We start from the raw sequence: 57,214 nt of genomic DNA on the forward strand, positions 1-57,214 counted from the left end.
CCGGCCCCCTATGCTGGATTAGCGACAGTTCGGTGGCAAGCGTCTTGAGACCGGCGCATCGCCGGTCCCAAGCCGCCCGCCCCTCCCCGAGGTCAAGCGATCAGAACTGCCCGCCACGCCGACCCGCGCGGCGGTATTTTTGCCGCCGCTGTAGGAAACGCCCATCGTGACCGCGAGCGGCGTGTCCGAATTGACCCGCGCCGCCACCGATGCGCCCAGACCCAGCTCTCCGCGATAGACCGAGGCGTTGGCCGCATAGCTGACCCGGCCGACTTCGGAGGGCATCGGCGCCGGGGTCAGCGCCACCGCTGCGGCGATCCCGCGATTGGTCTCGCGCCGCTCGACGGCGGCCAGGTCGAACAGCGTATCGACCCGCCCTTCGAGCGAACCGATCCGCCCGGCCGTGCTTTGCAGCAAGCCGATATCGAGCGTGCTGACGCCCAGATTGCCCGCGGCATCGGTGGTCACCAGCGACACCGGCCCCGACTGGCGGGCAGCGCTTTCGGCCGAATTCAGCCCGGCGAAAGTATAGGTACTGTCGCTGCCGCCCAGGGCCACCTGTCCGTCCATCGTCGCAACCGCGCCACTGCCGATCGCGACCGCGCCCGCGCCATTGGCGGAGGCTGCGTTGCCCAGCGCGATCGCGCCATTGCCCACCGCGCTGTTCAGATTGCCGATGGCAACCGCGCCGGTGCCGGTCCCGGTCTCCCGCACCTCGACCACTGAACTGCGCCGCCGCCTGGGCGCGTGACCAGGAGCGGAAGCAGGAAGTCTAGCAGGCGGATACCCCTCAGAACGAATATTTGGTCGAGACCTGGACCTTCTGGAGATTGCCCGACTGGCCGTCTTCGGTGGTCCGCTCGGCGTACATGTACTCGATGCCGATATCGATCGGGCGGATGGGCGAATAGATCAGGTTTGCCAATACGTTCCAGCTTTCGTCCGTGACCGCGCCCGAGGTCAGCAGGACCGGGTTGTCAGCCTTGAAATAGGACCCCGCGACACTCGAACGCAGCTGGTCCGACCATTGGTGGCGAAAGGCGCCGAAGCCCGAATAGGTGAAGATCGGGTCGAGATTGCCATTGGCGCCAACCGCGGCATCGTTGACGATGTTGAGCCCGATATAGCGGCCCAGCCCGTCGCCTGCCGTCCCCATGAACCGGAAATCGTCGCGCTCTCCCAGCTGGACCCTGCCCGAGACGCTCAGGCCATAGCCCAGCGCGCTGTCCGAACCGGTACCGAAATCATCGTCGGTGATACGCAGGTTCCTCAGGATGCCCGCTGCCGTGAGAGAGCCCCAGTCGCCGGTTAAATTGTAGCGCGCCACCATGTCGGGAATGGTGTCGTCGCCGGGCAGCACGCGCGCGCCATTGCTCGCAGTCACGGTTGTTTCGGGCTGCTCCGCCGCCAACATGAAGCCGCCAGCGGTATAGCGAATCATCGGCTGGCGGACGAACACCGTGCCCGGCGTAGTCCCGATGAAGTCCAAGCTGTCCGGCAATGCGCCGACATTCTGGAAGGTCGACCATGCCTGGCCGAACAGCCAGTTGTCATAAGTGATGAAGGCTTGCCGCAGGCGCGGCTGGTAGCTGTTCGAAATCCGCTCATCGCCATCCGGGGTGACCATGAAGTCGAGCTCGATCTGCGAGCCCAGCGTATGCTCGCCCCCGACATTGGTCGCGGTCTTGAACACAAGGCGGCTCTGGCGGGCGTTGAAATCGGTGTCCCACCCCGATGCCTCCCCGCCCACCGGAATGGCGCCGGGGATGAGGAAATCGCGCACGATACTGCTTGAGCCCACCTGCCCGGCACTGGTGCGCTGGGTGATCGCATCCAGCTTTACATAGCCGGCGTAGGAGACGCGCGTGTTGCCGACCCGGAAGCCCTTGCCGTCCTGCTTTTGCGATTCGTCGATCTGCGCCGCGAGTGCTTCCTGGCGCTCATGAAGATCACGGGTTTCGGCCAGCGCCTGCTGCGTTTGGATAACGGTTTCGGCTTGCCGGGCATCCAGTTCGCCGTCCTTGGCGTCGAGCCGCTCGACCAGTTGTGTGACCAGCCGTTCGAGCCGGTCCAGCCGCGCCTCGACATCCTCGTCCTGCGCTGCCGCCGGTGCCGCCGCAAGGCAGGTCCCGGCAAGAAGTCCTGCGCGGATGAATTTCCCGATTGCGCTGCCACCCATGTTTGCCTCCCTCAGATAGTATCAGGCGGATGATGCGCGCATCGGGTCGAGCAGATAAATCGGCAGATGGTCGTAAGACCTTGGTCTGACAGCGCGTATGGTGCCGGAACTGCTATTTGGGTCGGCAGACTAAGGAGATATTGCATGCTCGATGTTGTCCGCCGCCTTGGCAACGCCGACGCAAGCCGGTGCACGCTCGAACGGTTCGACACGCTGTACGAGCGGTCGATCAAGGACAGCGACGGCTTCTGGCTCGAACAGGCAAAGCGGCTGGACTGGTTCGATGAGCCGTCCAGGGCAGGGGAATGGTCCTACGAACCGGTGGAAATCGCCTGGTTCGCCGATGGCAAGCTGAACCTGTGCCACAATGCGGTGGACCGCCACCTGGACCGGTATGGTGACGACACTGCGATCATCTTCGAACCCGACGATCCGCAAGCCGATGGCCGCACGCTGACGTATCGCCAGCTTCACGCCGAAGTTGTTGCCATGGCCAATGCGCTCAAGGCGATCGGCGTAAAGCGGGGCGACCGCGTTACCATTTACATGCCGATGATCGTGGAGGGCGTTCTTGCCCTGCTGGCCTGTGCCCGCCTTGGCGCGGTCCATTCGGTGGTCTTTGGCGGTTTCTCGCCCGAAGCACTGGCCGGGCGCATCGAAGGGTGCGGCAGCCGCTTCGTGGTCACGGCGGACGAGGGCCTGCGCGGCGGCAAGCGCGTCCCCTTGAAGACGAATGTCGATGCAGCGATCGCCGAACCCGATCACGAAACGCCGATCGACGGCATGCTGGTGGTGCGTCATACGGGCGCCGACATTGCGATGACCGCAGGCCGCGATCACTGGTATCACGAAGTCGCCAGCGATGCCGCTTGCCCGTGCGAGCCGATGGATGCCGAAGACCCGTTATTCATCCTCTATACGTCGGGTTCGACCGGCAAGCCCAAGGGCGTCGTGCACACGACCGGCGGCTATGGTGTGTGGACCGCGACGACCTTCGCCTATGTCTTCGATTACCAGCCCGGCGAAGTGTTCTGGTGCACCGCCGACATCGGCTGGATCACCGGCCACAGCTACATCGCCTACGGCCCGCTGCTGAACGGCGCCACGCAGGTCGTTTTCGAAGGCGTGCCGAGCTATCCGGACCACGGCCGCTTCTGGGATGTGGTCGACAGGCACAAGGTCAATATTCTCTACACCGCGCCCACCGCCATCCGTGCATTGATGCGCGAGGGCGACAATTTCGTGACCCGCCACGACCGGTCGTCTTTGCGCCTGCTCGGCACGGTGGGCGAGCCGATCAACCCGGAAGCCTGGCGCTGGTACTTCGACGTCGTCGGCGAAAAGCGCTGCCCCATCGTCGACACCTGGTGGCAGACCGAAACCGGCGGCGTGATGATCACCACCCTGCCGTCTGCCCACGACATGAAGCCGGGCAGCGCGGGCAGGCCGTTCTTCGGTGTTCGGCCACAATTGGTCGATAATGAGGGCGCGGTGCTCGACGGCGTAGCCGAGGGCAATTTGTGCATCACCCACAGCTGGCCCGGTCAGGCGCGCACGGTCTATGGCGACCACGAGCGCTTCCAGCAGACCTATTTCAGTACGTACAGCGGCAAGTATTTCACCGGCGACGGCTGCCGCCGCGACGCGCACGGCTATTACTGGATTACCGGCCGCGTCGACGACGTCATCAATGTCTCGGGTCACCGCATGGGCACCGCCGAAGTCGAAAGCGCGCTGGTCAGCCATGCCAAGGTCGCCGAGGCGGCGGTGGTCGGATACCCGCACGATATCAAGGGACAGGGCATCTATTGCTACGTCACGCTCAACGCGGGCGAGGAGGGATCGGAAGCGCTCTATGCCGAGCTGCGCAGCCATGTCCGCCGAGAGATCGGCCCGATCGCTTCTCCCGACCACATCCAGTTCACCGACGGCCTGCCCAAGACGCGTTCGGGCAAGATCATGCGCCGCATCCTCCGCAAGATTGCGGAGAACGATTACGGCTCGCTCGGCGATACATCGACGCTGGCCGATCCCGGCCTGGTTGATCGCCTGATCGAAGGCAGGCAGAACCGCTGACCAAGATGGCAAGTCGCATCATCATCGCCGACGATCACCCGTTGTTCCGCACGGCGCTGAGCCACGCGGTGGCCAAGGTGTGGCCCGGGGCCGAGATCGTCGAAACGTCGAGCGCGACCGAAGCACGACATGAAGTGGAACGGGGCGCCGAGGTCCTGTTGCTGGATCTCCACATGGAGGATTCGAACGGACTGAGCGCGCTGATGGACTTCCGGCAGGACTTCCCCGCACTTCCGGTCGCAATTATCTCGGCGAGCGAGGAACCCCGCGTCTATGACGCAGCCAACCAGCTGGGCGCGGCGGCATTCATTCCCAAGTCGGCCAGTCTCGAACTCATGCGCGAGGCGCTGTCATGCGTGCGCGAGGGCGACGACTGGTTTCCCGAAAGCGACGGCGCAACCGACGATGACCTTGCCCGGATTGCCAATCTCACGCCCGCTCAGCGCCGGATTCTCGGCCAGCTCAGAGAAGGGCTGCTCAACAAGCAGATCGCCTATGAACTCGACATAAGCGAGGCGACGGTAAAGGCGCACATCACCGCCATCTTCCGCAAGCTGGGTGTGGTGAACCGTACGCAGGCGGTCCTGCTGGCCGGCAAGCTGGACGTTGCTCAGGACGTAACGGCTCCGACCTCGGCCTGATTTTCGGGCGTACTGCGCGCGACGCAATCCGAAAAGAGCGCCCGCAGCGCGGCTGGCGAGGACGGCTTGAGCAGCCGGTTCGCACCCATGCGTGCCGCGGCGGCCTCGGTTTCCTCGCTCGCTTCGGCGGTTAGCAGGATCGCGGGCGGGCGGGTGCCCCATGCAGCGCACAGGACTTCGTATACACCGGCGCCTCGCGTGTCGTCGTCGAGCCGGAAGTCCATAATGACCACATCGGGCGCGGTAGGCGCGAGTGCGAGCGCTTCCGCCTCGCCCGAAGCACAGGTCACGTCGAGCTGCCATCGGTCGAGCAGCGCGGCGGTCGCGCTGAGTGCGGCCGGATCGTTGTCGACCACGAGGATGCGCGCATTCGCAATCGTCGACACCTTGCGCCGCTGATCGGGTTCTGCGCGTGCGCCCCAGCGCAGGACCGGGAGGCGAACCGAAAAGCTGCTTCCTCTCCCGATGACCGAGCGGGTCACCACGTCGATCGCAAGCAGCGCGGTGATGCGCCGTACGATGGCCAGGCCCAGGCCAAGTCCCTCGCGGTCGGGCGTCCGGCCTCGCTGGAACTCACCGAAGAGCCGTTCGACATCTTCCCCGGCAATGCCCGGCCCGGTATCGAAGACGCAAAGCTCGATGTCGGCACCCGCCGGCCGCACGCCGAGTAGCACGCCCCCGCTCTCGGTATAGCGGATCGCATTGCTCATCAGGTTTCGCACCACGCTTGCCAGCAGCGCGCGGTCGGTCTGTATCCATGCGCTTGTCGGGACGCGGCGGAAAGTGAGCCCCTTGTTCTCCGCCTGCACCGCAAATTCGCGCATGATCTCGTCGAAGACATCGTCGACCGCGACGGGCTCGAGCTTTGGCTCGATCCCGCCCCCGTCGAGCTTGGAGATGTCGAGCAGCGTGCGGATCAGCCGGTCCGCCGAGGTGATCGAACCGTCGAGGTCCTTGATCAGTGCTTCGAGCTGTTCGCGGCCCCGCACTTCCTCGCCCAGCGCCGAGGCGAAGAGCCGCGCGGCGTTGAGCGGCTGGATGAGATCGTGGCTGGCCGCGGCGAGGAAGCGGGTCTTCGATCGCGTCGCAGCTTCCAGCTTGGCATTCGCCTCGCTCAGCTGCTGGGTCCGCTCCAGGACTTTCTGTTCAAGCGCCTGCTCGGCGCGGCGATCGGCCGTCACATCGCTATAGCTGGTGACATAGCCGCCGCCGGGTGCCGGATTGCCGATGATGCGCATGATCCGCCCGTCATGCTGTTCGCGCTCGAGGCGATGCGTGCGACCGGCGCGCATATGCTCGAGCCTGCGGGCGACCTGCAGCTCGATTTCCTCCTCGGGCACGCCGCCCTGTTCGAGATTGTAGCGGATGAGGTCGGCGATAGGCGTGCCCACGCTGGCCATTTCGTCCGGCAGCGAGAACATGTCCTGGTAACGGCTGTTCCAGGCGACGAGGTTCATATCGAGATCGACGAGCGCGACGCCCTGGTCGATGTTCTCGATCGCAAGCTGTAGCAGGTCGCCGCTGAAGGAAAGCCGGCGGTTGGTCTCGTCGAACATGGCGACGACCTGCTCGAGCGGCACCGGATCCCCTTGCGCCCAGCTCGACATGAGCATGCGTGCCGAAGGGGTGCCGACCACGCCCGCAATCGTGCGCTCGGCCATCGCGAGGATCTGCGGATCGGCCGGATCGCTGTCGCGATAACCTGCGCCGAGCGTCTCGCTCGCCCGCTTCTGGCCGACAAACTGGGCGAGCAGCAGGCGGACGTCGGCGATACGCTTGGCGGTGGTGAAGGCGGGCCGCGCTCCCGGCGCAGCCGTGCCGACGAAGGCCGCCGCCTGCGCGGCATCGACCAGCGTCTCGCGGCCCAGCGCCGAACCGGCCCAGAAGGCCGCTGTGTTGGCGCCGAGGCTCACCAACACGCCCGACACCAGCGGATCGGGATGGATGAGGAAGATCGGCACCTGCCCCGTAGCGGGCGGGAGGATGAGCAGCACCAACCAGCAGGCAAAACCTGCCAGCAAGCCGCAGACCATACCCACCTTGTTGCCGTTCCGCGTGATCATGCCGAGCACGAGGCCGGGCGCGAATTGCGCCATGGCGGCAAAGGCCAATGTCCCGAGCCCGGCAAGGTTCGCAGTGTTGCCGAAGCCGAGATAGACGAGGTAGGCAAAAAATAGCAGCGCGGCGATGACGAGCCGGCGGATCATCAGCAGGCGGGTCGCGAGCCGGGTCCGGTCGCCCCGGCCCTTGAGTTCGCGCCGGAACACCAGCGGCGAGACGAGATCATTGGTGATCATCGTCGAGAGAGCCACGCTGGCGACCACGATCATGCCGGTCGAGGCGGCAAACCCGCCGATGAAGACGAATAGCGCGAGCACCGCATTCCCGCTTTTGAGCGGCAGTTCCATGACGATCAGGTCGGCGGGCGTCGACGCGGGAAGCACGGCGATCCCCGCCAGCACGATCGGCACGATGACCAGCGAAGTGACCACCAGATAGGCCGGGAAGATCCACTGCATCCTCGGGCCGGCACGGTCTGTTTGCGCTTCGACAAAGCTCATGTGGAACTGGCGCGGAAGGCACAGCGCGGCGCAGGCCGCGATCAGGGTAAGCACGGCAAACCGCGCATCGAACTGGCGGGCGGAAAACGGCGAAACCGAGGGCGCAATCACCTCCGGCCGGTCCGCGACGATGGTCAGCGCGAATGCCGCCACCGCCAGCAATGCAAGGATCTTGACCGCCGATTCCACCGCGATGGTGAGTACCAGTCCGGCATTGTCACCTGCCCGGCCGACGCGGCGCGAGCCGAACAATATGGCGAACAGCGCCATGCTGCCTGCTACCAGCAGCACCAATTCGTTGGCCGAAACCCTGGCCTTGAGTTCCGGGTCGAGCGCGAGCAGCGAGGCGCCGACCGACTGCAATTGCAATGCCATGTAGGGAAGCGAGCCGATCGTGGCGAAGATCGTCACCAGCGCCGCGACGATGGCGCTCTTGCCATAACGCGCGGACAGGAAGTCGGCGATCGAGGTGGAATGCTGCGCCTTGGCCTGCGCGAGGATGCGCCGCACCAGGCCGAAGCCGAGAGTGAAGACCAGCACCGGGCCGAGATAAATCGGCAGGTAGTGCCAGCCCGAACTCGCGGCCGAGCCCACACCGCCGAAGAAGGTCCAGCTGGTGCAATAGACTGCCAGACTGAGACCATAGGTCCAGTCGCGCCTGCGCGCGGAGACGACCTGTCCCGCGTCGGCCAGCCGGTCCTGCCGCGCGGCGATCCAGAACAGCAGTGCCAGGTAGAGCGTCGCCGCGATGATCGCTGCACCGAACAGCATGGCTATCTCCCTCCGCGTGCCAGACTATCGCAACTGGCGCTTCATGCAAGAAAGGGCGGCGCCCGGCGGCACCGCCCTTTCCCGCGCGACCCGATGGGCCTCAGTGTGCGTGGGCATCTCCGGCGCCGCGCGGTACGCGGATCGAATCGACCAGTTTGCGGATCTCGACCGGCGGGCTTGCCGTCATCCTCGAGACCGCGATCGCGACACCGAAGTTCAGCACCATGCCGACCACGCCGATCCCTTCGGGCGAAATCCCGAACAGCCAGTTCTCCGCCACATTCGCCGCCGGATTGGCCAGCTTGAAGTAGAAGATGTAGCCGAAGGTGAAGGCCAGACCCGTAACCATGCCCGCAATCGCCCCTTCCTTGTTCATCCGTTTCGAGAAGATGCCCATGAAGATGGCGGGGAACAGGCTGGCTGCGGCTAGGCCGAAGGCGAATGCCACCACCTGTGCCACCCAGCCCGGCGGGTAGATGCCGAGATAGCCTGCAACCACGATCGCCGCGGTCGCCGCGAGACGTGCCGCACGCAGTTCGCCTTTCTCCGATATATCGGGCTTGAACGTCGACTTGAGCAGATCGTGGCTGACCGAGCTGGAGATCACCAGCAACAGGCCGGCTGCGGTCGAGAGCGCTGCAGCGAGCCCCCCGGCAGCGACCAGCGCGATGACCCAGCCCGGCAAATTGCCGATTTCCGGGTTGGCGAGGACCATGATGTCCCGGTCGACATAGACCTCGTTCGCACTGTCGGCGAAGGGTGCGTTGGTGACCACGCGCTCGCCCGAGGGTCCGGTGTCCTCGCCAAAGGCGGGGGCTCCTTCGAAGGCATCGCCGCTGCGATATTGCATCACGCCGTCGCCGTTCTTGTCCTGGAAGGCGATCAGGTCGTTGCGCTCCCAGTTCTTGAACCACCCGGGTGCTTCCGAATAGCTCGTCTCGTTCACCGTATCGATGAAGTTGAGGCGAGCGAAGGCACCCACGGCCGGCGCGGTCGTGTAGAGCAGGGCGATGAACACCAGCGCCCAGCCGGCCGACTTGCGGGCGTCGGACGCTTTGGGAACGGTGAAGAACCGCACGATCACATGCGGCAGACCCGCGGTCCCGACCATCAGCGCCAGCGTGATGCAGAACACATCCACCATGCTCTTCGACCCGTCGGTATATTCACCGAAACCGAGATCGGTGAGCACCAGGTTGAGTTTCTGGAGCACGTATAGCCCCGACCCGTCGTTGATCTGACTACCGAGGCCGAACTGCGGGATCGGATTGCCCGTGATCATGAAGCTGAGGAAGAAGGCCGGCACCATATAGGCGAAGATGAGCACGCAATATTGCGCGACCTGCGTATAGGTGATGCCTTTCATCCCGCCGAGCACGGCATAGACGAAAACGATGCCCATACCGATGATCACGCCCATGGTGATGTCGACATCGAGGAAGCGCGAGAACACGATTCCCACCCCGCGCATCTGGCCCGCGATATAGGTGAAGCTGATGAAGATCAGGCAGATCACCGCGACCACGCGCGCTGCGTTGGAATAATACCGCGTGCCGATAAAATCGGGCACGGTAAACTGGCCGAACTTGCGCAGATACGGCGCCAGCAGCAGCGCCAGCATCACGTAACCGCCGGTCCAGCCCATCAGATAGACCGACCCGTCATAGCCGAGGAAAGCGATGAGACCGGCCATCGAGATGAAGCTTGCCGCGCTCATCCAGTCGGCTGCGGTCGCCATGCCGTTGACGACCGGGTTGACCCCGCCGCCGGCGACATAGAATTCCTTCGTCGAACCCGCCCTGCTCCACAGGGCGATGCCGATGTATAGGGCGAAGCTGGCGCCGACGAAGAGATAGATCAGAGTTTGCGTGTCCATCGTCGCCTCCTCAATCGTCGAGATCGTATTTGCGCTCGAGCTTCCTCATCTTGACGACGTAGTAGAAGATCAGCGCAATGAAGATGTAGATCGAGCCCTGCTGGGCGAACCAGAAGCCGAGCGGGTATCCGCCGACCGTGAACTGGTCGAGGAAGTCGCGGAACAAGATTCCGGCCCCGAATGAACAGGCGAACCAGATCGCCATCAGCGTGACCAGAAGGCGGATATTGTCGCGCCAGTAGGCGCCCTCCGCTTCGCTGGTCTGATGGGTTTCGTTCTCGTCGGACATGGAATCCCCCTCCCTTTCGTATGTGCAAAGCGCCCAGGAATTGGGAAGCTTTGCGAAGGGAGGCTATGCCGCGCCGCCCCGCGCGGCGAGCGCGACAAAAGTCTAATGGGGTGGCGCTAGAGCGCCTCTAGGCGGCCGAGGCGGGTGTCCGTGGGCATGCGCGAGAGCTGCGCGAGCAGCAGTTCGCCGGCCGCCAGCGCATCGGACAGCGCGTCGTGCTGGCTGTAGGCGGGCAGGCCGTACCGCGCGCGGGTTGCAGCGAGACGATATGCCCCGCTGCCGACGAGGGTGGGATTGAGCCTGCGCTCGAGCGCCAGCGTGCAGATCGACCGCACCGGGAGCGCAATGCCGAAGTGCGCCCGGGTCACGCGGGCGATCACCTCGCGTTCGATCAACGCGCCATGCGCGACCATGACGCGCCCCGCGAGCGCGCCGACCAGTTCGTCCACGACGCTGCCGAGACTGTCCCCCGCCCGGGCCCGCTGTTCGCCGATCCCGTGGACCGCGACGGCATCGTCATCGAGCCTGCGAGCGCTTTTGACGTCGAAGGATCGCGCGGTGCCGAGATCGATCCCGCGCGCGTCGAAGGTCAGCCAACCGGCCTGCAGCACATGCGCATCGCCTGCGAGACCATCGAGCTCGAAATCGAGCGCGAGCAAGGATGCATCGCCGATGGGCGTGTCGGCATCGGGCCAGTCGGCCTGCGCATAATGCGCGAGCAGCGCATCGTCCTTGGCCGCGCAGGCTTTGAGGCCGCGCGCGAAGCGCCACGACCGCAGCGCCTCACGCAATGCCGCCCGCCAAATTGCGCTTGAGCGATTCCAGCCCGCCGCGAATTACCGAGAAGGCATCCTTGAGATAGTCCCGCTCGAGCGGGGAGAGCGAGGCGGGGTCGATGACATTGTCCGGCGCCTTGCCCCGGCGAAGCTGCGCCGCCTGGTGCGCAATCCGCAGCTCGTTGACGAGCAGGAACGCATCCTTGAGACTTTCCGCATCGCCCTTCGCCATCCGCCCCGCTGCGGCCAGCGCAGCGAGCCTTTCGAGCGTGCCGACCGCGGATATGCCTTCGGACAGGGCGAAAGTGCGCGCGATCGCGATCAACGGCAGGATGGCCTGTGCCTTGGCATCGAAGCCCTTGGTCCCGTCGGCGGTTTTTTCCAGCACGAGATTGCGGAAGATGCCGAGCGGAATGCGGCTGCGCTGCGCATCGCGCGCGAGGTAGCTCAGGAACAGCCGGTTGCTCGCGACTTTCTCGAGGACATAGCCCCGCAAGTCGCGTTCCACCTCGAGCCTGCCATGGACCACGCGCATGTCGAAGAAGATCGTCGCGCGCAGGATCTTGTCCTCGTCCGGGTTGTCGATCCAGTCGTCGTAACGTGACTGCCATTCGCCCATGGTCAGCCGCTGGTCGGCATTGCGGGCCATGATCCCGCCATTGCAGTAAACGAAGCCCGCCTGATGCAGCGTATCGGAAATGCGCGTGCCCAGCGCTTCGAAATAGGCGCGGCCAGCCGCATCGACCCGGTCGTCGATCACCAGACCATTGTCCTGGTCGGACCCGACCAATTGTTCACCCCTTGCCAGCGAACCGAACACCATCAGCGCATAGGGGACGGGTGGCGGGCCGAGTTCTGCCTCCGCCAGCTCTGCCGCACGCCGATGCACCGCCTCGCCCAGAGCGGAGGTGAAGCGCATGGTGTGCTCGGCGTGAAAGCCGCCCGCATCCATTCGCGTAAAACCCTCGGGTATGCGCTCGGCCGCGGCGACCAGCGCCTCCGGCGTTGCCGCTCGCGCGACAAGCATGCCCGTGTCGATCGCGCTGTCGCCGAGATGAGCCAGGATGTCGGTCGCGCTCAAGATGGCGAACAACTCCCCGTCCGGGCCAAGCAGGGGTATATGACGAAACCCGCCGGCGGCCATCATCGCCATGGCCTCCGAGATATTCGCACTTTCGGGCAGCGTACATGGCGCCGGGGTCATGACGGCGCTGATAGGCGTATCGAAACTGCGCCCCGTCGCGACCACCCGGTTGCGCAGGTCCTTGTCGGTGAATATCCCGACGAGCTTGTCGTTCGTGCAAATCGCCAGCGTGCTCACATCATGGTGGCTCATCAGCGTGGCGGCATCGGAAACGAGCGTATCCGGATTGCACGAGACCGGTCGGCGATGCGTGAGGAGTTCCCGGATACTGCGCTGTCCGAGCAGGCTGGAGTGCCTGCTCTTCAGGTCGCGCACGGCGTTGCGGATGCGCGCGCTCTCGTTCTCGGCAAAGAATTCGCGAAAGGCGGTCGACTTCTGGCGCAGCTCGCGAAAAAGGTCCCCCGGCAAGAGATAGGCGAGCGTATCCTCGAGCGCGACGGTCGTATTGCGCACCTCGCCCCCGCGCAGCAGCGAGGGAAAGGCAAAGCAGCTTCCCGCATCGAGATGCGCGGTCAGGTCTTTTCCCGCCAGCCGCAGTTCGACCGATCCCGAACGCACGACATAAAGATGTTCATTGTGTCCGCCGCTCGCCAGGATTTCCTTCCCGGAGCGATAATAGCGCACCGTCACCCGGCGTACGGCGGAGGCCAGCGTGTCGCGGTCGAGGGTATCGAACGGGGCCGTCTGCTCGAGGAAAGACCGGATATCGCTCAGCTCGCTGACCATTCAGCCACGATAGCACGACTGGCGCCATTTGGCGTGTCGACGTTAGTCTGACCACGCGGGGGCAGCACCTGACAGGATGAGGGCGGCCTTTGCAGCAGATCAGAAAGGTCCTCGAGTGCCGAGGCCAACACCGGCTTTTCGCGATTGGGAGGTCTTGCAGCGTCATGTAGTGCTCAAACCGTCTGGTACGGCGGTTTGGCGCTGTTCGGCCGGCGAAGAAAAGGTCGCGCGGGCCGTCTTGTCCGTCAACGCTGCCCACGCAAAAGCAAATGGCGGAGCAGGAGGGAGCAAGACTCGGCTCCATAAGTCACTTCGGTTTCGTGATATTTTCCAGATATCCTATTTCCGTTCCCTCATCCGCTCCCACACCGCTGAGGCTGTAGCGCTTGATCCGATGCGGCTAGAATCCTCTCTGCCCGGCCAATTCATTTTTAGCGCCCTTTTTCAACGACTTAAAGCTAAGGTGTCGAGCCTATTTATACACCACTTTATACATCGATCACACCCGATAGGATGTCCGGGCGACGGCTAGCGAAGCGGTTACCTCTACGGACGGTCTTCTCACATCGCACCTCGGTTCGGTCGGTTGGCGATCTAGGCCGCTATTTAATCCTCCTTCTTATCTACTTTTGGGTCACCTGCCTCATCGCTCACAGCACTTTTGACCTTTTCCGATGAGTTGAAAATTCTGAGCGCTTTCCTAAGCCTCATTGCGGATTCGTGGCTTACGTCTGATGGGTCGTCTTCTCTTCCTTGCAGCACCTCTTCAACTTGCTCGATCAGAGTTTGATCAGCAGCCTTGAGAACTTGGGCGAAGGAATCGCCAGTATCCAAAATAATTTGGTCACAGTTTGAAGAGGATTCCGTGAGAAGCGGGAGCAGGAATCGACTTATTGCCTTGTCCGCATCTTTATCAAAAGGAAACTCAGAAAATAGGAATTCAAGGTGATTTACCCAATCGCTAACTTTATCGGTAGGATCATTGTTCCTTTCAAAAATTTCAGCTCCAAGGCCACGACGATGACTTTCAGGAAGTGCCTTGAGAAGTTGCGTGTATTTTACGCTCTTGGACAGAATTGACGATTTACCGCTAATCACATTCAAAATGTGTCCCCTGATAGGCTTGTAGAACTTTCCAACTGCCAACTTCAGGGGGGAGGTCTCGTTTCTGGCCGATAGCTGACGGACTAGCTTTCCTCCTTCGGCAAGAGCTTCGGTCCAATCTTTCGCTTCAACTGCCTTCAATTCCCTATCGAGATGGGATGCCGCCAACTTCCAGCCATCACCATCTTGACTAAGTGCATAAGAGATTAAGGAGGGACTCCAGCTTGGTAAGCCAATTTGCGTCCAATATTCTGGGGTATTGTGGCCACCTAGTTTGGCTGTCAGGGTCGGAAATTCATCAGCAAATTCCTCTCGCAAAGTCTCGAAGTTCTTGGCGATCACAACAAAGGCAGGCAACGCAAGATCGCTGTCCTTCAAGCATTTCGCAACTATTGGCTTCAAATAATCCGCTAAGTTTGCATTAGCAGAATAGATTTCGATGAGTTGCTCCACTCGTTTAGCTTTAACGATCTTCGCCGCGATAACATTAGCCAACTTCAGGTCGCTTAAGGCGGAATTCTTCAGGCCCTGCATCCATCGCATTGCAGCTTGCACATTTCCGAAATGAGCAACGCCTTGCGGTGATGGCACCGCAGGAAAATTGAGGTTGAACTCCAAGATTCCAATAGCGAGGATAGACGCCAGAATCTCCCTCGAGCTATCGTCGTCCCTTTCATGAAGTAGGTGAGCGTAATAATATCCTGAACCGGAAACGAATAGCTCCTCGATTTTTTCTCGTTTCTTACTATCTCTGTGAGGAAGGCTCTCATAGGCCAACCAGAGATTATCGAAGCTCCAATTTATTTGGTCCGAATCTATTTCAAGCGTTTTTTCTTTTTGGTAATCAACGACTGAACTTAGAACGACGCGCTTCTGCTGGTCTTCTAGTAGGAACCTCAGTTCCGGCCACGCATAGCCGAACTCCTCTCCATCCTGAGCGAATTCAGCTAAGGCGCTGGCAACGGCTACTTTGTCGGATGCAACTGTGAAGTCCTCAATGTGGAATTTGGTTTGATCACAGTCGTATGCTGCTCCGACTAATTTCTCAGGAAGGTTTGGGGTTTTTATCACCTTCGCGATCTGTCGCGCAAAGACGACGTCATGAACTTCTGAAATCGCAGCAAGCATAGCTCCGACAATCTTTATCCAATTCCGGCCGTCGGTGAATGGCTTAGATTTTTCATCATTTTCCAAACTTGCTTCAACCCAGACCATCAAATGGCGACTTAAGGGAAGAGTCTGCTCTTTGGACGCCAACCTGAGAACTCCCCAAATTTGAGGATTGTCAATTATCGCTTTTGGTGTGGCAGGCTCCAACCTGTTTGCGTGGCCTATCAACTGCCGTCGTAGATGGGCGACGGCAGGAGCCCTCTCATCCAAAACCGCTGTGTTGCTGGCTACGCGTCCGAATGTTCCAAGGGGATCAGCAAGCCAATCATCAAGGCCATTCCGCACAATGTCCGGCAATAGTTCAAAAAATCCATTTTGATCTGCGCCACGCTGAATGTCCTTTAGCTTACCCGGCTCTGTCATACCCAATGCCTCGACGATCAAATCTCGCGACAATACCTGAAGAGCGATACTGGGATCGACGTTGTATGCTAGTGCGGCCAAATCTCGCAAGATGCCTGCGACGTCCGCGAAGTCTTTCATTCGCGAGTCTATTGCTTCCGGATTCCGTAGAACTTCTGGGTTCTCAAATAGCTTTTCGTGATGAGCTACAAAGATCGCAATGGTCTGGATGGGGATTGAGTTATTCCACTGCACCCAATAGCTGGTACAGTCGTTGATGAACGCTATCACCTGCCTCGGCGTCGCAGGTCGCTTACTCGCCCGGACATGCAATTCGAAAATACGATATACTGAGGTAGCAATCTGAGAGGAGAAATGATGATTGGTCGCTTCAGAAAATCGATCACAGAAGAATTCTGAAGCTTCGGTCAAAATTGCAGGGGCTACGTAAAAGATAGCGTCAAAGGACTTTCGAAAAAGATCATCGGATATGAGCGTCTCGGAACCATCGCTAAGATGGCTACGCACTTTCGCCCTCGCATACGGCACAATACTCACAACCGAAGAATATTGCTGCCGCTCATAATTCTCGCAATTTATAGCTGCACGAACTTCCGCCCACGTCTCAGCCACGTGAGCTTGGGGCAGGCGATCTATGTTATCAAAAACGACGACTAGTGTGTTGCGATCATCCTGCAAGAGACCGACGATTGACCGAAAAAGGCGCGCAAACTCGTATTGTGTCGGGTCTTCATCTCGGACCTCTTGTTCCGTATGCGTTTGATCGGACTCTTTGTTAAATAGTGAAAACGACCTGGATAAACCCTCGGTCATGCGTTGCGACAGGTCACCTTGTCGGGGCATCTTCATCAATGCATGGACTACGAAGAGACCTGTGAACAAAATCAGAGCGAACTGCGCTAAGGTCGAGCCTGATATAGTAGTCAGTCCGAAAACCTTTAGACCACCATCCTCAAACGCAGATGGTGTTAGCCATGCATAAATCACGGGCGTTAGGTAAAGTAGAAAGATAACTGCCATACCGAATAAACTAATTTTACGGTAGTGACTTGAAACAACTTTAGATTTCCTACTTCTAACGTCACCTAACTTGTTTAGAAGAGATTGTTTCTTAGAGGGAAATCGATCAATAGCCCAAGTTATGAAGCTTTCGAGAAACGCTCGCTTAAAGTGTCCCGTTTGGTTAGCCCACAAATCGAACGTGAAAATATGGTATTTGAAACCGTCTTGGTTCCCCTGAAGATGTTTATTGGCAATCTCCACAATTGTCGACTTACCCGACCCCCAAGCACCTTCCAATCCGATTGATCGGTTTTCACCTCGAAATGAATTTATTGCTGCACTCAAAGAGCGTGCTGTTCTTTCGTGCCCACCGCCTGAAAACTTGTCGGTTGTGGACGGCTCACCCTTCAGGAGTGTCCGCTGAACTTCTTTATATTGAGTGTTTTCCCCCATCGTGCCCCCGCAAATCCTGTTATCTTGGTATCTGTATATAGGTTGCGGCGATTTCGCCAGTTCGTTGACCGGTCGGAACCGTGGTAAGATCGGAAGTCAATCTTTCGCTGATTGCTTGGCACAATATCGCTTTACAGTCGCAGCCGACAATCGAAACTCCTGCGCTGTCTCTGCTATGCTTGCAACATTGTTCTTGCGCCATTGGGCCACGGCAGAAGCATCAGCGGCGAATGGACGCCCTAGGCTAGCTTTGCCTTTATGGGTTCTTCCATTTGCAGCCAGTGAAGCTCTTGCGGCTGCTCTACCAGCTTCACAACGCTCTTTGATGCGCTGCCGCTCCATATCGGCAATCTGGGCAAGCACAGCTACTACAAGCTCGCCAACCCCTTTCGCGATTGGCCCAAGGCCTTGAACATCGATTATGATGCCCTTGCCGATAAGGCCTCTAACAACGCTTTGAACATCAAGAGCGTCTCTGCCCAATCGGTCTATTGCGGTTACGCATACCGTGTCGCCTTCACGCACATAGGAAAGAAGCTCTGAGAAGCCTGGCCTATCTACAGCCCTTATCGAACCTGAGACGCCCTCGTCTTTGAACTCTTTGTCGAAGTTGCCGCCAAGCGCCTTGCGCTGGCCTTCAATCGACTGACCTTCGGTAGAAACCCTGAAATATGCAATGCGGCTCATATTCAATTCCGACTCGCTCATAAGTTATGTGTTACTTTATGCGCTAGGCTCAGAATAGAGTCCAGTATCTTTTGAGCTACTAAGGGGTATTACTTTTTGGATGGCTCAATGCTTACAAGATGTGAGCCGCGTGCGTCCCTTGGTGGTGGGGTTGACGATAGGAGCAGTCCGTGGTCTCAACCATTCACAAACCCACCAAACCCAACCTGAGAATTCCTCCTGTCTTGCGCGAAACCAGCCTGAGACATCTTCTGTGTGGCTTTCTGTCAGAGATGCCTTAGAAGCCCTATGAAAGCAGGGGGTTATGGATGACGGATATCCCAACGGAAGACGACGCTAACACGCTTCAGCGTAGGCTAGTTAAGGCCTTCGGTTGGTTCCTGATTGTCAGCGTCATTACCATCGCCAGTGGGGGTGCCTATGAGTATTTGAATAGGCATGAAAGATACATTGCGCCTGACGAATTCAAGAGGAACCTTTCCAGCTTCGAAGGGGCGACGATAGGCGCGACTAAGCAGGTCGTCGCTTATGAAAGCGGCTTCCCCTCGATGGTCGTTGACGCTCCGGGCGAATGGCATGATGCAAAGCTTTCAACTATCGATCCATATGCCTACGATTATTGGCAATATAATCACGCTGGTTTGACCTTTAACCCTGCGACCAATAGGCTCGAAGAGATCATTTGCTTTGCAGACGTTGCTTATAGATGCGGGCAAATTCTCGGAGTTGGCACCTCAGACAGCGAAGATGATGTCCGCGGTCTTCTGGGCGAACCAGCCAGAGAAAAGCTAACGCCGGGAAGTCGCAAAAACGGCGAAATCTTCAATCCTCAAAAGACACTTATCTACCCCCAGCTGGGGCTTGAATTGATCTTGGAGGAAAGCCGCGTGATAGGGATCAGGAAAGTCGAGCCTATGGACCCGCCCAATTATGTCCAGTGGCTCTTTGGCTGGTTCTGAGATTCCTCTCCGACCACCAGAGAACCCAGCTCCCGCCGCAAGTAGTTTTCCCCGACTTGTGTGCAACTAACCTACACTACCGCACTCGCCTTCGGTATCTCTTCGGCATGTCAGTAGATCATTCCCTATTCCAAGACTGCTATCCTGAGTTGCCCGCGTGGACCTGCCCTACTTGCGGCAAAGGCCACCTGCTGATGGATGGCGAAACGTTCAACGTCGTTGAAACCGGCCCGAGTAAGAAAGCCCGCGACCACGAAGCTTGGGACCCAGAGTGGATGGAAGAGAGATTTAGCGGCGTTCTCGAATGTAACTTCGACAAATGCAATGAGAGGGTAGCTATCATCGGGGATGTCCTGACCGAGGAAATCTATTCAGAAGGTGGGTCTTATCGGAGTATTTATTACCCGACCGCATTCAATCCCGCTCCGCTCCCGATCCATATCCCAGATGAGACACCCGGAGATGTCAATCAGGCGTTGCGTCTTGCCGCTGGTCTATTTTGGCAAAGTCGTGAGGCCGCAGGAAACCAAATCCGAACCGCTGTCGAATACCTCATGGACGATCGGAGGGTTAAGAAATGGAAGAACTCCAAGGCCGCGAAAAATTCCAAGAATCGGCTGACGCTTCATGGACGCATTGAGTTGTTCAAAGAGAAGGACCCAGTGACCGCTGACTACCTTCTTGCGATCAAATGGCTTGGCAATAGCGGCAGTCATTCGTCCGGCCTAACGCGCACGGACGTTCTCGAGGCTTTCGAAATGATGGATGTCGTCCTCAACAAGCTATACAATACACGGCTCGAGGTGATCGCGAAGAAGGTCAAAGAGGTGAATAGGAGAAAGGGGCCAACCGGAAAGTGAGCCCCTGCATTCGACGACATTGCAAACGTTTACGGTTGTGCTGCTAGGGTCGCATGCGCGCCAGGCTTTCGTTCTGCTTTGTAAACACAATCCTCAAAAGACATCCAAAGTGTGAAGACCGAAGAGTTTGGTAGCTGCTGACACTCATCAAACCTATCAGCCTAGTCTTACGCTTAAAGTTATGGAGAGAGAGCGCCTTTGTGAACTAATTTGAGCTTCAACCATTAAACTTACCAAAACATACCTTAACTTACGTGAAGACCACGTGGTTTGTGAGGATAAGATATCTAAATACCATTTCCCTAAATGGGATGGTATGCACATTCAATAAAACCTCTAAGACTTCGGTTCGAGATGAAACGACCACGTCGATTACTTAAGACATTTAGGTTGCATTACGTCAGTAGCATTCTAATGGGGCTTGCGTGCGCTTTCTTCTTGAGCGCCACCCATGTAGCCAGGGACTGTGAAATTGCATTCCTGAGCCATTCTACGGGCCTACAGGCCATATCTCTGGCGTCACCTACTATCGGCGCTCGATCCGCTACTCTTTGAGGTGGCTTTCCGACCACGCTTTTGCCCCGGCTGTTTTCCGAGTCCAATTTCCTTGGCAAGGTCACTGCGCCGTGAGGCATACTCACGTGCAATCATAGGGTAGTCCGATGGCAGGTTGTAGGCTTCCCGATAGTCTTGCGGCTGCATATCATGTTGAACCCTCAGGTGGCGCTTAAGGGTTTTCAGCTTCTTGCCGCAAACAAGACAAACAATGTGATCCTTCTTGATGCTCGCCCGAATCGACACTGCAGGTTCCGGCCGACCATAATCCGCCTCTTGCTGACCCAGCGAAGATAGCGCGTCATGAACGCTGGTGACCAGCCGTCCCACTTCGTCGGCGTCGACCTGATTGTTCGCAACGTAGGCTGCGGTAATGTCTGTCGTCAGGGTAACTAGCGTCGTATTTTCCATGCTCGTTCTTTCTATGCGGCGACCACCGTTCGATTATTTAACGGTTAGCGTAGGCTCCACTCCTACATGTTTCTTGAACATGGTCCGGAGAACCGAAGTCGCAACTTCCTTCTTGGAATACGGCACAATAATGGAATCATGAACTGGTAGTGCTGGGATACCGTGCTCCATGGAAAGGTGATGAACGGTATCAACCACTGCGCAACTCTCGATAAATTGGAGATCACCCCACCGTATCGGGCAGCTTTCCCAATCCTTTAACAATGGCAAAAGCTTAAGCGCCTCCTCACGCACATTCTTGATTGGGTAATCATTGCCAAGCTTCCCACCGGTGCGCTCGTGGTAATCCGCTATCATGTCAGCCGACCAGGCCCGATGAAAACGGTTATGGCCAAGAGTCATAACCACCCACCCCTTCAAGATACGCCTTGGGATCGACGGGTGCTGGTATGGATCGTGTGAAGTGGGATCGAGCGGCTTTCCCAAGAGTGCGTGCAGGATTGTCAGGTGACTAGCCTGTATGTCGATTTCGATGACAGGCTGCCTGTTAAGTTTCATGGATGCGCGATCAGCCGACTTCCTTTGCTGGTAGCTATCCCCGATGGAATACAGGCGCCCACCCTTGTTCCAATCAAAGCCGGGAGCATCCCCTTCATTGAAAATACGGTGGAAAGCATAGTGGTCGCCTGCAGGTTCGATCTGAATGCTCGCAAAGAAGGCGTTCAGAGCGTTCACCTGCTCTGCAAGCGCAGCAGCTTGAGGCTTACCGTAACCGATCGGGATGTTTCGCCCCTGCTGCTTCTTCCACCCAACATACCTTGACGCGCCCCTCAGCAGCAAGGGATGCGCGACACGGGCAGGCCGGGCAATAGGTCGGAAATGGGCGTCCAACTTTTTAAGTGTGATGTCATAGTCCGAAGCTAGGCTAATCAGCGTGGCCTCAGCCCTGAATCGAGTTGCCACTCCAATCTCGTTGCCTCCACCAGTGCCGATTACAACTGACACAAGCCCTGCCGATTGTGCGCCTTCTACCAGCCGCTTGAAGACACGATATCCAATGCGCTCCCCTGTGAAGCTCGATGCCATCATAGGGCGGTAGAGATACTTCGCGGGGCTTTGAGCATGGCAAGCGAGCAAATCACCTATGAATGCTCCTACAGCCTCTGTGTGTAGGCTAGAGGGCTTGGCACGTTTGCTTTCACCTAGAGCCCAAGTCGCGCTTGAAACCTTGCGCACAAGCGTCTTGGCCTCATCTGAGTATGGTTCCGAGCGCATGCTCAAATAGGACGCGTTCTCCCGTTCTGTTTCCACCGACAATTCCCAAAGTGTTTCTAGTATAGCCCTTCCCCCTCCTTCCCCCTTCCTCCCTTTTTAAATGGAAAGAAGGGGTTAGGAGGTGACTACGACCAGCTCTTACAAGAGAGGCGAAGGGATATATCCGGAAAGCAATCTATAATGACCTCTTTGATACAGGCGCTGGGACCAAATGCTTTCTGAATGGCATACAATCCCGACACAATATCCGTGCATTCTTCGGGAGAAAGTTCTTTGGACCGTATAAAGTGATTGACCAATTTCCGGCGCTTCACCTGCTTTTTGAATCCCCTAGAATGGGTGAGGTAGTTATCAACTTGCTTCCGCAACGCAGTATGCGCGTGACCAGCAAGCTTTACTCTCAGCATAGCGGGATTCATGATCATTCCCCCCCTTCGCACTGGCGATGCGCAAGAAACCAAGCATCGACTTCCTCTGCTACCCAGCGCAAAACGCCACTGCCTTCGATCACTATCGGTTTGGGGAAGTCCGCGTAGCGTTGGCGATAGCGCCAGATTGTCGGTTTGCTGAGGCTCACGCGCTTGGACAGTTCAGTATTGGAGATGATCATCGACAAGACTCCTCGTTGGTGGAGGAGCGCACGTAAGAAGCGGCCGGCCCGTTACAATTTAAATATGTAACGTCTACTTGTCGTTTATTATCTAGATATTTCTAAGCGTTAAAGTAACTAAATTCTTTCGACTTTTCATAGCCTTAACGAGGAGCAGCGATCCAACCACGTGGCAAGCGGTGCTAAATTTTTGTTTGCGAAACGGAGGTGCAGAAAATGGCCCAGTTCGCCATAAGGCCCTCCCGTTGTCTCAGGAACTTTGTGCGCCGATAAGCTGCCTCTACTCTGTTGGTCACGGTATGGGCTAAGGCTGCTTCCGCCCAGTCGTTTGAGTAGCCCTCTTCCGCTGCCCAATCGCGAAAAGAACTCCGAAAGCCATGGACGGTGAAACCCTGACCGCCATTCGACTTTAAGACCTTGCCTAGCGTCATGTCGGATAGTGACCGTCGACGTAGGCCAGGAAACACCAGATCATCCGGCCTCAACAGCGAATGCTCTTTGGCTTCCTGTAAGATGGATAGCGTAGCCTCCGTGAGTGGCACTTGGTGCTCTTGATCCATCTTCATGCGATCGGCTGGTATCGTCCAGAGCTTTTGCTCCTCGTCTATTTCGCCCCACACAGCACCCCTAACCTCACCTGACCTAGCAGCAGTCAGTATGAGGAATTGGAGAGCCAGCCGTCCTAGCGTCGCGCCTCCTTGATCCAACCTAGCCATGAATGCCGGAACATCTTTGTAAGGCATTGCAGCAAAGCTCTTCACCTTCGGCTGCTTGATCCCCCTAAGCAGCGTGTTGACCGCTCGCATTGGGGCCTCAGTCTGCCGCCACCCTTTCGCTTTGGAATAATCCAGCACACTTCCGATGCGCTGCCTGACCCTACGGGCCGTTTCCGCTTTGGATTGCCAGATAGGCAGCAGGACCTGCGCGATATCGTCAGCATCGATCCTATCGACGCTAAGCTTGCCTAGGGCAGGAAAAGCATAGGCCTCCAACGTGTTGATCCATTGCTGGCCATGTTTGGTGTTTTTCCAACTGCCTTTACGCTCCTCATAAAAGGTGCGCGCTGCATCTTCGAATGTCGTTTGAGAGGCCTTCTGGCGCTTTGCCTCGGCAGAGGGGTTATGGCCCTCCTTTGCCAGCTTTCGCCATTCCTGAGCCTTTTCGCGGGCTTCGGCTAAGGAAACCTCTTGCAACGCACCAAGGCCGAAATCTCGCCTTCTGCCATCAACTTGAATCCTCAACACCCAGCTTTTTGATCCAGCCGGACTGACAAGGAGGTAGAGGCCGTTGCCGTCTGCATGACGACCAGGCTTCGCGTTCTTAGTTTGTAGAGCAGTTAGCTTCACCGCTTACTCCCACACCCATTCCCACATCATGTGTGCAATTGAATGAAATCGAAAGCAAGCCACAGGGGGCCAAATGCCTGTTTTAAGGGATGAATTTAGCAAATTGAAATGAGGTGAAATCGACCGAAAAAGGCGAATGGCGGAGCAGGAGGGATTCGAACCCTCGATACGGGGTTACCGTATACACACTTTCCAGGCGTGCGCCTTCGACCACTCGGCCACTGCTCCGCGTTCCCGTCCGGCCCACCGCGTTTCGCGTTCATCGAGGCCGCGATCCGGAGACCCGACCCCAGCGCTCAAACCGTGAAGCGATTGGGCTGACAAGAAGGCGCGCGTCTAGCGGCGCTGCGGGGGAATCGCAAGCCGCTGCGGAACCGGGATGGTCGGGCAGGCGTTTTTCGTGGTACAAGCCGGTTCAACGACGGTGCTGCGCGGATCAGGCATCCCCTGCGAACACCGTCTCGAAGCCCCCTCCCGTCCCTTCAATGTGCGAGAGGGGGCTTTTGTTTTATGCGGGCGGGTGGCACTCCTCCGCCCATGACGAAACCGCTTATTTCGCTCGCCGCGCTGCTTGCGCTCGCCGTCCCCGCACAGGCGCAGGACGAAGCCCCGCCGCCCTCGCCGGGCGAGATCGTTGCACAGGCTCCCGCCGGGGAATGGGTGGCGATTGCGTCCGAAGACCTGCTCGTGATGACGCTAGCACCGGCAGCGGACGGCAGCACGCGCAGGGTGGTGATCCAGTTGATGCCCGCGCCTTTCTCGCAAGGCTGGGTCGAAAACATGCGCACGCTTGCGCGCGCCGGGTGGTACGACGGCATCACCGTCAACCGGGTGCAGGACAATTACGTCGTCCAGTGGGGCGATCCCAATTACGACAATCCCGAGGCGGAGGGCGAGGCAAAGCCGCTCCCGGAAGGTCTCCGGACCATGTCAGTAGGCGACTATGTCGACTCGGCCCGTGCGGCAGAATCCGATGAAGACGCGATCGTGCTTTGGCATCCGAAACCGGCTCTCAGCGACAGTTATGCTGACAACGCAAGCTTTGACGAGGGGTGGCCCATCGGTATCGAGATTGCCGAAAAGGGCAAAGTTCTGCGACGCTGGCCCGTCCACTGCTACGGCATGGTCGGCGTTGGACGCGGCTATTCGCCGGACACCGGATCGGGCGCAGAGCTCTACACCGTGATCGGCCATGCGCCGCGCCACCTCGACCGCAACATCGCGCTTGTCGGGCGGATCGTGGAGGGGATGGAGCATCTGTCCTCGCTGCCGCGTGGTTCGGGCGCGCTGGGCTTTTACACTGCCGAGGAAGCGGACAAACGCACGCCGATCCTCTCCGTGCGCGTCGCCAGCGATTTGCCCGAGGGCGACCCGGCTTCAAGCAGCGAAGCGGTAGGCCAACAAGCACGCCCCGCCTTCGAATATCTTTCGACCGAGAGCGAGGCCTTCGCGCGCTATGCCGATGCGCGCGCCAATCGCCGCGATCCGTTCTTCATCCATCCCGCAGGCGGCGCGGACATCTGCAACATCCCCGTCCCCGTGCGCCGGGTAGCCGATTGAGCGAGAGCGTATCCGTTACCGCGCCGCTGTGGCGGTGGACCGCGAAGAACGGCGTCAGCTGGTTCTTCGTGACCATCGACGGCGATCAAGGCGAGGAGCTGTCGGCGACCGAAGCGATGCGGCGGCTCGAGCTGGGCGGCCAGCGCGGTTTCCGTTCGCTCAAGGTCGACGCAAGGATTGGCGCAACCGTATGGCAGACATCGTGTTTCCCGCGCGACGAGGGCGGCTGGCTGCTGCCGGTCAAGGCAGCGGTGCGCAAGGCGACAGGGATTGCCGAGGGTGACCCGGTCGCGGTGACGCTGCGCCCGCTCTAGACCCGCTGCATCAATTCGATGCGATTGCCGAAGGGATCGGCGATATCGCCGCGTACATAGCCTTCGAGCGGCTTGCCCGGCTTGAAGCGGATACCCGCTTCGCCCAGCCGCGCGACCAGCGCGGCGAGGTCGCCGACGATCAGCGCGGGGTGCGCGCGGCGCGCGGGCAGGAAGGCATCCTCCACCCCGCAATGGATCGCCACCTCGCCGCTTTCGAACCAGCAGCCACCATTGACCGCGAGCTGCGCGGGCTTGGCGACCTCTTCCAGCCCCATCAGATCGATCCAGAAGCGCCGCGCATGCGGTTCCCCGCCATGCGGCATGGCCAGCTGGACATGGTCGATGCCCAGCACGCCGGTCATACGCGTTCGGCCTGCGCGATCGAATCGCTGGCCCGCAGCGCGCTGAGGATGCGGGTAAGATGCGGCACGTCCTGCACTTCGAGGTCGATTTCGTAAGTGGTGAAGGGATGGTCGAGCTGGGTCTGCTCGAGGCTGGTCACATTGACGTGGTTCTGCGCGAATATCCCTGCCATTTCCGCCAGCGTTCCGGGCCGGTCGTACAGCGTGACGCGCAGCCGCCCGACCGCGCCGCGCGAGCGCTTGCCCCACGACAGGTCGAGCCAGTCGCTGTCGATCCCGCTGGCAAGGTGGTTGCAGTCGATCGTATGGACCTCGACGCCTTCGCCGGGTTTGCGCAGGCCCACGATCCGGTCACCCGGAACCGGGTGGCAGCATTCGGCGAGCTGGAAGCCGACCCCCGGGGTCAGCCCGCGGATCGACAGCGCCTTGCCGCTCTTGGCCCAGTCGGGCTCGTTTTCGAGCTCGGCAGTGCAGCCGGGGACCAGCGCTTCCATGACCGCGCGATCCTCGATCTTGGCCGCACCGATGGCGTAAAAGAGGTCCTCTTCCTCTTCCATCTCCAGCCGTTTCAAGGCTTCGCGCAGCGCCTTCTTGCCGACCTTCGCGGGCACACGCAGCGCGATTTCGTCGAACAGTTTCTGCCCGATCTCCGCCACTTCGGCGCGTTCCTTGAGCCGGACGGCGCGGCGGATCGAAGCGCGCGCCTTGCCGGTCACGACGAAGCCCAGCCAGCTCAATTGCGGATCGGCATTGTCGCTCTTGATGATCTCGACCACGTCGCCATTGTTGAGCTGCGTCCGCAGCGGCATGTGCCGCCCGTTAATCTTCGCGCCCACCGTCTGCGCACCCAGATCGGTGTGCACGGCGAAGGCGAAATCGACTGGGGTCGCACCCTTGGGTAGCTGGAACAGCGCGCCCTTGGGCGTGAAGGCAAAGATCCGATCCTGGTAGATCGCCAGGCGCGTGTGTTCGAGCAGTTCTTCGGGATCGTGGCTCGCGTCGACGATCTCGATCAAATCGCGCAGCCAGCCGACCTGCCCGTCAGGCCGTTCATCCTGCTTGTAGGCCCAATGCGCGGCAAAGCCGAATTCGTTCACGCGGTGCATCTCGCGGGTGCGGATCTGCACTTCGACACGCATCGACTTGCCGTAGATCAGCGAGGTGTGGAGCGACCGGTAGCCGTTGTTCTTCGGCGTCGAGATGTAGTCCTTGAACTTGCCCGGCAGGAACTGCCAGGTCGTGTGCAGCACCCCCAGAGCGCGGTAGCAGTCGGCCACGTCCTCGCAGATGATGCGAAAGGCCATGATGTCGGTGACCTGTTCGAACGAGACATGGCGCTCGGCCATCTTGCGCCAGATCGAATAGGGGTGCTTTTCGCGCCCCGAAACCTCGCTGGTGATCCCCGCCTCGAGCAGCGCATGCTTCATGTCGAGCGCGATGGCATCGACCTGGCCGCCGTCCTCGCTGTGGATCTGATTGAGCCGCTGCGTGATCGTCTCGTAAGCCTCGGGCTCGATCTGCTCGAAGGCGAGCATCTGCATCTCGCGCATATATTCATACAGCCCGATGCGCTCGGCCAGCGGGGCGTAGATATCCATCGTTTCGCGCGCGATGCGCTGGCGCTTCTCGGGCTTCTTGATGAAATGCAGCGTGCGCATGTTGTGCAGCCGGTCGCCCAGCTTGACCAGCAGCACGCGGATATCCTCGCTCATCGCCAGCAGGAACTTGCGCAGGTTTTCCGCCGCGCGCTCGTTCTCGGGCATCTGCTCGATCTTCGACAGCTTGGTCACCCCGTCGACCAGCCGCGCGACATCCTTGCCGAAGTGCTTCTCGATATCGTCGATCGTCGCCAGCGTGTCTTCGACCGTATCGTGGAGTAGCGCGGTGGCGATGGTTTCCTGATCGAGCTTGAGATCGGTCATCAGCCCGGCGACTTCGACCGGATGGCTGAAATAGGGATCGCCGCTGGCGCGGGTCTGCGTGCCGTGCTTTTGCACGGTATAGACATAGGCGCGGTTGAGCATCGCCTCGTCGGCGTCGGGATCGTATTCCTTGACCCGCTCAACGAGTTCGTACTGGCGCAGCATGTCTTCGAGATAGGTGCGCTTCACCCGCCTGAACAGATGGAATCTTCACGCAGGGCCGCTGCGGGTGGCATGCGCCGTGCAGCGATCCTACCTGTGCATCACATCATTCGGAGAGAGACAGGCCATGACCCAGACGCGCACCGAAACCGATTCCATCGGCCCCATCGAAGTCCCTGCCGACGCCTATTGGGGCGCACAGACGCAGCGCAGCCTGACCAATTTCCCCTTCCCCGCGCACCAGCGCATGCCGATCCAGATCGTCCACGCGCAGGCGGCGGTCAAGCAGGCCGCGGCGCGGATCAACCGCCAGCATGGACTGGAGGCACCGCTCGCCGAGGCGATCGAGAGTGCCGCCAGCGCGATCCGGGCAGGCGAATATGACGACCAGTTCCCGCTGACCATCTTCCAGACCGGCAGCGGTACGCAGACCAATATGAACGTCAATGAAGTGATCGCCGGGATTGCCAATGAAGCGCTGGCGGGCACGCGCGGCGGCAAGGAGCCGGTCCATCCCAACGACCATGTGAACCGCTCGCAAAGCTCGAACGACAGCTTCCCCACCGCGCTGCATGTCGCCGCCGCGCTGGCATCGCGCGATGCGCTGCTGCCCGCGCTCGACCGGCTGGTGGCAGCGCTCGATGCCAAGGCGCGGGCCTTTGCCGATATCGTCAAGATCGGCCGCACGCATACGCAGGACGCCACCCCGCTGACGCTGGGGCAGGAATTTTCCGGCTATGTCGCGCAGCTGACAAGCTGCCGGGTGCGGATCGAAAGCGCATTGGAGAATGACATCCGCAAGCTCGCGATCGGCGGCACCGCGGTCGGCACCGGGCTCAATGCGCCCGATGGCTGGGCCGCGGATATGGCTCGCGCGATCAGCGACATCACCGACTTCGCCTTCGAGCCTGCGCCCAACACCTTCGAACAGCTCGCTGCGAAGGACGGGCTGGTGTCCTTCTCGGGCGCGCTCAACACGCTCGCAGTGGCGCTCAACAAGATCGCCAACGATATCCGCTTCCTCGCATCGGGTCCGCGCTCGGGCCTTGGCGAACTGTCGCTACCCGCGAACGAACCGGGCAGCTCGATCATGCCGGGCAAGGTCAACCCGACCCAGTGCGAGATGCTGACGATGGTCGCGGGCCAGGTGATCGGCAATCACCAGGCAGTGACGGTGGGCGGAATGCAGGGCCATTTCGAGCTCAACGTGTTCATGCCGCTGATCGGGTCGAACGTGATCCGCTCGGTCGAATTGCTCGCAATCGGGATGGAAGGTTTTGCCGCCCGCTGCGTCGAGGGGATCGAGGCGAACACTGAACAGATCGCCGCGCTGGTCGAACGGTCCTTGATGCTGGTGACGGCATTGGCGCCCGAGATCGGCTACGACAATGCCGCCAAGATTGCCAAGCATGCACACCAGACCGGCCAGACGCTCAAGCAGGCGGGCCTCGAGCTGGGGCTGGTGGACGAGCCGACCTTCGACCGCCTCGTCCGCCCCGCCGATATGGTGTGACCTAGCCCTCGGTCCCGAGAATGCGGTCGACCCCGCCGCGCGTTACCGCGTGGTAGCTATCGCGGGTCTCGGCATAGATGCGCTGCGCGATCGGCCGGCCCCATTCGTCCTGGTCCCACAGCACCTGGAACAGCGGGCGCACGAATTTCGCGCGGCCGACCTCGGCGAGGAATTCCTCCGCCTGCGGCACCGCGGGTTCGTAGCGGTTGGCGAGCGCCAGTTCGAGCCACAGGAACAGCTCCTCGTTATTGCCCGTGCCCGACAGGCCCAGCGCGCCCTCGAGCGCGGCGAGTTGCCCGGCAGTACGCTGCTTGGGGATATTGTCGAGGAAACGCTGGCGCTCGGCGCTGCTCCACTGCGCATAGCCCGCCGGGATCGTGCCCTCGGCGGCATAGGCCGACACCGCGGCATCGACCGCAGCGAATGCCGCCGGGTCGGGCTTGGCCACATTCGCGGGCAGGCCCGGCTCGAAGATCCATTCGCGGAGTTGCAGCCGGTCGGCCTCGGCCTCGCCCCGCACCAGGTTTTCCATCATATCCGCGAGGAACAGCTCGCTGGTGGCGGGCTGGAAGGCATGGTTGTCGAACCACTGGCGCAGCCAGGCGTCGAAACGCTCGCGGCCGACCACGCTTTCGACCGTGCGCAGGAAGAACGCGCCCTTGTCATAGGCAATCGCGCTGCCGAGCTGGTAGCCACCATCGGTGCTCAGGGCGGTGCCGGGGGCATCCTCGCCGACCTCGGCCAGCGTTTCCTGGATATTGGCGAACATCAGCGCGGCTTCCTGCTCGGCGCGCTGCTTGCCATAGACCGCCTCGACGATGCGGTTCTCGAAATAGGTGGTCACGCCCTCGTTGAGCCAGCTGTCACCCCACACCGCATTGGTGACGAGATTGCCCGACCAGCTATGTGCCAGTTCGTGCGCGACGAGCCCGTTGTTCGATCGGTCGCCCGCGATGAAGGTCGGGGTGAGGAAGGTCATGACGGGGTTTTCCATCCCGCCATAAGGGAAGGCTGGTGGCAGCACGATCATGTCGTAGCGGCCCCAGCGGTATTCGCCGTAGAGTTCCTCGGCCGCGACGACCATTTCCTCGGTGTCGTTCACTTCGCGCCATGCCCGGTCGAGCGTGGCGGGTTCAGCCCAGACGCCGGTGCGCGGACCGATCGCGCGGAAATCGATATCGCCCGCCGCGATCGCGATGAGATAGGGCGGCACCGGCTTGTCCATTACGAAGGTGAAGGCACGGCGGCCGTTGCCGAGATCCTCAGGCTCACCCTGGCGCACGCCGCTCATCACCACATCGAGCGGCTCGGGTGCGGTGATGCGCGCTTCCCATGTCTGGCGGATGCCGGGGCTGTCCTGCGTCGGGATCCAGCTGCGGTTGAGGATCGCCTGCCCCTGGCTGAAGAGGAAGGGATGCTCCCCGCCCTTGGTCTGTTCGGGGCTGAGCCATTGCAGCGCGTTGGCGTCGGCGGGCGCGCGATAGGCGATGCGCAGCGTCTCCGCGCCGTCGAGGCGGATCGTCAGCGGCGCGCCCTTGCCGCCTTCGGCCACCGTTTCGCCTACCGCATGAGACAGCGCGCGGCCCTGCCCGTCGGTGACCTGCGCGATCTCGAGCCCGTTGGTGTCGAGCACGATTTCCTCGGCCCCCGGCGCGGCCAGCACGCTCAGTTCGGCCGTCCCGCCGACACGCTTGGCGTCGAAATCGAGGTCGAGATCGAGCGCGACATGCGTCACCCGCGCGATCTGCGGCAGCGCATGGGTCAGCGTATCGACCGCTTCGGGCGAGGTCAGGATCGGCGCGACCATCGCTGCGGAAGGCGCGGTCGATCCGACCGGTTCGCCCGGCACACCCGCGCAGGCGGTCATGGCAAGCAGGATGGCGAGGCTGAAGACATGGCTGCGCATTGGGTTCTCTCTTGCATGATGGGCGCACCGGAACGGCGACAGATCGGAAATTCGCCGCGCTATATCAACGATCCCGCCAAACCTTTCCAGCCCGCAGAGCGAATACCTATCCACGGACTTCCGAAACGCGCTCCAATGCGCAATGGTAACGTTATCAACGATTCGGAGAGGATCCTATGAACCGCTTTTCGATGCTTGGCCTTGGCTGCGCCCTTGCGCTGGGCTGCGCTGTCCCGGCACAGGCCACCGACACCGGGGAGGCACTCGCGCAGGCCATGACGCCCGAGCGCGAGCTGCTGTTCGCCGACGAATTCGATACCGGCACGCTCGACCGCGACAAATGGATCGTGATCGGGACCGACTTCTGGGTGAACAACGAGCAGCAGGCCTATATCGACGACCCTTCGACCATCGCCTTTCGCGATGGTGTAGCGGGTGCCGATGGCGGCGTGCTGGTGCTGCGGCCCTTGTTCACGCCGGGCACTGATCCCAACAAGGACCGTGACGCGCCCTTCGTATCGGGCCGGCTCGAAAGCCAGGGCAAGTTCGACTTCACCCATGGCCGCGCCGAAGCGCGCATCAAACTGCCGGACAATGTCGGCGTCTGGCCCGCCTTCTGGCTGCTCGGCAACGGCCAATGGCCCGACACGGGCGAAATCGACATCATGGAATATGTCGGCGAGAAGGACTGGATCGGGGTCGCACTGCACGGCCCGGGCTATTCGGGCGAGACCCCGATCGTGAACAAGTTCTTCTTCCCCGAAGGGCTCGATGTGACGGGCTGGCACACCTATTCGGTCGAATGGACCGACCGCCAGGTCGATTTCATGGTCGACGGGCATGTGCTGTATCGGGCCACTAGGCCGATGGTCGAACATTACGGCGATTGGCGGTTCGACAATGCCAAATATCTGATCCTCAACTTCGCCATGGGCGGTGCGTATCCGGTCAAGACCAATGGCATCCAGGAGCCCTATGTCGGCATCCCGCAGGAAACCGTCGACGCGGTCGAGCGGGGCGAGGTCGAGATGCTGGTCGACTGGGTCCGGGTCTACGCGCCGGAGGAGTGATCAGCTCCAGACCGCCTCGGGCGGCAGGCTCATCAGGATCGCGTCGATATTGCCGCCGGTCTTGAGGCCGAACAGCGTGCCGCGGTCGTAGACGAGGTTGAACTCGGCATAGCGCCCGCGCCATTCGAGCTGGGTCTGCTTGTCCTGCGCCGTGAACGCGCTGTCCATCCGGCGGCGCACCAGCCGCGGGAAGATGTCGAGGAAAGCCTCGCCCACGTCCTTGGTGAAAGCGAGATTGCGGTCGAACGCGGCGCCTTCGTCGACAGCGGGATCCTCGCATTCGAGGTGGTCATAGAAGATCCCGCCCACGCCGCGGTGCACGCCGCGATGGGGGATGTAGAAATAGTCGTCGGCCCATTTCTTGAAGCGTTCGTAATAGGTCGGGTTGTGTGCCGCGCAGGCCGCGCGGAAACAGGCGTGGAATTCGTCCGTGTCCTCGGCATAGGGGATCGGCGGATTGAGATCGGCCCCGCCGCCAAACCACGCCTTGCCGGTGGTCAGGAACCGCGTGTTCATATGCACAGCGGGCACATGCGGATTGGCCATATGCGCAACCAGGCTGATGCCGGTGGCAGTAAAGCCCGGGCTGTCCGCGCTGGCGCCATTGATCGTGGCGGCGAATTCCTTCGCGAAATTGCCGCGCACGGTCGAGACGTTGACGCCGACCTTTTCGAACACCTTGCCCTTCATCAAGCCGCGCGTCCCGCCGCCGGGATCGGCATTGCCTTCCTCTTCGCGGTTCCAGCTGTCGTACTGGAAGCCGGCATCGCTGCCCGCTTCGCGCTCGATGGCTTCGAATTCGGCGCAGATGCGGTCGCGCAGGCTTTCGAACCAGGTGCGGGCGGTCTCGGTCTGCTGGGTCCAGTCGGTCATGGCAAAAGCCTTGCCATCCCCACTTCGCTACGGCAATAGCGAGCCATGGTTCCCCTTTCGTTCGCAGGCGAGGAATGGCTCCTCACCGAAGGCCGCGCGCTGTACTGGCCGCGCGAACGCGCGCTGCTGGTGGCCGACCTGCATCTGGAAAAAGGCAGTTTCTTCGCACGCCACGGGCAGCTGATCCCGCCCTATGACAGCCGCGAAACGCTGGAACGCGTGGCGCTGGCGATCCGCGAAACGGGCGCGCGGCGGGTCATAACGCTGGGCGACAATTTCCACGATTCGGCCGGATCGACCCGGCTCGAAGAGCACGCTGCAGGGATGCTCCACGCGCTGACCCGCACGGTCGACTGGGTCTGGATCACCGGCAATCACGATCCTGAAATGGAGGCCCGCTGCGGCGGCACGCTGGCGGAAGAACTCGAGCTCGGCGGGCTGATCCTGCGCCACCGCGCGAAGGCCGGCGAAATCCGCCCGGAACTGTCGGGCCACTACCACCCCCGCCTCCAGCTCAAGGTGCGCCAGCGCCATATCCGCCGCCCCTGCGCGGTGGTCAGCGCGAACGATGGCCCCGGCGGCAAGCCGGGCGGACGCATGATCCTGCCCGCCTTCGGCGCCTTTACCGGGGGGATGGATGCCGCCGATCCGGCGATCCTGAATGCGCTCCAGCCAGCGCAGCGGATCGATGCGGTGGTCCCGGCAAAGGGCCAGCTGGCGCGCTTCAACCTGTGGAACCGCGCTGCCTGAGGGCAACAACAGCGCGCAAATATGCGCCCCATTCGCATAACACACTTCCGAATCCCCGGAACAATGCCTACATGCTGGCTTTCCAATTACCGCAACCAGTTCCGAATACGGCCACCAAAGGAGAGTGCCCCATAGCCCGTCCACCCCGGCGCAGCATGCAAATGCCCGTGAAAAGCGGCCCGCGCTACGATAACATGATCAATGTGCCGAAAGTCCGCGTGATCGACCACGAAGGCGAAAACATCGGCGTTATGTTCACCCGCGAAGCGGTCGAGCAGGCCAATGAACTTGGTCTCAACCTCGTCGAAGTGTCCCCCAATGCGGACCCGCCGGTGTGCAAGTTCCTCGATGTCGGCAAGCACCGCTACGAGGCGCAGAAAAAAGCCAACCTCGCCCGCAAGACGCAGAAGACCCAGGAAATCAAAGAGGTCAAGATGCGCCCGAACATCGACACCCACGATTACGAGGTGAAGATGCGCAATGTCGTCAAGTTCCTCGAGAACGGCGACAAGGTGAAGTGCACGCTGCGGTTCCGCGGCCGCGAAATGGCGCACCAGCAGCTCGGCATGGATCTCCTCAACCGCGTCCGCGACGATGTCGAGGAAATCGCCAAGGTCGAAGCCTTCCCGCGCCTCGAAGGGCGTCAGATGATCATGGTGCTCGCGCCCAAGTAAGGCGCACGCCACACTGCATTGCGAAAGGGCGGCGCTTCGGGGCCGCCCTTTTCGTATCGGGCATCCATGCGCCTGGCGCGTTGCCCCGCCCGCGCGCCGCTGTTAGCAGTTCGCGCCAAGGGGGGATCGCAGCACATGGCGGCCAGACATATCGGATTGCTGGTGGGCGCTGCGGCGCTATTGGCCAGCATTTTCCTGCCCACGCCCGCGGGTATGCAGCGCGAGGCATTCATCGTCGCCGGGCTGGTGGTGCTGATGGCCGCCTGGTGGATGACCGAGGCGCTGCCGCTGACCGCGACCGCGCTGATGCCGTTCGTCGTGCTGCCCTTTGCCGGGGTGATGAGCGCCAAGGAAACCGCCAGCGCCTATTATTCCGACATCCTGTTCCTGCTGCTGGGCGGCGGCTTCATCGCGCTGGCGATCGAACGCACCGGCCTTCACCGGCGCCTTGCGCTGGGGATCCTCAGCCTGCTTGGCGGGCGCGGCGGACAGGCCGGCCTGCTGCTGGCCTTCATGATCGCCGCCGCGATCCTGTCGATGCTGATTTCGAACACCTCCACCACGCTGATCATGATGCCCATGGCCGTCGCCGTCCTGGCGGGCGGCGGGGTGCTGGCCGGGGACCGCGACGGGCTGGCGGGCGCCTTGCCCATGGGGATCGCGTTTGCGGCCAGCATCGGCGGGCTCGGCACGCTGGTCGGATCGCCGACCAATGCGATTTCGGTGGGGCTCCTGGACACGATGATCGGTACGCAGATCAGCTTTGCCGAATGGTCGTTCTACGGCCTGCCGATCGTGCTGCTCGGCGTCCCGCTGGCGGCTTTCCTCGTGGCGCGGGTCCAGCGTGTTTCGGCGCACCCCTTCGATGTCGCCGCGGCACGCGCCGCGGTGGCCAATGAACAGCCGATGGGGTCCGCGGAACGGCGGCTGATGATCGTCGTCGCGCTGACCTTTGCCGCCTGGATGACGCGGCTGGTGCTGGGACCCTACCTGCCGCAAGGATCGTGGACCGATGGCACGATCGCCATCATTGCCAGCCTGGCGCTGTTCCTGCTGCCCGATGGCACCGGACGGCCGCTGCTGGTGTGGGAAGAGGCCAACCGCGCGCCGTGGGGCGTCATCATGATGTTCGGCGGCGGGCTGGCGCTGGCGGCGGGCATGAGCGCAAGTGGGCTGGCCGACTGGCTGGGCTATGCGCTGCTCCCGCTCGAGGCCTTTCCGCTCGTATTCGTCGCGCTTGCCGTGGTCGCCATGGTGGTGCTGATCACCGAGTTTGCCAGCAATGTCGCCACCGCCACCGGGATCATCCCGGTAATCGCCGCGCTGGTGGTGGCGCTGGGCGTCGATCCGATCCTGCTTGCCATGCCCGCCGCGCTTGCGGCGAGTTGGGGGTTCATGCTGCCCGCTGGCACCGGTCCCAATGCGATCGCCTGGTCGACCGGGCACATCCGCATCGACCGCATGGTCAAGGCCGGGCTGCTGCTCGACATCGCCGGCATATTCATGATCGTCGCCGTGGTGTGGGGCATGGCAGCGCTGGTCTAGCGCGATGACGCGCGGCGCGGGCTTGCGAGAATTTCCTGCCTTGGCCCCTGCGCGCTAGAGCCCGCCGCATGCCCGGTGCATCGCATTTCCGCCCCTTTTGCCATGACTTATTGGCGGACCGCGCGTTTCTGCATCGGGCCGTGTTCCATGCGTTCCATCCTGTGGGGATCGTCGCAGTTGAAACCAACTTCGGTCCACCATATGGAATGCCCAATAGTGGCGGCCGGTGGAGAAGCGTTCCTGCGGAGGTTAGGAACGGGCGCCCCGGCCCATCCGACTTGGCTCCCGCCTTCCTGGGAGCGTTGATCAGGAAGGAGGTTCGCCGATGAGCGACCACGATATCGACCCGACCTCGCCGCGTATGGCGCCCAAGCCCGAAGTCACCAAGATCGACGGGCGCGAACTCAAGCCCAGCACGCTGATGATGGGATATGGCTATGACCCGGTGCTGTCCGAAGGCAGCCTCAAGCCGCCGATCTTCCTCACCTCGACCTTCGCCTTCCCCAGCGCCGCCGACGGCAAGCGCCATTTCGAAGGCATCACCGGCAAGCGCCCCGGCGGCGCGGACGGTCTCGTCTATTCGCGCTTCAATGCCCCCAACCAGGAAATCCTCGAAGATCGCCTCTCGGTGTGGGACGGCGCCGAAGACGCGCTCAGCTTCTCCAGCGGGATGACCGCGATCTGCGTGCTGATGCTCGCCTATGCCAGCCAGAACGACGTGATCGTCCACTCGGGGCCGCTTTATGCCGCCTCCGAGGGCTTCGTCGCCAAGGTGCTCGCCAAGTTCGGCGTGACCTATGTCGACTTCCCCGCCGGTGCCACGCGCGAGGAGATCGACGCCGTGATCGAGAAGGCGCAGGCGCAGGCCGACGAGCAGGGCGGCAAGGTCTGCATGGTCTATCTCGAAAGCCCGGGTAACCCGACCAATGCGCTGGTCGACATTGAAGCGGTCCGCACCTCGGTCGATGCGGCGCAGCTCGATTGCCCGATCGCGATCGACAACACCTTCCTCGGCCCGCTGTGGCAGCGCCCGCTCGACCAGGGCGCGGATATCGTCGTCTATTCGCTGACCAAATATGTCGGCGGCCATTCGGACCTCGTCGCGGGCAGCATTGCCGGGGCGAAGAAATGGATGGATCCGGTTCGTATGCTGCGCAACACCATGGGAGGTATCTGCGATCCGAACACCGCGTGGATGCTGATGCGCAGCCTTGAGACGGTCGAATTGCGGATGAACCGCGCGGGCGAGAACGCCGCCAAGGTCTGCGACTTCCTCGCCCAGCATCCTAAGGTCAAAGGCCTCGGCTATCTCGGCATGATCAAGGATGCGCGCCAGCAGGACATTTACGATCGCCACTGCAAGGGCGCGGGCAGTACCTTCTCGCTGCTGCTCAAGGGCGGCGAGGCCGAATGCTTCCGCTTCCTCGACAGCCTCAAGATCGCCAAGCTGGCGGTCAGCCTCGGCGGGACCGAGACGCTGGCGAGCCACCCGGCCTCGATGACGCATCTCTCGGTTGCCGAAGGCCGGCGCGCCGAGCTGGGCATCTCGGACAACCTCGTGCGTATCAGCATCGGCATCGAGGACCCCGACGATCTGATCGCCGACTTCACGCAGGCACTGGAGGCGGTCTGACCCGGATCGGCTTCCTCGCCTGTCCCGAAACGCTCCCCGGCGAGGGTCCTCGCCGGGGAGACGCGTTCGAGCACGATCTCGAGGTCGCCGCGCTGCGGCCCGCGTTCGAGGCGGCGGGACTGGAGCTGGTCGAGATCGACTGGCGCGCTTCGCTGGATGCATTCGGCGACATCGCGCTGGTCCTGCTGGGCACTGCGTGGGACTATCAGGATTATCCCGAGGCGTTCCTCGCCCGGCTCCAGGCGCTTGCCGCGAAGGGAGTGGCAGTCTGCAATCCGCCCGAGGTGGTCCGCTGGAATGCGGACAAGCGCTATCTGCGCGACCTGGCCGAACGCGGGGCAACGACCGTACCGACGCTCTGGCTTGACGATGCGGGCCCGAACGATGTGCTTGCGGCGATGGATCAATTCGCCGCCGACCGTGTCGTGGTCAAACGCCAGGTTGGCGCGGGCGGATTGGGCCAGCACAGCTTCACCCGCGACGCGCTGCCCGATCCCGGTTGGACAATGGGCCGCCCCTGCATGATCCAGCCCTTCCTGCCGAGCGTGGTCGCGGAAGGCGAGTACACATTCGTTTTCATCGACGGCGCTTTCAGCCACGGTGTGCTCAAGCGCGCGGGCGCGGACGACTATCGCATCCAGTCGCTCTATGGCGGTTACGAGCGCGATTATGCACCCGAGCCGCAGGACCGCGCGAAGGCCGAGGCCATCGTCGCCGCGCTGCCGCTCGACGACCTGCTCTATGCGCGTATCGACATGGTGCGGCTGCCAGCAGGCGAACTGGCGGTGATGGAAGCGGAACTGATCGAGCCTTATCTCTACCCCGAGCAGGGACCGGACTTGGGCCACAGGCTGGCAGCGGCTATCGTCGCCCGGCTGTAGGGAGGCGAGCATGACGGAGAGGGTATTCCTGGTAATCGGCGCGGGCGCGGGGATCGGCGGCCATGCGGCCGCGCGCTTCTCCCGCGGGGGCTACCACGCGGTGCTGGCGCGGCGTTCCGACGACGCGGGGCTGGCCAGGCTGGTCGACGCGATCGAGGAAGACGGCGGCAAGGCCACGGGCACTTTGCTCGACGCGGCGGCGGATGGCTCGATCGAGGAACTGGTCGACCGCGTCGAGCGCGAGATCGGGCCGATCCACACCGTGCTCTACAACCTCGGCGCGCAGATCGGGAACCGCACGCTTGGCGACACCCCGCATCGGACCTTCGAACTGGGCTGGCGGCTGGGCTGTTTCGGCCTGTTCCGGCTGGCGCATGCGGTGACCCCGCTGATGGTCGCGCGCGGGAGCGGCACCATCCTCGTCACGTCGGCCACCGCCGCCGTACGCGGCAATGCCGGCCAACACAGCCACGCCGCCGCGATGGGCGGACGCCGCATGCTGTGCCAGACGCTCAATGCCGAATTCGCCCCGCAGGGTGTGCATATCGCGCATGTCGTGGTCGATGGATCGGTCGATGCACCCGATACGCTCGGCAAGCTGCTCGGCGACAGGTTCGAGGCCTATAAGGCCGCGAAAGGCGAAGACGGTGTGATCGATCCGAGCGCGCTTGCCGAAACCTATTGGCACCTCGCGCACCAGCCGCGCAATTGCTGGACCCACGAAGTGGATGTCCGACCGTTTACTGATGCCCCGTGGTGGAACGACAATCCAATTCCGGCGATCGATACCAAATCGAAATAGCCGCCTTGGCGGCTAGCCCTTCCACTCGCGGCGTTCTTCGGCCGCCTTGAGCACTTCATAGGCCAGCTGCAGCTTCTGGAATTCGGCCGCGGCTTCCTTGTCGCCCGGTTTGACGTCGGGATGGACGGTCTTCGCCTTGTCGCGCCAGGCCTTCTTGATCGCGACGAATTCGGCGTCCGATTCAAGTTCGAGCACGTCGAGCGCGCGCATTTCGTCGGCGCTGCGCGATCCGTCGCCGCTCCCGCTCCAGCCATAATGCTGGGCTTCGGCATAGCCCGCATTCTCGCTGCGTTCGGCAGTGGTGCGGGCTTCCTTCTCGGCCTTGTCGAGGCCTTCGAAATAGTCCCACTTCTGATTGTATTCGGCCGCGTGCTTCTGACAGAACATCCAGCGTTCGGGACTGTTCGGGGCCTTGGGCGCGGGGCATGCCCCCGGTTCTTCGCAGCCGTGCCGATCGCACAGGCGCACGGTCGTCGCCTCACGCGACGAGCCATAGCCCCGCCAGCGCGGGAAGCCCCAGTCGTTGGAACGGCGCGGCTTAGCCATGCGCCGGGACAATCATTTTTCGGGTAAGCATGGCGTCAATCTAGGAGGATAGGCGAAAGGTGCAAGCGCTCAGGAACCAGTTTCAAATTGAAATGTTGCACTGCAAGCAATGCTTAATATTTTCGCCCTAGGAAGCCGACCGATGAAATCGACCATGAGCAAACAGCTGTGCCTGTCCGCAACCGCCGCGATCCTCGCGATGGCGGTCTTCGTGCTGATCGCCGGCCGGGGCGGGCTCCATGCGGACACTCCCGACCAGATGGCCGCCCAGGCGCCGCTGGTGAGCCTTACCGCCGCGCAATAGGCATCGCCCGCACATTGCAGGCTTGAAAGGGCTCCCGGGATCCGGGAGCCCTTTCCATTTGATCAGCTGATGGTGATCGTCGCCGCGCGGCGGTTCTGCGCCCACGCCGATTCGTTCGAACCCAGCGCAACCGGGCGTTCCTTGCCATAGCTCACCGTTCGGATACGGTTTGCCGGAATGCCGATCGAGACGAGGTAGTTCTTCGCCGCATTGGCCCGGCGTTCACCCAGCGCGAGGTTGTAGTCGCGCGTCCCGCGTTCGTCGCAGTGCCCTTCGATGGTGAAGGTCACCTGCGCATACTGGCTGAAATACTGCGCCTGGCGCTGCAGCTTTGTCTGGTCTTCGGCGTCAATATTGAAGCGGTCGGTATCGAAATAGACGACCGTATTTTCCTGCCCGACGGCATTGACGAAATGCTGCTGCGAACCGACCGACGGACCGCTCGGCGCGGGGGCCGGGGCAGGCGTTTCGGTCGGCGGCGGCGGCAGTTCCTCAGGCGCCTTCTTCTGGCAGGCTGCAAGCGCGATGGTCGATGCAAGCATCAGGCCGGTAGCAACACGGGTATTCATAGGCTGTCCCCTTTTAAACAGCGTGGTGAAATCGGTTTTGCCCCCCGAATTCGGTCCCTGTTGTAGTTCAATGCAGTTACGGCAGGATCGGTCCCCAGGCGGGGTCCGACGCATCGACCGGGGTTGGCAGGCGGCGCAGATTGTCGCCGGTCAGATCGACCTGCCACAGCGATGTCTTACCGCTGTTTCGCTCGGTGCGGAAGAACTGGATGATGCGGCCGTTGGGCGCCCATGTCGGGGCCTCGTCCTGCCAGCCATTGGTCAGCGAGCGCAGGTTGCGGCCATTGGGGCTCATCACCGAGACGTTGAAATTGCCCGCGATGTGCGTGAAGGCGATCTGGTCGCCGCGCGGGCTCCATTCTGGCGTTGCCGCGCGTCCGCCGAAGAAGGACAGGCGGCGCTGGCCGGTGCCATCGGCATTCATGATGTAGATCTGCTGGCTGCCCGACCGGTCGCTTTCGAACACGATCTGGCTGCCGTCGGGCGAATAGGACCCGCCGATGTCGATCCCCGGCGTATCGGTCAGCCGCTGGCTTTCCCCGCCCCGCGCGGCAACGCGGTAGATGTCGGTATTGCCGCCGACCGCCATCGAATAGAGGATCCAGCGTCCGTCGGGGCTCCAACGCGGCGCAAAGGTGGGATTGCTGCTTTCCGTCACCAGCGTCTGGCGCCCGGTACCGATGTCATAGACATAAATCCGCGGATTGCCGTCGACATAGCTGAGATAGACGAGCTGCTTGTAGTCGGGCGAATAGCGTGGCGTCAGCGCGGTCGAGCGGCCAGTGGTGATGAAGCGGTGGTTCGCCCCGTCGCTATCCATGATCGCCAGCCGCTTGGTGCGGTTATCCTTGGGGCCGGTTTCGGCGATATAAGCGATGCGGCTGTCGAAGAACGGGCTTTCGCCGGTCAGGCGCGCATAGATCAGGTCGGCGCATTTGTGCGCGGCGCGGCGCCAGTCGGCCGGCGGGACCACCCAGCCTTCGCGGACCAGTTCCTGCTGCAGCGCCATGTCGTAGAGATAGCAACCGACCGTCAGGCGATCGTCGCTGCGCCCGCGGACATAGCCATGGACCAGCATTTCCGCGCCCCGGTTGGACCATGTCGACCAGTTGGGGGCGGTGATCTCGCCAAAGCTCGGCTGCGGCAACGCGTCGGGGCCGGTCGGCTTGAACAGGCCGTTGTTGCGCAAATCGGCGGTGATGACGCGCGCCAGCTCCTTGCCGAGCGCCGCAGTGCCCGATGAACTCGCCGGTGTCGCGACATCGCGATCGGTGGCGAAACCGGGGATGGCGATGCCGAGATCGTCGAGATTGCCATCGAAGCTGACCGTTCCCGAAAGGCCTTCGCCCTCGTCGATGGTTTCCACCTCGCCGCCTTCGAGAACCGGCTGGCCAAGGTCCTGGTTCTGCGCTGCGAGCGGCGCTGCGATCAGGAGCGATAGGACGAACAGGGCTGATTGCTTCATCGGGACAGGTTCCAGTCGAAATCAACGGTTACGGTCTTCCACGCCTCGTAATATTCGGGCGGGAGGTCGAAAGGGGCGGCGAGTTGGACCGCCCTGATAGCATTTTCCGCATGGCGCGGCGCCTGCGCGCGATTGGCTTCGGTTTCGCCGCGCTGGCCGACCAGGCTCGGCGCCCCGGCCAGTGTCCCGTCCGGATTGAGCCGGAAACGGATCCTCGACACCAGCTTCTCGCGATCCGCGCCGTCCACCGGGCGCCAATGCGGACGCAATTGACGGGCGACGGCCTGGAACAGCGATGCTTTGGCACTGGCACCGATCTGCGATGCGGGTACGCGCGTTTCATCGGTCGTCGTGCTGCTTCCAGAACCTTCGAGGAAATTGTCGCTCAGGCGCGAACCGCCACTGCGCTGGCTGCTTTGCGGCTGGCTCTGGCTGCGCTGTGGCTGCGCTTCGCTACGCTGTGCCGGGCTCTGCGTGCGCGGCGGATCGGGGCGCCGCCGCGGGCTGGTATCGGCACGGGCATTGGGCGAGGGAACGGGAGATTGGACCTGCGGCGGTGTCGGCCGTGTAATCTGCGGCGGCGCGGGCTGGTCCTGCGCAGGCGCAGGCGCTGGATTGATGTCGAGCGTCGGCGCGGTCGAAGCGCGGCTTTCGGTGACCGGATCGGGTGCGGTGGCTTCCATCCCGACGTCCTCGGCGAGGCTTACCGTCATCCGCTGCGGCGGGTCGATCACGGGGGCGGGGAACAGGCCCTGCACGATCAGCATCGCGAACAGCGCAAGGTGCAGCACGACCGCGACCGCCAGTCCGGTCCGCTCCTCTGCGCTGATGCCTGTCCTCTCCATGGCTCGCCGCTACGATTCGTCCGATGAACGGTTGTTGACCGCCGCCGGGGCGGCGCTGTTGGTGATCAGCGAGATACGATTGAGCCCGGCGCGGTTCAATTCGCCCATCACCGCCATCACCCGGCCATAGTCGAGGGCACGGTCGGCACGCAGCGTGATATCCGGCCCGTCCCCGCCCATGCGCGGCAGGCTTTCGAGCGCCTGCGGCAGGCCGCCGAGCGGAACCTCGGTGTCATCGATATAGACATACCCCGCCTGGTCGATGCTGATGGTCACTTGCTGCTGCTCGTTGGACAATTGCGCAGCGCGGCTGTCGGGCAGGTCGATCGGCACACCCGCGGTCAGCAACGGCGCGGTGACCATGAAAATGATCAGCAGCACCAGCATGACATCGACGAAGGGCGTGACGTTGATTTCGGACATCGGCCGGCGATGCCCGCCACGCCCGCGCCGGGTCCCCCGCGCTGAGGCCAGACCCATCGCCATCAGCGCGTTTCCAGCTGGCGGCTGAAAGTCGCATTCAGCTTGTCGGCAAACCGCTGGAGGCGCGCCTCGTAGCGATCGACGCGGTGGCTGAAGCGGTTGTAGGCGATCACGGCGGGGATGGCCGCGAAGAGGCCGATGGCGGTAGCGAACAGCGCTTCGGAGATACCGGGCGCGACCACGGCGAGCGAGGAGCTTTCCTGCGCACCGATCTGGAAGAAGCTGTTCATGATCCCCCACACGGTACCGAACAGCCCCACAAAGGGCGCAACCGACCCGACAGTGGCGAGAAAGTTCAGCCGTTCGGCAATGTCATCGGCTTCCAGTGCGATCTGGCTGTCCATGGCAGTCGCAATGCGTCCGCGCAGGGCCTCGGGATCGCGGACCGGGTTCTTGGTCGAACGGCGGTATTCCGCCACCGCCGCCTGCGCGACGCGCGCGGCGGGAATGTCCTTGTTGCCGCGCTCGGACGTCAGCCGGTCGAAGCTGTCGGCTTCCCAGAACTCGCCTTCATAAGCGATCGTCCGGCTGCGCAGCTTGCGCATCCGCAGGCTGAAACTGACGATGATCATCCACACCCAGATGCTGGCCAGAAGCAGGCCCGCCATGACCAGCTGGACGACGATATCGGCGTCGAGGAACAGGCGGATCGGATCGAGCCGGGTCGGTGCCGCAGCGGCGAGGAGTGTAAGCGAGCTCATGGGTTCCCTTGATCGGCAAAACGCGCGAAGGCCGCGCGCCATTCCTCCGGCTGCCGCTTGGGCCGGCCTTCGGGTGAAACGAAGCCGACGCGCAAATGTGCCTCGGCCAGAAGTTCGCGCTCTTGACCCGCCAACCTGAACGCAAGCTGGTGCATCCGGCACGACGCCGCGCGCAGTTCGGTGCAGCGGGTTTCGATCAGCACATCGTCGTCGAGCTTGGCGGGGCGAAGGTACTTCAGATTGACCTCCGACACCGCATAGGCGCCCACTCCTGCCTCGATCGCCGAACGCTGGTCGATCTCGAGCTGGCGCAGCAGATCGCTGCGCGCGCGTTCGAACCAGCGCAGGTAATTGGCGTGATAGGTGATCCCCGAAAGATCGGTGTCTTCGTAATAGACGCGCACGGCATAGAAGTGCCGGTCGCCGTCGAGCGTGCCATCGGGGAAGGTGGGCAAGGTCATATGCAAGCGCGCCCCTTAGACGAGCCGCCATTCCCGCGGCAATGCAGAACGACGAAACGACATATTCGAGCGACCAGCCGGAAGCGGGTCACTCGCCGCGCAGATCGGACAGCTTGCGCTCCCATTGCAGCGCATGGGTGATGATCTGCGACAGATCGGCATGTTTGGGCTGCCACGGCAGCGTTTCGCGGATGCGCGAGGGGTCCGAGACTAGCTCTGCCGGATCGCCCGCGCGGCGCGCTTCGAGCCGCCGTTCGATCGTCTGGTTGGTTACGCGGTCCACCGCGTCGAGCACTTCGAGCACCGAAAACCCCCGCCCGTAGCCGCAATTCATCGTGAGCGAGCGCTCGGGCTGTTCGATCAGCGCCTCGAGCGCCAGCAGATGCGCGGCCGCAAGATCGCTGACATGGATATAGTCGCGCACGCCGGTGCCGTCGGGGGTGTCGTAATCGGTCCCGAATACCGCCACGCTGTCGCGCTTGCCGGTTGCGGCCTCGCAGGCGACCTTGATCAGATGCGTCGCGCCGGCAGTCGACTGGCCGGTGCGCGCCTGCGGGTCGGCTCCCGCGACGTTGAAATAGCGCAGCGCGCAGAAGTTGAAGCCATAGGCCGCGCTCGAATCGGCGAGCATCTGTTCGGTCATCAGCTTCGACCAGCCATAGGGGTTGATCGGCTGCCGCGGACTGTCTTCGGAAACCGGCGAGCTTGCGGGCGTGCCATAGGTCGCCGCGGTCGAGCTGAAGATGAAATGCTGCACCCCGCCCTCGACCGCCGCCTCGATCAGCGCCCGGCTCTTCACCGTGTTGTTGTCGTAATAGGAGAGCGGATCTTCGACCGATTCGGGGACGATGATCGAACCGGCGAAATGCATGATCGCCTCGATCCCCTGCTCGGCGAAAATCTGCTCGAGCAGGATGGTATCGGATATGTCGCCTTCGTAGAGCGGCACGTCTTCAGGCACCGCAAAGGCGAAGCCGGTCGACAGATTGTCGATCACCGCCACCGGCCAGCCTGCATCGCGCAGCGCAAGGACCGCATGGCTACCGATATAGCCCGCCCCGCCGGTTACCAGCACGGGCACTTTCGTCGTCTCGCTCATGGCCAGCGGACGTAGCATACCAAATGGTAACGGCAACTTTCTAGATCTGCGGCCCAACGCCCCGGTGCGGATTTGCATCGTCATGCGTTGCAGGGGCAGGCATTCAGGCCGCTACGACGTTAGAAGGATCGCCAGAGATGAACCGCTTCCCCCTCGCCCTCGGCATCGCCGCCACCCTGACACTCGCGGGCTGCACCACGCCGGTCGGCCCGGTCGAGGTGACCCGCTTCGTTGCGCCTGAGCAGGCGGCGCAATTGGGCCAGGGCAGCATCTTCGTCGAAACCGCACAGGGCACCGGCGGCGACAGCCTCGCGCTGGCCCCCTACAAGGCTGCCGTCGCCGAGGAATTGCGCCGGCTGGGGTATAGCGAAAGCGACCGCAGCGGCGCGCGCCAGATCGCGCAAGTATCGCTGTCGCAATACGTTATCGGCAGCGGCGGAAAGCGCAGCCCGGTCAGCGTGGGTGTGGGCGGATCGACCGGCAGCTATGGCTCGGGCGTCGGCGTGGGGATCGGGATCAATCTGGGCGGCGGGGCGAAGGATCGGCTCGGTACCGAGCTTGCCGTAACCATCCGCGACGAAGCCACCGGGCAGAGCATCTGGGAAGGCCGCGCCGATTTCCAGCCGCCCGAGAATTCACCCCTTGCGCGGGGCCAGGCGAACGCCCAGACGGTCGCCTCAGCGCTGTTCCGGGAGTTCCCCGGCAACAATGGCGAAACGATAGAAGTAGAGGTTACCGAGTGAACGATATCCGGATCGATTCTGCCTTCGACAGTGGCAATATCGAGGTCCTTTCGGTGGATGGTGCCAGCGCGAAGCTGGCGATCCCGAAGGACACCAATAGCGATTTCAAACAGTGGTTCCATTTCCGGGTCGCAGGCGCTGCGGGACGCGAACTGGTGCTGATGATTACCGGCCTCGAGCAGAGCGCCTACCCCGGCGGGTGGCCCGATTACGACGCCTGCGTATCCGAAGATCGCGATTACTGGGGCCGCGCTGTCTCGTCCTATGACAAGGATGCCGACGGCGGTACGCTGACGATCCGCTATACGCCCGCCAGCGATATCGCCTGGTTCGCCTATTTCGCGCCCTATTCGATGGAGCGCCATCACGATCTCATCGCCGAGGCCGCGTCGTCCGAAGGCGTCGACCATGTCCATCTGGGCACGACGCTCGACGGGCAACCGCTCGATTGCCTCGAGATGGGCGAAGGCCGCTTCAACGTGTGGCTCTATGCGCGCCAGCATCCGGGCGAAACGCAGGCCGAATGGTGGATGGAAGGCGCGCTCGAAGTGCTGACCGATCCCGCCGACAGCGTGGGCCGCGAATTGCGCAAGCGCTGCCGCCTGCATCTGGTGCCCAATTGCAACCCCGATGGCTCGAAGCGCGGCAATCTGCGCGTCAACGCCGCGGGATCGAACCTTAACCGCGAATGGGAAAACCCGACCGCGGAAAAATCACCCGAAGTCCTCGCGATCCGCAACCACATGGACAAGACCGGCGTCGATTTCGCCATGGACGTCCACGGCGACGAGGCGATCCCCGTCAGCTTCCTTGCCGGGTTCGAAGGCATCCCCAGCTGGACCGACGAACAGGGCGAACGCTACTATCGCTACGAAGCGATCCTCGACCGCCGCACCCCCGATTTCCAGACCGAGCTGGGTTACACCAAATCGGCACCGGGCCGGGCCAATCTGTCGATGAGCACCAACCAGGTCGCCGAACGCTTCGGCGCGACCGCGATGACGCTGGAAATGCCCTATAAGGACAACAAGGCCAATCCCGAGCCCGCGCAGGGCTGGAGCCCGGAACGCTGCAAGATGCTCGCACGCGACTGCCTCGCGTCACTGCTCGAACTGATCGAAACGCAGGACAGCTGAGCGCAGCCTTCAGTCGTCGAGGATCTTGCGCGACACCTCGTCCATCGTGCCGGTGACCAGCAGGGGCTGGCCGCCGACGATGCCGACGGTGGTCTGGCCGTTTTCGGCCGCGCGCAGCCATGCGATGTTGGACGCAACTACGAGGTAGTTTCCGCCACGCGAATCAAGGGCAACGAATTTCATAATGGGGGGTGTCTCCTGACCCTCCCGCCATAGCCCGAAACCGCCAGGGAAGCGATCACGATCGGCAGGCTTCAGGCAACAGCCGGTTCGAGCATCCGCAGCGTCCGCGAAGCGGCGTCCAGTTCGACGGGGACATTGACCGGCAGGCACAGCTGGTTGCGGACATGGCCGGTGTTGAAGCCCGCGATCACCGGCTTGCCCAGATCGCCCAGATGCCGGTCGAGCACATCGTCGAGCGTAAACCCCATATAGTCGGGATCGCGCACCGTGCAGCGGGTGCATTGGCCGAAGACCACGCCCGCCACGCGTTCGAATACCCCCGCCAGCCGCATTTGCTGAAGCATGCGGTCGACGCGGTAGGGCTCTTCATTGATATCCTCGAGGAACAGGATCGCGCCATCGAGGTCGGGAAGCCAGCCCGTTCCCATCAAGGTCGAGAGGATCGTCAGATTCCCGCCCAGCAACCGCCCGCGCGCGGTGCCGGGAACGAGGGTGCGTGCGGGCCGGCCGGTCGCTTCCTCGATCCTCCCGCCGCCGAGCACCGGCGTTCCCCCGGCAAAGGCGATGCGCCACAGGCTGTCCCAGCTCGCCGCGTCCCACCGGCTCGCGGCATTCGGAGCATGCAGCGTCGGGAACCCGGCACGTGCAGCGATCGCGAGATGCAGCGCGCTGGTATCGCTGTAGCCGATCAGCAGCTTGGGATTGGCGCGGATCGTGTCCCAGTCGAGCAGCGGGAGGATGCGTGCCCCGCCCCAGCCCCCGCGCACCGCGAAGATCGCGCGGACGTCGGGCGCGGCGAACATGGCCGCGATATCCGCCGCCCGGTCCGCATCATTGCCCGCGAGATAGCCTTCCTGGTCCGCAACATGCGCGCCAAGCCTGGGGACCAGCCCCATGCCGCGGATCCAGTGGATCGCGCGGTCGAGTTCGTCGGGCAGCGTCACGGCGCTCGCGGGGGCGACGAGGCCCACCGTATCGCCCTGCCGCAGGCGCGGCGGTTTGCGAGGAGGCGCTGCCGCCAGTCGGCCCGGCGTCACCGCTGCACCCGCCAGCCCGCCGAGCAGGCCCAGCGCGGTACGCCGCGCGATCATCCGAGACTCGCGGGTCCGAAAGCGTCGGGCAAAAGGTCGGACAGGCGCACCTTGCGGACGTTATCCGGCCCCACGCAGAGCACTTCGGGATCGGTCCCGCCTAGCTGTGCGAGCTCGTTGAGCACTTGCCTGCAGCGCCCGCAGGGGGTGATGGGATCGGCCCCCGGCCCGGTCACCGCCACCGATTCGAGCCCGCCGCGCACGCCATCGGCCATCGCCTTCGAGACCGCGACCGCCTCGGCGCACAGCGCGAGGCCATAGCTTGCATTCTCGATATTGGTTCCGGTCACCACGCTGCCGTCGGCAAAGCGCAGGGCGGCGCCCACCGCGAAGTTCGAATAGGGCGAGTAGGAATGGCGCGAAGCCGTGCGGGCGGCGGCGATCAGCTCTTCATCGGTCATCACACTATCCTCAGGGCCTGACCACGACCCAGCGTAACGGCTCCTGCGCCGCTTCGGTCTGGTACCAGCGATTGGCGGTCCACATCAGCCAGGGGCGCGTGGCGTATTCGGGTTCGAACCAGCTGCGCGTCAGCCACAATTGCCGGTCGAACCGGCGCGACGGGGCATAGGCCGCCTCAAAATCCTCGACCGGGGCCAGGATGGCGGGTTTGCCCGCATGCGCCTCGATCTGGTTGACCAGCGTCGTCAGTTCGCTCTGCACCGCGGCGTCCGATACCCGCGTCGGGCAATCGTCAGCGGTCGTTTCGAGCAGGATCGCCGGCGGCAGCAGCTCGGCATCCCGCGGGACCATGGTGACGAAATTGCCCGATTGTCCATCGGCCACGGCGCAGGGATCGAAGCGATGCGCCGCGCCGACCTGCAGACCGGCATTGCGCGCACGGGCGAAGTTCGGCCCGAAACCGGCGTCCTTGCGCGCGGCCCCGTCGCTCGCCTCGAGATAGACGAACTGGGCACCGAGCCCGGCCAGCGTGTCGAAATCGACCGCGCCGTCGCCCGCACTTACCAGCGCGCCCTGGTCGGGCCAAAGCTCCTCGTCCGGCCGCCAGTCGCGTCCTTCGTGCCAGGCATAGGCCGCCCCGATCAGGGCGATGAGCACCAGGAACATGGCGGTCTTGCCCGCGCGCGACAGCACCGGGGGCAGGCGAACCGTGCGCCGTTTGCGTCCGCGTTTGGCCATGCGCCCCCCCTCAGCCCTTGATATGCAGCACGCAGATCAGCGTGAACAGGCGGCGGGCGGTGGCGAAATCGGTTTCGATCTTCCCCTCGAGCCGCTCCATGAGCAATTCGGCGGCCTGATTGTGGACGCCGCGGCGGGCCATGTCGATGGTCTCGATCTCCGACGGGGTGGCCTTGCGGATGGCCTGGTAATAGCTGTCGCAGATCGCGAAATATTCGCGGATCGGGCGGCGGAAACGTGCCAGGCCAAGCAGCAATTCCTCGAGCAATTGCTGCTGTTCGTCGGCGATTTCCATCAGCAATCGCCCATCGCGCACGGCGAGCTTGAGGCGATAGGGTCCATCGGCGCCGCGTTCGGCCGCGCGCAGCGGCTTGAAGGTATTTTCCTCGATCAGGTCGAAGATCGCGATCCGCCGTTCCTGCTCGATATCGGCATTGCGCCAGATGATCGTCTCCTCGTCGAGCTCGATATGCGCGATGCGATGGTCGCCCGGGGAGGTTGCGGAATCGGTCATGGCTGGGCGCTGCTTTCGCAGAGATAGGCAGGGTGCGGCAAGGGCTTGGCGATGTGTCCCCACTATCCACAACCCGCACGAAAAATTTAGCTGCCCAAATTCCTTGTCATCCATGCACGGCGAAGCGCATCAGGGCGCGATGCCCGATACCGACCTTCTTGTCCCCGCCGACGATTCGACTTCCACGAAACCGGCGAAGGGCCCCGTGCTGCCCGCCAACCTCGAAGCCGAAGCCGCGTTCCTCGGCGCGGTGCTGATCGACAACAAGGTGATCGAGGAACTGACCACGCCGCTGATGGCGGAGCATTTCCACGAGCCGGTGCACCAGCGCATCTACGAGCGCGTCCTGCGGCTGCTCGATCGCAATTCGGTCGCCACGCCGGTCACGCTGCGGCCCTATTTCGAAGCCGACGAAGCGCTCAAGCAATTGGGCGGGGTGACCTATCTCGCGCAGCTGACCGCCGACGGGCAGGGCCTGCTCCACCCGCGCCAGCTGGCCGAACAGATCTACGACCTTGCGCTGCTGCGCGAACTGGTCAGCGTCGGGCGCAATCTCGTCGAAGGCGCGCTCGACACTTCGGACGAGGTCGAGCCGCTGCGCAAGATCGAGCAGGCCGAAGCCGATCTCTACCGCGTGGCCGAGGGTGCCAGTTCGGGCAATGAAGCGCAGACCTTCCGCAAGGCTGCCTTCGGCGCGCTGGAAGTCGTCCAGGCAGCGATGAATTCGGGCGGGCGCTTTTCGGGCAAGACCACCGGTCTCGACACGATCAACGACAAGACCAGCGGCCTGCACAATTCGGACCTCGTGATTCTCGCCGGGCGTCCGGCGATGGGCAAGACCTCGCTCGCCACCAATATCGCCTTCAATGCCGCGCGCCGGCTGATGGACGATCAGAAAGCGGGGATCGAGCCCGACAAGTCGCCCGGCGCGGGCGTCGCCTTCTTCAGCCTCGAAATGAGCGCCGACCAGCTGGCCACGCGTATCCTCGCGGAACAGGCCGAAATCTCGAGCGAGAAGCTACGTTCGGGCAAGCTTAGCCGCGAGGAATTCCAGCGCCTCAGCTTCGCGAGCCAGGAACTGACCGACCTGCCGCTGTATATCGACGATACGCCCGCGCTGACTATCGGTGCGCTGCGCACCCGCGCGCGGCGGCTCAAGCGGCGGCACAATATCGGGCTCGTCATCGTCGACTATCTACAGCTGCTGCAGGGTTCGGGGCGCGCCAGCGACAACCGTGTGAACGAGATTTCGGAGATCAGCCGGGGCCTCAAGACGCTGGCCAAGGAACTGCATGTCCCGGTGGTCGCGCTGTCGCAGCTCAGCCGTCAGGTCGAACAGCGCGAGGACAAGCGCCCGCAGCTGTCCGATTTGCGCGAATCGGGCTCGATCGAGCAGGACGCCGACATGGTGTGGTTCATCTTCCGCGCCGAATATTACCACAATGCGCTCAAGCCCGACACGCCCGACGAAACCTCCTCGGAAGAAGTGCGGATGAAATATGCCGAATGGGAAGCGCGCCATCTCGAACTGGTCAACAAGGCCACGCTGATCGTGTCCAAGCAGCGTCACGGCTCGACCGGCAACGTCCCGCTGCTGTTCCACAGCGAGTTCACCAAGTTCAGCAGTCCCGACGTGCGCCACTACGACGATTACGAATAGGTCAGATGCCCAGGTTGAGCCTGCGGGTTACCGTGTAGTCGATCACCGAAACCAGCAGCCAGCTGAGGTTCCAGCGGATGCGGTTCCACAGCGTCGCGCGCTGCTTGTGCAGGGGGACGGTGATGCGCTGCGACGCGGCGATCTGCTGGCTGACGAAGTCGCGCATCCGGTCGGCCAGCGCGGCATCTTCCACCTTCAGCATCAGTTCCAGGTTGATATAAAGGCTGCGCATGTCGAAATTCGCGCTGCCGAGATAGACGGCATCGTCGAGCACGATCAGCTTGGTGTGCAGCTTGCACGGCGCGAACTCCCAGATCTGCGCGCGTTTCGACAGCAGGTAGGAATAGAGCGAGCGGCTCGCCCCGATGGTCGCGCCATTGTCCGACTTGCCCGCCATCACCAACCGCGTCGCGCCTTTCTGCGCGATCGCGCCCATGCGGCGCAGCAACCGCTTGGGCGGGCTGAAATAGGCCATGAACATGTCGAGCCGTTCGCCGTTCAGCAGATCGTCCGACACGCAGCGCGCCCAGCTCGACAGGCCGCGCGTCGGCCCGCCGACCAGCCAGGTGACCCCCGGCTGCTGCCATTGCCAGTCGCGCACCGTCCGCGCGATTTCGCGCGCATGCTGTTCCTCGCGCTCGGTCCAGTGGCGCAGCCGGGCATACCAGTCGTTGAGGCCTTCGACCGCCGTTCCCTCGATGACGATGCCGAGATCGGCCCAGCCGTTCTGTTCTGGCGGTGCGAAATAGGCATCGGCGATGTTGAACCCGCCGAACATCGCACGCACGCCATCCGCAATCACCAGCTTTTGGTGGTTGCGAATCAGATAGCGCCGCGTCCATTTGGCGGAAAAGCGCAGGCATATGCCGTCGGCATCGGTCAGCGGGCGCAGGAAATCATCGCTCGCACCCGCACCGAACTGGTCGACGATCAGCGTTACGCGAACCCCGCGCCGCGCCGCTGCCGCGAGCGCATCGCGAAACTGCGCGCCGACACCGTCCTCGGCGAAGATGTAGAAGCACACATCGAGCCGCGTGCGCGCGCTTTCGACCAGGTCGAACAGCGCTGCGCGCCGGTCCGCCCCCGCCGGATAGAAGACCAGCCGCTGCCCCGCGGCCTCGGCCTCGAACGGCGCCGGTTCGGCATAATCCGCATTGCGGTCGGCGGCTTCGGCAGTTCCCATCGCGGAGGGCTTAGCCGCTTGTCCGCACCGCGCAAATCCTTGACTATTTCGCGCGCGGAACCTATGTGGCGCGCTTTCCCGGAATCACTTGATTTGCATCGGAGTGCCCCATGGCGCGCGTTACCGTCGAAGACTGCGTAGACAAGGTCCCCAACCGTTTCGATCTCGTCCTGCTGGCTGCCCAGCGGGCGCGCGAGATTTCGGGCGGTGCGGAGCTGACCGTCGATCGCGATCGCGACAAGAACCCGGTCGTCGCGCTGCGCGAGATCGCCGAACAGACGATCAAGCCCAAGGAACTGCACGAAGCCGCGGTTACCAATCTGCAGAAGATCCTGCCCGACGACGATGACGAGATGGATGAAGTCGGCTCGCTCAGCCAGTCGGCCGAAGCATTGCGGATCACCGCTTCCGCGCCGACGCGCTCGACCTCGATCGGCGCCGATTACGACGGCTGAGCCGTTCGCGACATCGGTGTAGTGATGAAAAGGCCGCCCAGTGGGCGGCCTTTTTGCATTGCAGCATGACGCCTGACTTCCCTATCCTGCCCAGCAACAGGAGGGATGATGAGCGATATCGTTGAAGGTCTGGGAACGGCGGTCGAAGGCGGACTGTTTGCCAAGGCCGTATCGGGCGGGGCGGGCAAACCGACGCCGCTCGAACGCGGGCATTTTGCGGAAGGGTCCTGCCTCAACTGCGGGACCGCACTGATTGGCGCCCATTGCCATGCCTGCGGCCAGCAGGCGCATCTGCACCGCACTCTGGGCGCATTCATGCACGACCTGCTCCACGGGGCGCTGCATTTCGATGGCAAGACCTGGCGCACTTTGCCGCTGCTAATAGCCAAGCCGGGCGAGTTGACCCGGCGCTATATCGACGGCGAACGCAAGCGCTTCGTCAGTCCGATGGCGCTGTTCCTGTTCTCGATCTTTCTGATGTTCGCGGTGTTTCAGATCGCCGGGATCAGCGCGCCGACCGATATGGCCGGCGATGCCGACACGCAGCTCAACGAACTGGCCAGCGAAAAGGAAACCGCGCTGCTCGAGCGCCGAGAGGTGCTGTCCGACCGCATCGACGATCCAGAAATCAGCGACACACGGCGTGACCGCGCGCGCGAATCGCTCGCCGATGTCGAACGCCAGCTCGATGCGCTGGTGATGGCGCGCAAGGAACTGCCCTTCCTTGCCGACACCACCGATCGACAGCCCGCAACCGCGGCACCCAGCGGCATCGCTACCGCCGCTGCAGCGGACACCCCGGCTACCGACGCACCAGAGGTGGTGGCTGGCGATGAAGCCAACCTGCGCGAGCTGGAAGAGTGGGAAACGGGCCTCGAGCAGATTTCGTGGGTCGAGGCGGCTGTCAAGAAGTGGCGCATGAACCCCGGGCTCATGCTCTACAAACTGCAAACGAATTTCTACAAGTTCAGCTGGTTGCTGATTCCACTCTCGATCCCGTTCGTGTGGGTCCTGTTCGCCTGGAAACGCAGGTTCAGGGCCTATGATCACGCGATCTTCGTGACCTATTCGCTCAGCTTCATGACGCTGCTCACGCTGGGCGTGGTGCTTGCCGGACTGGCTGGCGCTGCGACTGGAGCAGTGGCGATGGTGTCGGTCTTCGTGCCCCCGATCCACATCTACAAGCACCTGCGCGGTACTTACGGCCTGTCGCGGTTCTCCGCCCTTTGGCGACTGTCGGTGCTTATCGGCGCAATCGTGGTAATCCTCGGACTGTTCACTGCGCTCCTGGCGCTGCTCGGGCTCTACTGACACAGCAAAAAGGCCGCCCGGTTATCCCGGACGGCCCTTCGCGTTTCCTGTAATGGATCGAGCGGATCAGGCACTCTGCGGTGCCGGCCCTCCGCCAAGCTTACGGCCTGCTTTGGGCACCGCGATACCCCCGACCGGCTTGACCGCGACCGGGCCCTTGGGCTCGTCGGGCCGGTCGATCTTGCCGTCCTTCATCAGCTGGTCGATCTCGTCGCCGGTCAGCGTTTCGTATTCGAGCATAGCCTGCGCAAGCAGGTGGAGCTTGTCCTCCTGCTTGGTCAGAACGTCCTTGGCGCGCGCCAGGCCTTCTTCGACCAGCCGCTTGATCTCGGCATCGATCAGCTTGTTGGTCTCCGCGCCCGACATGGTGCGCGCGGTCTGGCCCATGCCGAGATAGCCTTCCTGGCTGGCCTCGTATTGCAGCGGCCCGAGCTTGTCGCTCATGCCCCATTTGGTGACCATGTTGCGCGCCAGATCGGTGGCATACTGGATGTCGCCCGAAGCGCCGCTCGACACCTTGTCGTGGCCGAAGATGATTTCCTCGGCGACCCGGCCACCCATGGCAACCGCGAGGTTCGCGTGCATCTTGTCGCGGTGGTAGGAGTAGTTATCGCGCTCGGGCAGGCGCATGACCATGCCCAGGGCGCGGCCACGCGGGATGATCGTCGCCTTGTGGATCGGGTCCGACGCCGGTTCGTTGAGGCTGACCAGCGCGTGACCGGCCTCGTGATAGGCCGTCATCTGCTTTTCGTCTTCGGTCATGACCATCGAACGCCGCTCGGCGCCCATCATGACCTTGTCCTTGGCGTCCTCGAACTCCTGCATCGCGACAAGGCGCTTGTTGCGCCGCGCAGCGAGCAGCGCCGCCTCGTTGACGAGGTTGGCGAGATCGGCACCCGAGAAGCCAGGAGTACCGCGCGCGATGGTGCGCGGGTTCACATCGGGCGCCAGCGGCACCTTCTTCATATGGACGGCAAGAATCTTCTCGCGCCCTTCGATGTCGGGCACGGGCACGACGACCTGGCGGTCGAACCGGCCCGGACGCAGCAGCGCGGGGTCGAGCACATCGGGGCGGTTGGTCGCCGCGATGATGATGATGCCTTCATTGGCTTCGAACCCGTCCATCTCGACCAGCAGCTGGTTGAGCGTCTGCTCGCGTTCGTCGTTCGAATTGCCGAGGCCGTGGCCGCGGCTGCGGCCGACTGCGTCGATTTCGTCGATGAACAGGATGCAGGGCGCGTTCTTCTTCGCCTGTTCGAACATGTCGCGCACGCGGCTGGCGCCGACGCCGACGAACATTTCGACGAAGTCCGAACCCGAAATGGTGAAGAAGGGCACGCCCGCCTCGCCCGCGATCGCGCGCGCCAGCAGCGTCTTGCCGGTACCGGGCGACCCGACCAGCAACGCGCCCTTGGGGATCTGCCCGCCGAGCTTGGAGAAGCGCTGCGGATCCTTGAGGAATTCGACGATTTCCTCGAGTTCCTCGCGGGCTTCGTCGATCCCCGCGACATCGGCGAAGGTGAC

General features: G+C 62.3%; 52 protein-coding genes and 1 tRNA gene (1 of these 53 running past the window's edge). 20 read left to right on the forward strand and 33 right to left on the reverse strand.

Annotation, left to right across the window (positions count from 1 at the left end):
* Positions 1-18: 18 nt before the first annotated feature.
* Both V6B15_RS10980 and V6B15_RS10985 read right to left on the reverse strand, forming a co-directional pair.
* Positions 19-723, reverse strand: coding sequence for a hypothetical protein (locus V6B15_RS10980; RefSeq protein ID WP_334201174.1), 705 nt, complete (start codon positions 721-723; stop codon positions 19-21).
* 67 nt (positions 724-790) lie between these two features.
* On the reverse strand, positions 791-2,179 hold the full coding sequence (locus V6B15_RS10985; protein WP_334201175.1) for a DcaP family trimeric outer membrane transporter: 1,389 nt from the start codon (positions 2,177-2,179) through the stop codon (positions 791-793).
* A 144-nt stretch (positions 2,180-2,323) separates the two neighbouring features.
* Between V6B15_RS10985 and acs the strand changes: the two genes are divergently transcribed.
* Together acs and V6B15_RS10995 are read left to right on the forward strand one after the other, a co-directional pair.
* Positions 2,324-4,255 (forward strand): acetate--CoA ligase, encoded by a 1,932-nt coding sequence (gene acs / locus V6B15_RS10990; protein ID WP_334201176.1) that lies wholly within the window; start codon positions 2,324-2,326, stop codon positions 4,253-4,255.
* A gap of 5 nt (positions 4,256-4,260) precedes the next feature.
* Complete coding sequence (locus tag V6B15_RS10995; RefSeq protein ID WP_334201177.1) at positions 4,261-4,896, forward strand: response regulator transcription factor; 636 nt, start codon at positions 4,261-4,263, stop codon at positions 4,894-4,896.
* On the opposite strand, the gene V6B15_RS11000 is transcribed toward V6B15_RS10995, so the two are convergent.
* The 7 genes from V6B15_RS11000 to V6B15_RS11030 all read right to left on the reverse strand — a co-directional run bounded on the left by V6B15_RS11000 (position 4,866) and on the right by V6B15_RS11030 (position 17,818).
* Positions 4,866-8,228 (reverse strand): PAS-domain containing protein, encoded by a 3,363-nt coding sequence (locus V6B15_RS11000; protein WP_334201178.1) that lies wholly within the window; start codon positions 8,226-8,228, stop codon positions 4,866-4,868. The genes V6B15_RS10995 and V6B15_RS11000 overlap by 31 nt on opposite strands.
* Before the next feature lie 100 nt (positions 8,229-8,328).
* Positions 8,329-10,104: a sodium:solute symporter family protein gene (locus tag V6B15_RS11005; protein ID WP_334201179.1), complete on the reverse strand. Its 1,776-nt coding sequence runs from the start codon at positions 10,102-10,104 to the stop codon at positions 8,329-8,331.
* 10 nt (positions 10,105-10,114) lie between these two features.
* Positions 10,115-10,393, reverse strand: a complete 279-nt coding sequence (locus V6B15_RS11010) for a DUF4212 domain-containing protein (RefSeq protein WP_253519796.1) — start codon at positions 10,391-10,393, stop codon at positions 10,115-10,117.
* Between the two features lie 116 nt (positions 10,394-10,509).
* Entirely contained in the window at positions 10,510-11,184 is a 675-nt protein-coding gene (locus tag V6B15_RS11015) for an exonuclease domain-containing protein (protein ID WP_334201180.1), read from the reverse strand.
* Positions 11,177-13,039, reverse strand: coding sequence for a DUF294 nucleotidyltransferase-like domain-containing protein (locus tag V6B15_RS11020; protein ID WP_334201181.1), 1,863 nt, complete (start codon positions 13,037-13,039; stop codon positions 11,177-11,179). The genes V6B15_RS11015 and V6B15_RS11020 overlap by 8 nt, the downstream gene beginning before the upstream one ends.
* A gap of 606 nt (positions 13,040-13,645) precedes the next feature.
* On the reverse strand, positions 13,646-17,131 hold the full coding sequence (locus tag V6B15_RS11025; protein ID WP_334201182.1) for a P-loop NTPase fold protein: 3,486 nt from the start codon (positions 17,129-17,131) through the stop codon (positions 13,646-13,648).
* 96 nt (positions 17,132-17,227) lie between these two features.
* The gene (locus V6B15_RS11030) at positions 17,228-17,818 is read right to left on the reverse strand and encodes a recombinase family protein (protein WP_334201183.1); all 591 of its coding nucleotides are present in this window, start codon (positions 17,816-17,818) and stop codon (positions 17,228-17,230) included.
* Positions 17,819-18,126: 308 nt separating this feature from the next.
* Between V6B15_RS11030 and V6B15_RS11035 the strand changes: the two genes are divergently transcribed.
* Both V6B15_RS11035 and V6B15_RS11040 read left to right on the forward strand, forming a co-directional pair.
* Positions 18,127-18,777 (forward strand): hypothetical protein, encoded by a 651-nt coding sequence (locus V6B15_RS11035; RefSeq protein WP_334201184.1) that lies wholly within the window; start codon positions 18,127-18,129, stop codon positions 18,775-18,777.
* 194 nt (positions 18,778-18,971) lie between these two features.
* Positions 18,972-19,637, forward strand: coding sequence for a DUF4145 domain-containing protein (locus V6B15_RS11040; protein WP_334201185.1), 666 nt, complete (start codon positions 18,972-18,974; stop codon positions 19,635-19,637).
* Between the two features lie 519 nt (positions 19,638-20,156).
* Here V6B15_RS11040 and V6B15_RS11045 read toward each other — a convergent pair.
* The 5 genes from V6B15_RS11045 to V6B15_RS11065 all read right to left on the reverse strand — a co-directional run bounded on the left by V6B15_RS11045 (position 20,157) and on the right by V6B15_RS11065 (position 24,062).
* Positions 20,157-20,603 (reverse strand): MucR family transcriptional regulator, encoded by a 447-nt coding sequence (locus V6B15_RS11045; protein ID WP_334201186.1) that lies wholly within the window; start codon positions 20,601-20,603, stop codon positions 20,157-20,159.
* Between the two features lie 33 nt (positions 20,604-20,636).
* Positions 20,637-21,692, reverse strand: coding sequence for a hypothetical protein (locus V6B15_RS11050; protein WP_334201187.1), 1,056 nt, complete (start codon positions 21,690-21,692; stop codon positions 20,637-20,639).
* Between the two features lie 607 nt (positions 21,693-22,299).
* Positions 22,300-22,488 carry a helix-turn-helix transcriptional regulator gene (locus V6B15_RS11055; protein WP_334201188.1) on the reverse strand — a complete coding sequence of 63 codons (189 nt, stop codon included), beginning with the start codon at positions 22,486-22,488 and terminating at the stop codon, positions 22,300-22,302.
* 182 nt (positions 22,489-22,670) lie between these two features.
* Positions 22,671-23,834, reverse strand: a complete 1,164-nt coding sequence (locus V6B15_RS11060) for a tyrosine-type recombinase/integrase (RefSeq protein WP_334201189.1) — start codon at positions 23,832-23,834, stop codon at positions 22,671-22,673.
* Positions 23,835-23,971: 137 nt separating this feature from the next.
* Positions 23,972-24,062, reverse strand: a tRNA-Ser gene (locus V6B15_RS11065).
* Positions 24,063-24,371: 309 nt separating this feature from the next.
* Between V6B15_RS11065 and V6B15_RS11070 the strand changes: the two genes are divergently transcribed.
* Both V6B15_RS11070 and V6B15_RS11075 read left to right on the forward strand, forming a co-directional pair.
* Positions 24,372-25,394, forward strand: a complete 1,023-nt coding sequence (locus V6B15_RS11070; protein ID WP_334201190.1) for a peptidylprolyl isomerase — start codon at positions 24,372-24,374, stop codon at positions 25,392-25,394.
* Complete coding sequence (locus tag V6B15_RS11075) at positions 25,391-25,708, forward strand: DUF1905 domain-containing protein (RefSeq protein WP_334201191.1); 318 nt, start codon at positions 25,391-25,393, stop codon at positions 25,706-25,708. The genes V6B15_RS11070 and V6B15_RS11075 overlap by 4 nt, the downstream gene beginning before the upstream one ends.
* Here V6B15_RS11075 and V6B15_RS11080 read toward each other — a convergent pair.
* Positions 25,705-26,070 carry a VOC family protein gene (locus V6B15_RS11080; protein WP_334201192.1) on the reverse strand — a complete coding sequence of 122 codons (366 nt, stop codon included), beginning with the start codon at positions 26,068-26,070 and terminating at the stop codon, positions 25,705-25,707. The two genes, V6B15_RS11075 and V6B15_RS11080, sit on opposite strands and share 4 nt — an antisense overlap.
* Positions 26,067-28,157, reverse strand: a complete 2,091-nt coding sequence (locus V6B15_RS11085) for a RelA/SpoT family protein (RefSeq protein WP_253523014.1) — start codon at positions 28,155-28,157, stop codon at positions 26,067-26,069. The genes V6B15_RS11080 and V6B15_RS11085 overlap by 4 nt, the downstream gene beginning before the upstream one ends.
* 124 nt (positions 28,158-28,281) lie before the next feature.
* Here V6B15_RS11085 and fumC point away from each other — a divergent pair, with 124 nt between their 5' ends.
* Complete coding sequence (fumC, locus tag V6B15_RS11090) at positions 28,282-29,667, forward strand: class II fumarate hydratase (protein WP_334201193.1); 1,386 nt, start codon at positions 28,282-28,284, stop codon at positions 29,665-29,667.
* Between the two features lies 1 nt (position 29,668).
* Here fumC and V6B15_RS11095 read toward each other — a convergent pair whose 3' ends face one another.
* A complete protein-coding gene (locus V6B15_RS11095) occupies positions 29,669-31,573 on the reverse strand; it encodes a M1 family metallopeptidase (RefSeq protein ID WP_334201194.1) in 1,905 nt (634 codons plus the stop codon).
* 176 nt (positions 31,574-31,749) lie between these two features.
* Here V6B15_RS11095 and V6B15_RS11100 point away from each other — a divergent pair, with 176 nt between their 5' ends.
* Complete coding sequence (locus tag V6B15_RS11100; RefSeq protein ID WP_334201195.1) at positions 31,750-32,643, forward strand: glycoside hydrolase family 16 protein; 894 nt, start codon at positions 31,750-31,752, stop codon at positions 32,641-32,643.
* Here the strand turns inward: V6B15_RS11100 and hemF are convergent, their stop codons facing one another.
* Entirely contained in the window at positions 32,644-33,516 is an 873-nt protein-coding gene (hemF, locus tag V6B15_RS11105; protein ID WP_063535018.1) for an oxygen-dependent coproporphyrinogen oxidase, read from the reverse strand.
* Between the two features lie 45 nt (positions 33,517-33,561).
* Between hemF and pdeM the strand changes: the two genes are divergently transcribed.
* The 6 genes from pdeM to V6B15_RS11135 all read left to right on the forward strand — a co-directional run bounded on the left by pdeM (position 33,562) and on the right by V6B15_RS11135 (position 39,801).
* The gene (pdeM, locus tag V6B15_RS11110; RefSeq protein WP_334201196.1) at positions 33,562-34,266 is read left to right on the forward strand and encodes a ligase-associated DNA damage response endonuclease PdeM; all 705 of its coding nucleotides are present in this window, start codon (positions 33,562-33,564) and stop codon (positions 34,264-34,266) included.
* A 155-nt stretch (positions 34,267-34,421) separates the two neighbouring features.
* Complete coding sequence (infC, locus tag V6B15_RS11115; RefSeq protein ID WP_082835772.1) at positions 34,422-34,940, forward strand: translation initiation factor IF-3; 519 nt, start codon at positions 34,422-34,424, stop codon at positions 34,938-34,940.
* Positions 34,941-35,075: 135 nt separating this feature from the next.
* Positions 35,076-36,485 carry an SLC13 family permease gene (locus tag V6B15_RS11120; RefSeq protein WP_334201197.1) on the forward strand — a complete coding sequence of 470 codons (1,410 nt, stop codon included), beginning with the start codon at positions 35,076-35,078 and terminating at the stop codon, positions 36,483-36,485.
* Positions 36,486-36,810: 325 nt separating this feature from the next.
* Positions 36,811-38,118: a cystathionine gamma-synthase family protein gene (locus V6B15_RS11125; protein WP_334201198.1), complete on the forward strand. Its 1,308-nt coding sequence runs from the start codon at positions 36,811-36,813 to the stop codon at positions 38,116-38,118.
* Positions 38,119-38,378: 260 nt separating this feature from the next.
* Positions 38,379-38,999, forward strand: coding sequence for an ATP-grasp domain-containing protein (locus tag V6B15_RS11130; RefSeq protein ID WP_334201199.1), 621 nt, complete (start codon positions 38,379-38,381; stop codon positions 38,997-38,999).
* A gap of 10 nt (positions 39,000-39,009) precedes the next feature.
* Positions 39,010-39,801: an SDR family NAD(P)-dependent oxidoreductase gene (locus V6B15_RS11135; RefSeq protein ID WP_334201200.1), complete on the forward strand. Its 792-nt coding sequence runs from the start codon at positions 39,010-39,012 to the stop codon at positions 39,799-39,801.
* A 12-nt stretch (positions 39,802-39,813) separates the two neighbouring features.
* Here V6B15_RS11135 and V6B15_RS11140 read toward each other — a convergent pair whose 3' ends face one another.
* Positions 39,814-40,347: a J domain-containing protein gene (locus V6B15_RS11140; protein ID WP_253519891.1), complete on the reverse strand. Its 534-nt coding sequence runs from the start codon at positions 40,345-40,347 to the stop codon at positions 39,814-39,816.
* A gap of 142 nt (positions 40,348-40,489) precedes the next feature.
* Here V6B15_RS11140 and V6B15_RS11145 point away from each other — a divergent pair, with 142 nt between their 5' ends.
* Positions 40,490-40,651, forward strand: coding sequence for a hypothetical protein (locus tag V6B15_RS11145; protein ID WP_334201201.1), 162 nt, complete (start codon positions 40,490-40,492; stop codon positions 40,649-40,651).
* 62 nt (positions 40,652-40,713) lie between these two features.
* On the opposite strand, the gene pal is transcribed toward V6B15_RS11145, so the two are convergent.
* The 7 genes from pal to galE form a co-directional block, all read right to left on the reverse strand.
* Positions 40,714-41,220: a peptidoglycan-associated lipoprotein Pal gene (pal, locus tag V6B15_RS11150; RefSeq protein WP_253519897.1), complete on the reverse strand. Its 507-nt coding sequence runs from the start codon at positions 41,218-41,220 to the stop codon at positions 40,714-40,716.
* 76 nt (positions 41,221-41,296) lie between these two features.
* Positions 41,297-42,685, reverse strand: coding sequence for a Tol-Pal system beta propeller repeat protein TolB (gene tolB, locus V6B15_RS11155; RefSeq protein WP_253519902.1), 1,389 nt, complete (start codon positions 42,683-42,685; stop codon positions 41,297-41,299).
* Complete coding sequence (locus V6B15_RS11160; protein ID WP_334201202.1) at positions 42,682-43,530, reverse strand: energy transducer TonB; 849 nt, start codon at positions 43,528-43,530, stop codon at positions 42,682-42,684. The genes tolB and V6B15_RS11160 overlap by 4 nt, the downstream gene beginning before the upstream one ends.
* A gap of 9 nt (positions 43,531-43,539) precedes the next feature.
* On the reverse strand, positions 43,540-44,016 hold the full coding sequence (locus V6B15_RS11165; RefSeq protein WP_253519908.1) for an ExbD/TolR family protein: 477 nt from the start codon (positions 44,014-44,016) through the stop codon (positions 43,540-43,542).
* Positions 44,016-44,714, reverse strand: coding sequence for a protein TolQ (tolQ, locus tag V6B15_RS11170; protein WP_253519911.1), 699 nt, complete (start codon positions 44,712-44,714; stop codon positions 44,016-44,018). Before tolQ ends, V6B15_RS11165 begins: the two co-directional genes overlap by 1 nt.
* A complete protein-coding gene (locus tag V6B15_RS11175; RefSeq protein ID WP_334201203.1) occupies positions 44,711-45,175 on the reverse strand; it encodes an acyl-CoA thioesterase in 465 nt (154 codons plus the stop codon). Before V6B15_RS11175 ends, tolQ begins: the two co-directional genes overlap by 4 nt.
* Positions 45,176-45,263: 88 nt before the next feature.
* A complete protein-coding gene (gene galE / locus V6B15_RS11180; RefSeq protein WP_253519917.1) occupies positions 45,264-46,274 on the reverse strand; it encodes a UDP-glucose 4-epimerase GalE in 1,011 nt (336 codons plus the stop codon).
* Between the two features lie 137 nt (positions 46,275-46,411).
* Here galE and V6B15_RS11185 point away from each other — a divergent pair, with 137 nt between their 5' ends.
* Both V6B15_RS11185 and V6B15_RS11190 read left to right on the forward strand, forming a co-directional pair.
* A complete protein-coding gene (locus tag V6B15_RS11185) occupies positions 46,412-47,017 on the forward strand; it encodes a DUF4136 domain-containing protein (RefSeq protein ID WP_334201204.1) in 606 nt (201 codons plus the stop codon).
* Positions 47,014-48,153, forward strand: coding sequence for a M14 family metallopeptidase (locus V6B15_RS11190; RefSeq protein WP_334201205.1), 1,140 nt, complete (start codon positions 47,014-47,016; stop codon positions 48,151-48,153). Before V6B15_RS11185 ends, V6B15_RS11190 begins: the two co-directional genes overlap by 4 nt.
* A 9-nt stretch (positions 48,154-48,162) precedes the next feature.
* Here the strand turns inward: V6B15_RS11190 and V6B15_RS11195 are convergent, their stop codons facing one another.
* The 5 genes from V6B15_RS11195 to V6B15_RS11215 form a co-directional block, all read right to left on the reverse strand.
* Positions 48,163-48,336 carry a hypothetical protein gene (locus V6B15_RS11195; protein ID WP_253519927.1) on the reverse strand — a complete coding sequence of 58 codons (174 nt, stop codon included), beginning with the start codon at positions 48,334-48,336 and terminating at the stop codon, positions 48,163-48,165.
* A 71-nt stretch (positions 48,337-48,407) separates the two neighbouring features.
* Positions 48,408-49,427, reverse strand: a complete 1,020-nt coding sequence (locus V6B15_RS11200; protein ID WP_334201206.1) for a S66 peptidase family protein — start codon at positions 49,425-49,427, stop codon at positions 48,408-48,410.
* Entirely contained in the window at positions 49,424-49,828 is a 405-nt protein-coding gene (locus V6B15_RS11205) for a cytidine deaminase (protein ID WP_334201207.1), read from the reverse strand. The genes V6B15_RS11200 and V6B15_RS11205 overlap by 4 nt, the downstream gene beginning before the upstream one ends.
* 10 nt (positions 49,829-49,838) lie before the next feature.
* Complete coding sequence (locus V6B15_RS11210; protein WP_320180984.1) at positions 49,839-50,567, reverse strand: glycoside hydrolase family 25 protein; 729 nt, start codon at positions 50,565-50,567, stop codon at positions 49,839-49,841.
* Between the two features lie 10 nt (positions 50,568-50,577).
* On the reverse strand, positions 50,578-51,081 hold the full coding sequence (locus V6B15_RS11215) for a UPF0262 family protein (RefSeq protein ID WP_320180985.1): 504 nt from the start codon (positions 51,079-51,081) through the stop codon (positions 50,578-50,580).
* 139 nt (positions 51,082-51,220) lie between these two features.
* Between V6B15_RS11215 and V6B15_RS11220 the strand changes: the two genes are divergently transcribed.
* Positions 51,221-52,741 carry a replicative DNA helicase gene (locus V6B15_RS11220; RefSeq protein ID WP_253519943.1) on the forward strand — a complete coding sequence of 507 codons (1,521 nt, stop codon included), beginning with the start codon at positions 51,221-51,223 and terminating at the stop codon, positions 52,739-52,741.
* 1 nt (position 52,742) lies between these two features.
* On the opposite strand, the gene V6B15_RS11225 is transcribed toward V6B15_RS11220, so the two are convergent.
* The gene (locus V6B15_RS11225; protein ID WP_334201208.1) at positions 52,743-53,924 is read right to left on the reverse strand and encodes a phospholipase D-like domain-containing protein; all 1,182 of its coding nucleotides are present in this window, start codon (positions 53,922-53,924) and stop codon (positions 52,743-52,745) included.
* 110 nt (positions 53,925-54,034) lie between these two features.
* On the opposite strand from V6B15_RS11225, the gene rpoZ reads away from it, so the two are divergent.
* Together rpoZ and V6B15_RS11235 are read left to right on the forward strand one after the other, a co-directional pair.
* Positions 54,035-54,379 (forward strand): DNA-directed RNA polymerase subunit omega, encoded by a 345-nt coding sequence (gene rpoZ / locus V6B15_RS11230; protein ID WP_253519965.1) that lies wholly within the window; start codon positions 54,035-54,037, stop codon positions 54,377-54,379.
* A gap of 108 nt (positions 54,380-54,487) precedes the next feature.
* Positions 54,488-55,690: a DUF3667 domain-containing protein gene (locus tag V6B15_RS11235; protein ID WP_334201209.1), complete on the forward strand. Its 1,203-nt coding sequence runs from the start codon at positions 54,488-54,490 to the stop codon at positions 55,688-55,690.
* A 66-nt stretch (positions 55,691-55,756) separates the two neighbouring features.
* Here the strand turns inward: V6B15_RS11235 and ftsH are convergent, their stop codons facing one another.
* Positions 55,757-57,214: the 3' portion of an ATP-dependent zinc metalloprotease FtsH gene (gene ftsH / locus V6B15_RS11240; protein WP_334201210.1), read on the reverse strand. Its footprint extends 501 nt past the window's final position; the window shows 1,458 of its 1,959 coding nt (coding positions 502-1,959); its start codon lies beyond the right edge, outside the window; its stop codon occupies positions 55,757-55,759.

It is taken from the genome of Qipengyuania sp. Mu-71, from assembly GCF_036867055.1.
Taxonomy (GTDB): domain Bacteria; phylum Pseudomonadota; class Alphaproteobacteria; order Sphingomonadales; family Sphingomonadaceae; genus Qipengyuania; species Qipengyuania profunda.

Bases quoted from the DNA above. Each gene is read 5' to 3' on its own strand.
- V6B15_RS10985 (WP_334201175.1), bottom strand. From the start codon at position 2,179: ATGGGTGGCAGCGCAATCGGGAAATTCATCCGCGCAGGACTTCTTGCC.
- acs (WP_334201176.1), top strand. From the start codon at position 2,324: ATGCTCGATGTTGTCCGCCGCCTTGGCAACGCCGACGCAAGCCGGTGC.
- V6B15_RS10995 (WP_334201177.1), top strand. From the start codon at position 4,261: ATGGCAAGTCGCATCATCATCGCCGACGATCACCCGTTGTTCCGCACG.
- V6B15_RS11000 (WP_334201178.1), bottom strand. From the start codon at position 8,228: ATGCTGTTCGGTGCAGCGATCATCGCGGCGACGCTCTACCTGGCACTG.
- V6B15_RS11005 (WP_334201179.1), bottom strand. From the start codon at position 10,104: ATGGACACGCAAACTCTGATCTATCTCTTCGTCGGCGCCAGCTTCGCC.
- V6B15_RS11010 (WP_253519796.1), bottom strand. From the start codon at position 10,393: ATGTCCGACGAGAACGAAACCCATCAGACCAGCGAAGCGGAGGGCGCC.
- V6B15_RS11020 (WP_334201181.1), bottom strand. From the start codon at position 13,039: ATGGTCAGCGAGCTGAGCGATATCCGGTCTTTCCTCGAGCAGACGGCC.
- V6B15_RS11025 (WP_334201182.1), bottom strand. From the start codon at position 17,131: ATGGGGGAAAACACTCAATATAAAGAAGTTCAGCGGACACTCCTGAAG.
- V6B15_RS11030 (WP_334201183.1), bottom strand. From the start codon at position 17,818: ATGAGCCGCATTGCATATTTCAGGGTTTCTACCGAAGGTCAGTCGATT.
- V6B15_RS11035 (WP_334201184.1), top strand. From the start codon at position 18,127: ATGACGGATATCCCAACGGAAGACGACGCTAACACGCTTCAGCGTAGG.
- V6B15_RS11040 (WP_334201185.1), top strand. From the start codon at position 18,972: ATGGATGGCGAAACGTTCAACGTCGTTGAAACCGGCCCGAGTAAGAAA.
- V6B15_RS11045 (WP_334201186.1), bottom strand. From the start codon at position 20,603: ATGGAAAATACGACGCTAGTTACCCTGACGACAGACATTACCGCAGCC.
- V6B15_RS11050 (WP_334201187.1), bottom strand. From the start codon at position 21,692: ATGATGGCATCGAGCTTCACAGGGGAGCGCATTGGATATCGTGTCTTC.
- V6B15_RS11055 (WP_334201188.1), bottom strand. From the start codon at position 22,488: ATGATCATCTCCAATACTGAACTGTCCAAGCGCGTGAGCCTCAGCAAA.
- V6B15_RS11070 (WP_334201190.1), top strand. From the start codon at position 24,372: ATGACGAAACCGCTTATTTCGCTCGCCGCGCTGCTTGCGCTCGCCGTC.
- V6B15_RS11080 (WP_334201192.1), bottom strand. From the start codon at position 26,070: ATGACCGGCGTGCTGGGCATCGACCATGTCCAGCTGGCCATGCCGCAT.
- V6B15_RS11085 (WP_253523014.1), bottom strand. From the start codon at position 28,157: ATGCTGCGCCAGTACGAACTCGTTGAGCGGGTCAAGGAATACGATCCC.
- fumC (WP_334201193.1), top strand. From the start codon at position 28,282: ATGACCCAGACGCGCACCGAAACCGATTCCATCGGCCCCATCGAAGTC.
- V6B15_RS11095 (WP_334201194.1), bottom strand. From the start codon at position 31,573: ATGCGCAGCCATGTCTTCAGCCTCGCCATCCTGCTTGCCATGACCGCC.
- V6B15_RS11100 (WP_334201195.1), top strand. From the start codon at position 31,750: ATGAACCGCTTTTCGATGCTTGGCCTTGGCTGCGCCCTTGCGCTGGGC.
- hemF (WP_063535018.1), bottom strand. From the start codon at position 33,516: ATGACCGACTGGACCCAGCAGACCGAGACCGCCCGCACCTGGTTCGAA.
- pdeM (WP_334201196.1), top strand. From the start codon at position 33,562: ATGGTTCCCCTTTCGTTCGCAGGCGAGGAATGGCTCCTCACCGAAGGC.
- infC (WP_082835772.1), top strand. From the start codon at position 34,422: ATGCAAATGCCCGTGAAAAGCGGCCCGCGCTACGATAACATGATCAAT.
- V6B15_RS11120 (WP_334201197.1), top strand. From the start codon at position 35,076: ATGGCGGCCAGACATATCGGATTGCTGGTGGGCGCTGCGGCGCTATTG.
- V6B15_RS11125 (WP_334201198.1), top strand. From the start codon at position 36,811: ATGAGCGACCACGATATCGACCCGACCTCGCCGCGTATGGCGCCCAAG.
- V6B15_RS11135 (WP_334201200.1), top strand. From the start codon at position 39,010: ATGACGGAGAGGGTATTCCTGGTAATCGGCGCGGGCGCGGGGATCGGC.
- V6B15_RS11140 (WP_253519891.1), bottom strand. From the start codon at position 40,347: ATGGCTAAGCCGCGCCGTTCCAACGACTGGGGCTTCCCGCGCTGGCGG.
- V6B15_RS11145 (WP_334201201.1), top strand. From the start codon at position 40,490: ATGAAATCGACCATGAGCAAACAGCTGTGCCTGTCCGCAACCGCCGCG.
- pal (WP_253519897.1), bottom strand. From the start codon at position 41,220: ATGAATACCCGTGTTGCTACCGGCCTGATGCTTGCATCGACCATCGCG.
- tolB (WP_253519902.1), bottom strand. From the start codon at position 42,685: ATGAAGCAATCAGCCCTGTTCGTCCTATCGCTCCTGATCGCAGCGCCG.
- V6B15_RS11160 (WP_334201202.1), bottom strand. From the start codon at position 43,530: ATGGAGAGGACAGGCATCAGCGCAGAGGAGCGGACCGGACTGGCGGTC.
- V6B15_RS11165 (WP_253519908.1), bottom strand. From the start codon at position 44,016: ATGGCGATGGGTCTGGCCTCAGCGCGGGGGACCCGGCGCGGGCGTGGC.
- tolQ (WP_253519911.1), bottom strand. From the start codon at position 44,714: ATGAGCTCGCTTACACTCCTCGCCGCTGCGGCACCGACCCGGCTCGAT.
- V6B15_RS11175 (WP_334201203.1), bottom strand. From the start codon at position 45,175: ATGACCTTGCCCACCTTCCCCGATGGCACGCTCGACGGCGACCGGCAC.
- galE (WP_253519917.1), bottom strand. From the start codon at position 46,274: ATGAGCGAGACGACGAAAGTGCCCGTGCTGGTAACCGGCGGGGCGGGC.
- V6B15_RS11185 (WP_334201204.1), top strand. From the start codon at position 46,412: ATGAACCGCTTCCCCCTCGCCCTCGGCATCGCCGCCACCCTGACACTC.
- V6B15_RS11195 (WP_253519927.1), bottom strand. From the start codon at position 48,336: ATGAAATTCGTTGCCCTTGATTCGCGTGGCGGAAACTACCTCGTAGTT.
- V6B15_RS11200 (WP_334201206.1), bottom strand. From the start codon at position 49,427: ATGATCGCGCGGCGTACCGCGCTGGGCCTGCTCGGCGGGCTGGCGGGT.
- V6B15_RS11205 (WP_334201207.1), bottom strand. From the start codon at position 49,828: ATGACCGATGAAGAGCTGATCGCCGCCGCCCGCACGGCTTCGCGCCAT.
- V6B15_RS11210 (WP_320180984.1), bottom strand. From the start codon at position 50,567: ATGGCCAAACGCGGACGCAAACGGCGCACGGTTCGCCTGCCCCCGGTG.
- V6B15_RS11215 (WP_320180985.1), bottom strand. From the start codon at position 51,081: ATGACCGATTCCGCAACCTCCCCGGGCGACCATCGCATCGCGCATATC.
- V6B15_RS11220 (WP_253519943.1), top strand. From the start codon at position 51,221: ATGCCCGATACCGACCTTCTTGTCCCCGCCGACGATTCGACTTCCACG.
- V6B15_RS11225 (WP_334201208.1), bottom strand. From the start codon at position 53,924: ATGGGAACTGCCGAAGCCGCCGACCGCAATGCGGATTATGCCGAACCG.
- rpoZ (WP_253519965.1), top strand. From the start codon at position 54,035: ATGGCGCGCGTTACCGTCGAAGACTGCGTAGACAAGGTCCCCAACCGT.
- V6B15_RS11235 (WP_334201209.1), top strand. From the start codon at position 54,488: ATGAGCGATATCGTTGAAGGTCTGGGAACGGCGGTCGAAGGCGGACTG.